This window comes from Oryzobacter faecalis, assembly GCF_046764005.1.
Taxonomy (GTDB): domain Bacteria; phylum Actinomycetota; class Actinomycetes; order Actinomycetales; family Dermatophilaceae; genus Oryzobacter; species Oryzobacter faecalis.
Map to the genome: position 1 here is coordinate 1 of NZ_JBKOFW010000014.1, position 46,134 is coordinate 46,134.

A 46,134-nucleotide genomic window follows, 5' to 3' on the forward strand; every position below is an offset into this window, starting at 1 on the left:
GGCCCTCACCGACCTCGTCACCGCCCAGGCCACCGTCACCATCTCCCTGGTCCTCACCACCCCCGCCGACACCACCGACACGACCGACACCACGGTGAGCGCGGCGCCGGGCAGTGAGGGCACCAGGACCGAGGCGACATGCCCCGCGGCGGCGAGCACGCGCCGCGGCGGCGACCTCGTCGAGGTCCGCGGGATGCGCCCCGGCGAACCGGCCCTGGTCCCGCGCGCCTGGGTCGAGCAGCTCCTCACCGCCACCACCGGCACCGGCGGTCGGACCGCCCGCCGGGCCTGGGGGCGAACCGGACCACCCGCACCCCCCGGACCACCCGGGCGCCCCGGGCGCCCACCGGACCGTGAGGTCGGGGCCGGGTTCGAGGTGTCGGTGTCCACCGTGCCCTGCCACCCCGAAACCGGCGCCCTCCAGCCCGACCCCGCCATCCCCGACGTGCTCGGGTACCGGCCACCGCCCTGGCTGGCCGCCCTGGTCAAGGCCCGCGACGGACGCTGCCGCTTCCCCGGCTGCTCGGTCGCCGCCCGCTCCTGCGACCTCGACCACGTCCGGCCCTGGCCGGCCGGCCCCACCGCCGCGGACAACCTCGCCGCACTGTGCCGTCGCCACCACCGCATCAAACAACGCCCCGGCTGGACCGCCCGCATGATGCCCGGCGCCGTCCTCGAATGGACCGACCCCACCGGGCGCGTCACCCCCACCCACCCACAGGACGCCCTCCACGGCGCCGTCCTCCCCGCCCCCGACCCCGCAAACGACCCTGACGGACCCACCAACACCCCCGGCGAGCCCGCCGACCTCGGTGACACGAGGTGCGGCGTCCAGCTCGAGCACCTCCTGCAACGGCTCCCCGGCGCCACGGTGTGGACCCGAGCCTGCCCCCGCGACCGCCGGCTCAGCGTCGTCCACGCCCGACTGGCCGGGCGCGACGAGGCCGGGACGGAAACGACCGCGCGGCACGTCGACGGACCCTCGTGCCCGGCCGGGCCTCCCCCGTCGTGGCGCGGCGCGGAACCCCATGCGGACCGGGTCGGCGTCCCGCCGTTCTGACTCCACCCGGCCCGAGGAACCGGCCTTCTGACCCGCCCCGCGCTCGCGCGCCGGGAATGCTCAGCGCACGCGGCCGTCGACCGGCTCGGAGTTCTCGAGGTAGAGCGGCACGGGGGCGTCGACCGCGAGCTCGACCATCCGCGCGGTGTAGGGCGCCACGTGCTCGCCGGCCGCGCCGGCGGACACCCAGTGCGCCCCGGCGATCTCGCGCCGCAGGAAGCGGCGCGGGTCCAGCTCACCGGTCTCGTGGGTGCCGAGGTCGAACAGGTACAGGATCGCGTCGTCCCAGCCACGCCACGGAGGGAGCCAGTTGACGGCGAGCAGCCGGCCGACCGAGACGTCGATCCCCAGCTCCTCCTCGACCTCCCGCTCCACGCACGTGGCCGGCGACTCCCCCGGGTCCACGACACCGCCGGGGAGGTCCCACTCCTTCTTGTAGCTGAGCTCGCAGAGGAGCACCTCACCCGCGGGGTTCCGCAGGACCCCCTGCGCGATCGTCCGCTTCTTCGGGAGCCGTGCGTTGAGGATCGAGATGCGGCGCAACCGATCCCGCTCGGTCTCGGGACGACGCGGCCGGTCGGGCATGCCGCCGACCCTACCCGGCACGTCGCGCCCCTTCCTCGACCGCGTGCTGGAGCAGCGCCATCCCGACACCCTCGACCGACCGCGGCGTCGCGGAGACGAGGGCGACCCCCGCGCCGGCCGCCCGGTCGAGGGCGACGACGCTGCGAAACCCCCCGGTGCCGCCGTTGTGCCACGTGAGGGTGACGTCGCGACGCGTCATCGTCATCCACGCCGCCCCGATCCGCAGGCGGGAGCCGCGCAGGTCGGCGACCGGGTCGAGCGCCGCGAGGCCGGGAGCGGTGCCGTCGAGCAGGGACGCCACGAGGCGGCCGAGGTCACCGACGGTCGACCGGATGCCGCCCGCGGGACCGAGCCCCTCACCCGTCCAGGCCTCCCGGTCGCGGCCGCCACGGGACCGGCCGAGGACGGCGCACGGGCCGAGCTCGGTGGGCCGCGCCGGGACGGACGTCGCGGTGAGGCCGAGCGGCGCGGCGATGCGGTCGCGCACCAGGGCGGCGTACGTGGTCCCCGCGGCCGCGGCGACCGCGTGGCCCAGGAGCATGAACCCGAGGTTGGAGTAGGTCGGGCGGGGCGGCCCCACGGGTGTCGAGCGGGCGGCCTCGAGGACCTCGTCGAGCGTCTCGCCGTAGGGGTTGGTGCCGTGGCGGAGGAGGTCCCAGGTGAGCCGGAGCGACGCCGTACCCGCGGCGAGGCGGGGCAGGCCCGAGCGGTGCACGGCGAGGGAGCCGAGGGTCACGCCGGCCACGTCGGAGCCACCCAGCGGGAGGACGTCGCCGAGCCGGGTCGCGTCCGTCACCTCGCCGCGGTCACGGGCGTCGGCGAACAGCAGCCCGGTGACGCCCTTGGACACCGAGCCGATCTCGACCTCGGCGGCCAGTGGCACGCCGACCGCAGCCGTCCGCACCCCGCCCGGGTCGACGAGTGCGACGACGAACCGCGGGTGGTGGCGGCCGAGGCGCCGTGCGGCCCGAGCCGCCAGCCCTTCGTCGCCGTGGCGTGCGGCCCCCTCGGGGTGTTCGCTCATGTCGGGGCCAACGCCTCCGACCCCCTGTCGGTGCCGCGTGGGAGGGTCTGCGCCATGAGCGGATGGGTGTGGGCGCTGGTCGGGCTCGTCGTCGGGGCGGGCGCGGCCGTCGTGCTGTCGCGCCTGGTGTTCGCGGCGAGGTCGGCCGCTCTGGCGACCGAGCGCGACCTGCTCCGCGAGCGGGTCGTCGACCTCGAGACCTCGCTCGCCGAGGACATGGAGACTGCCGCGCTGCTCGCACCGCTCAAGGACGCCCTCGTGCGCGTCGAGTCGCAGGTGGGCACGCTCGAACGCGACCGGGTCGAGCAGTTCGGCTCGCTGCGCGCTTTGCTGGCCCGCGTCGAGGGCGAGACCCAGGGCCTGGGACGGGCCACGGCCTCGCTCGCCGGCTCGCTGCGCTCCTCCACCGTGCGAGGGGCGTGGGGAGAGGTGCAGCTGCGCCGCGTCCTCGAGTCGGCCGGGATGATGGCGCGCTGCGACTTCGACGAGCAGGTCTCCGCCGTGTCGGCGCACGCGCGGGGGGTGCGCCCCGACGTCGTCGTCCGCCTGCCCGGCGACAAGGTCCTCGTCGTCGACGCCAAGGCACCGATGGCGGCGTTCCTCGACGCACAGTCCGACGACCTCGACGACGACGAGCGGACCCGACTGCTCGCCGAGCACGCGGCGGGGCTGGGGCGGCACGTGGCCGCGCTGGCCGCCAAGGAGTACTGGTCCGCCTTCCGCCAGGGTCCGGAGATGGTCGTCTGCTTCGTCCCCTCCGACGCCATGCTCGCGGCCGCCCTCGCCGCGCAGCCCGGGCTGCACGAGAAGGCCCTCGGCCAGCGCGTCGTGCTCGTCGGACCGGGGTCGCTCCTGGCGCTGCTGCGCACCGTCGCGTTCACGTGGCAGCAGGACGCCCTCTCGCACAGCGCCCGCCAGCTGCTCGACCTCGGCCGCGACCTCTACGGGCGGCTGGGCACGCTCGGAGCCCACACGGCCAAGGTGGGCCGCAGCCTCCAGAGCAGTGTCGAGGCCTACAACGCGATGATCGGAGCACTCGAGTCGCGCGTGCTCGTGTCGGCCCGCCGGATGGCCGAGCTCGACCTCGTCGGCGACGAGCTGCCGGTCCTCGCGCCCGTCCAGACCGCACCCCGCCCGCTCACGGCGCACGAGCTCATCGACGCGGCCACGGCGCAGGAGGCCCGCGCCGAGCTGCTCCTCGACGTCGAGGTGCCGCGCCCTCGCCGTGGGGTGGGCTGACCCCCTCGCCCCAGCATGGTTGTCCTCGATGGAGGGGGCTAGGTAGAGTACGACCATGGCGCGCGCCCCGAGGATGACCATGGCGACCCAGCTCGTCCTGCGCGCCCTGCTCGCCGACCCGACCGGCGAGCTCTACGGGAGCGAGATCGGGGAGGCAGCCGGCCTGATGAGCGGCACGGTCCACCCGATCCTCGCGCGCCTCGAAGCGGCCGGTTGGGTGCAGTCGCGCTGGGAGGACGTCGACCCACAGGTCGCCGGCCGCCCCGCCCGCCGCTACTACACCGTGACCGGCGAGGGCGTCCAGCAGGCCCGCGCCGCCCTGGCGCGCGTCCCCCGGCCCCACCCCGGCCGGCTCGCGCCCCGTCCGGAGCCCGGCCTGCCATGACCGGGTCGGGCACGTCGCGCGGCGTGACCCCGACGGCGCGAGTCCTCGTGGGCGCCGCCACCGCCACGCTGCCCTCGGGAGCCGGGCGCGAGCGCTACCACCTCGAGCACCTCGCCGAGCTGCACGCGCTCCCCCGAGGAGACCAGGTCCGCTATGCCCTCGGGGCGCTCGCGACGTCGTGGGCGCTGCGCAGGGCCCTCACCCCGGAGGCCGAGATGAGCACCATCCCCACCCCGTCGGCAGTGCCGCTGCTCTGCCGGCTCCGCCTGCACCACCACTGGCGCACCGAACACAACGAGGCGGGCGAGGCGTACCGGCGCTGCACCCGCTGCGGTAAGGACGCCACCGGCGACCCACCGCGCGGCACCCCGAAGCACCCGCTGCCCTACGGCTGACCGGACCGGCCTACAGGTCCATCTCGTAGTGGAACGTCAGGGGCCCGCCCTCGCCCTCGGTGCGGCGGAACCCCTCGGCCTCGTAGAGGTGGCGGGCGGCGACGTCGTCCTCGCTCGTCGCGAGGTCGAGGTAGTCACAGCCCCGCGCCCGCGCGCGCTCGACCGCGGCCCGCAGCAGGCGTCGCCCGATGCCGGTCCCGCGGGACGACGGCGCCACGTAGAGCTCGGCGAGGTAGCACTCGTCGGCCAGGGACCAGAGCGAGGGCCGGTAGCGCAGGACGCACACGGCCGTCGCACTGTCGGACGACACCGCGTCGGCAGCACCGTCGAGGAGGACGTCGGTCGCCCCCGCGCCGACGAGCTCGGCCACCCGGGCCGCGAGCGCCTCTGAGCCCGGCGAGGGGTCGTCGTACTCGGTGTTGAAGTCGTGCAGCAACCGGCCTGCCACGGCGAAGTCGGCGGCGGTGGCGGCGACGTGGCTCACGGCAGCGGCTGCGGCGGCGTCAGTGCAGTGACCCGGCGGCCTCGAACGAGGCGTCGTGCCGCATCTTGTCGGACTTGCCGGCGGCCTTGAGGTCGCGGCGGATCTCGGTGGGCAGGCTGAACATGATCGACTCCTCGGCCGCCACGACCGGCGCGACGTCCTCGTACCCGCGGGCGGCCAGGTACTCGAGGACCTCTCGCACGAGGATCTCCGGCACCGAGGCACCGGAGGTCACCCCCACGGTCGACACGCCCTCGAGCCACGTCTCGTCGATCTCGTCGGCGTAGTCGACGAGATGGCCTGCGCGAGAACCGTGCTCGAGCGCGACCTCGACGAGGCGCACGGAGTTCGACGAGTTGCGCGAGCCGATGACGATCATGAGGTCGCAGTCGGCCGCCATCTGCTTCACCGCGAGCTGCCGGTTCTGGGTGGCGTAGCAGATGTCGTCGCTCGGCGGGTCCTGGAGCGAGGGGAACCGCTCGCGCAGCCGGCGCACCGTCTCCATCGTCTCGTCGACCGACAACGTGGTCTGCGAGAGCCACACGACCTTGTCGGGGTCGCGGACGGTGACGTGGGCGACGTCGTCGGGACCGTCGACGAGCTGGATGTGGTCGGGGGCCTCACCGGAGGTGCCGACGACCTCCTCGTGGCCCTCGTGGCCGATGAGGAGGATGTCGTAGTCGGCGTCGGCGAAGCGCACGGCCTCGCGGTGGACCTTCGTGACGAGCGGGCAGGTCGCGTCGATGGTCCGCAGCGACAGCGCGCGCGCCTCGTCGTGGACGACCGGGGCGACGCCGTGCGCCGAGAACACGACGGTGGCGCCCTCGGGCACCTCGTCGGTCTCGTCGACGAAGATCGCGCCGCGCTTCTGCAGGGTCGTCACCACGTGCTTGTTGTGGACGATCTCCTTGCGCACGTACACCGGTGCACCGTAGAGCTCGAGGGCCTTCTCGACCGTCACCACGGCCCGGTCGACGCCCGCGCAGTACCCGCGCGGGGCAGCGAGGAGGACGCGCTTGGTGGGGTCAGCCATGCCTCCCATCGTAGGTGGCGGCCACGGGCCGCCCGAATCGGCGCCCGCCGTGGCCCTGACGGACCCCCGGCCTAGAGTTCGGTGGCGTGAGCACCACCCCGCCGCGCCCGGCCCTGCCCGAGCGCGCCGTCGACACCACGGCCGAGCAGCCGTGGCCGGTGCGCCTGCTCTCGATGAAGATCGGCGAGTACGTCGAGAAGATGTCGGTGCTCTGGGTCGAGGGGCAGGTCGTCCAGCTGACCCGCCGCCCCGGCGCCCGCACCGCCTACCTGACCCTGCGCGACCCCGATGTCGACATGAGCCTGTCGGTCTCGATCCACGTCAACGCCCTCGACGCGATGCCCGGGCCGCTCACCGAGGGCGCGCGCGTCGTCCTGCAGGCCAAGCCGTCGTTCTGGACCCAGCGCGGCAGCCTCGTGCTCGATGCGCGGCAGATCCGCCCGGTCGGCGTCGGCGAGCTCCTCGCCCGCCTCGAGTACCTCAAGCGGCACCTCGCGCAGGAGGGTCTGTTCGACCGCGACCGCAAGCAGCCGCTGCCGTTCCTCCCGCGACGAGTCGGGCTCGTCTGCGGCCGCGCCAGCGCGGCCGAGCGCGACGTCGTCGAGAACGCCCTGCGCCGTTGGCCGGCCACGCAGTTCGAGGTCCGCCAGGTGGCCGTCCAGGGCGCCACCGCGGTCACCGAGGTCACCACCGCCCTCGCCGAGCTCGACGCCCACCCCGAGGTCGACGTCGTCGTCATCGCCCGCGGTGGCGGCAGCGTCGAGGACCTCCTGCCGTTCAGCAACGAGGCGCTCCTGCGGGCCGTGGCCGCCGCGCGCACCCCGGTCGTCAGCGCGATCGGCCACGACGTCGACACCCCGCTCCTCGACCTCGTCGCCGACCACCGCGCCTCCACGCCCACCGATGCCGCGAAGGCCGTCGTCCCCGACGCCGAGGCCGAGCGGGCGGCTGTCGTGCGCGCGCGCGAGCGGGCCCACCGGGCCCTCTCGGCGCGGCTGCACCACGAGCGGCGCCGGCTCGTCGAGCTGCACTCCCGCCCCGTCCTCGCCGACCGGGCTGCCTTCGTCCACGGGCAGCGCGACGTGGTCGAGGCGCTGCGCGCCCGGGCCCACGGCCGCGTCGAGGCCCAGCTGCACCGCGCCCACGACCACCTCGCCCACCTGCGCTTCCAGGTGCGTGCCCTGTCGCCGCAGTCCACCCTCGACCGCGGCTACGCCATCGTCCAGCAGGCCGACGGCACGGTCGTCACGGACCCCGCGGAGCTCGGGGTCGGCGACCTCCTCCGCGTCAGGGTCGCCCGTGGCGACTTCGGGGTCCGCACCGTCGGCGCGATCGACCCTCGAGGAGACGACCGGTGATCGAGGTCCTCAGCCCCCGCGAGGTCGACCGTGGGCGGCGCACGGGCGCCCTCGTCGGCTCCGTCCTCCAGACGCTGCGCGAGCGCACGGCCGTGGGCACCGACCTCCTCGACATCGACCGCTGGGCGAAGGAGCTGATCCTCGAGGCCGGCGCCACGTCCTGCTACGTCGACTACGAGCCCTCGTTCGGCCGCGGCCCGTTCGGCCACCACATCTGCACCTCGGTCAACGACGCCGTCCTCCACGGCCTCCCCCACCGTCGCCGGCTGGCCGACGGCGACCTGCTCACCCTCGACCTCGCCGTCCTCCGGGACGGCATCGCCGCCGACGCCGCCATCAGCTTCGTCGTCGGCGAGGCGCGGCCACCGGGCAGCACCGCCCTCATCGAGGCGACCGAGCGGGCGCTCGCGGCCGCCATCGACGTCGCGGGGCCGGGAGTCCACCTCGGCGACGTCTCACACGCCATCGGGTCGGTCCTCACCGGCGCCGGCTACCGGGTCAACACCCAGTTCGGCGGCCACGGCATCGGCTCGACGATGCACCAGGACCCCCACGTCGCCAACACCGGCAGGCCCGGGCGCGGGCTGCGGCTGCGGCCCGGGCTGCTCCTCGCCATCGAGCCGTGGGTCATGGCCGACACCGACCGCCTCGTCACCGACGCCGACGGCTGGACCCTGCGCAGCGCCACGGGCTGTCTCACCGCCCACACCGAGCACACGGTCGCCATCACCGAGGACGGCGCCGAGGTCCTCACCCTCCCCGGCTAGGCTGCCCGGCATGGCGAAGAAGGCGCAGGCCACCGACGGCGAGGCCCCGACCCCGGACGCGCCGGACACGCCGGAGGCGGCGGGCGAGCACGCCGACGTCGCCGCGCTCGGCTACGAGCAGGCCCGCGACGAGCTCGTCGACATCGTCGCCCGCCTCGAGAACGGGCAGGCCGGGCTCGAGGAGAGCATGCGCCTCTGGGAGCGCGGCGAGGTCCTCGCGGCGCACTGCGGCCGGTGGCTCGACGCCGCCGAGGCCCGCGTCACCGGCCAGGACTGACCCCGCCGCTCGGGCTCCCACCGATCAGGGGGTGACGGGCTCGAGGTGGGTCGCGAGCTCGGCCATCTCCTCGAAGGACGCGGTGCCGGTGAGGAGGGTCGTCAGCGCGCCCGGGTCGGTCGGCTCGTTGAGGAGGCTGTTCTGGACCTTGGTGTCACGCACGAACTTCGTCCACGTGAGGCCGGCCGCCTCGAGGGTGCCCTCGCGCGGAGCCCGGTTGGTCTGCGCGTCGACCCACGCCCGGCTCGGGTCCTTCGTCTGCTCGACGGCGACGTAGGTGCCCGCCGGGGTCTGGTACCCGGCGTGCCAGGTCATGAAGCCGTCGGTCGTGCGGACGTACCGGGCCGAGGTCGCGGTCCAGCCCTCGGGCAGCCCGACGGCCTCGAGGACCGGCCACCCCGACCGCTTCGCGACGTCGACGGCGGTCGCGTGGATGTCGACGGGCGGCCCGCTCACCGAGTTGACCCGGGGCACGAGGAGGACGAGCACCGCGACCATCCCGAGGACCGCGAGCAGCGACAGGACGAGGTTCTGCGCCGACCCCATCGAGTAGCGGCTGCGCGGGGCGGTGGGCGTGCTCACCCCCCTATCGTCGCCGACGGGCGACGCGGACGCCCAATCGCCCCCGAGCGGGTGTCGAAGGGCGTCAGTCCCAGGCCGGGAACGGCGTCGCGTCGCACGGCGAGGCGTCGGGTGCGGTCGTCGGGTCCGCCACCCACGGGTTGCGGATCGCGAGGACGCACGGGTGCGACCCGGCGACGTCGTGCGTCGCCCCGCGGACGGACACCGCGCCGTCGAACCACTCCGCCCGGCTCCAGGAGTCGAGGTGCCCCGTGAGGACGAGCGTCGGCACCCGGGCGGACTCGGTGACCGGCTCGGTGGCCGGGACGTCCCAGACGGCGCACGCCTCCACGTAGGGGCTGTCACCGAACACCTCCTGGTAGACGGGCTCCGTCTCCCGGGGGGCCCGGCCGGACCTGAGGTCCGGGCAGACCTGTGACAGGTACGCGCCCAGGCTGAAGCCGGGCTTCGTGCACAGCGGCCGGTGACCGAGGCAGTGGTCGGGGTCGCTCGCGACGACGCGCGCGAGGGTGGGGTGCACCTCACCGCCGGCCGCCGTGGTGATGACCCGCGGCAGGTCCTCGACGTAGGTGGGGCCGTCGCCGCCGAGCATCGCCCGCACCGCCCGCAGCAGCCTCGGCGCGTCGACGCGCACCTCGCCACGGTCCGCCCGACCCAGCAGCGGGCGCGCAGCCGCCCGGTCGAGTGCCTGCTGCCAGCTCCGCTCGAGGTCGGGGTACCGGGTCGCACAGCGCGGGTCCTCGCGGCACTCGTCGAACAGCGCCGCCAGTGCGGACCGGGTTCCCTCCGCGCCCTTGGCGTGGGGGCCCGTGTCGACGGCTCCCGGCGAGTCCTTGACGACCGCCCGCACCCGGTCCGGGTACGCGGACGCGAAGCGGTCACTGACCGCGGCCATGTCCCCGTAGGTCACCAGGGCGTGCCAGCGGTCGACACCCAGGGCCGACCGGAGTGCCTCCAGGTCGGCGACGACGTCGTCCGGGCCGAAGAGCGAGAGGTCGACACCCCCTCCCACGAGCCGCTCCCGGCACGCCTTCACCGCGGCGACGAAGCGGTCCCGGCCGGCGTCATCCGGTTCCGGGGCGGCGACCGCCCCCAGCCCGGCCGCCTCCGTGCAGTCGAGGGCGAGCCCGCCGCCCGGGCCGACGCCACGCGGCGCGACGCTCACGACGGCGACGCCCAGGCGCTCCGCCAGCAGGCTCATCAGACCCGGCTCGTGCGCCGGTTCGCCGGCGTTGAAGCCGACGCTGGCGGCAGCCTCCGCCGGGGGCTCCTCCCCGACGGGCCAGGCCTGGACGACCTCCAGCCCGAGCACGGGGCCCTCGGCGTCCCGGTGGTCGACCGGCACCGTCAGCGTCCCGCACCGGTGCGGCGTGGTCACCGAGATCGTCACCTGGCCGGGGCACTCCTGCCACGACAGCCGTGGCCCCGAGGACGACGGGTCACGTGGGCGCTCACCCGCCGGGTCGCCCGGGGGGTCTCCGGGTGAGCAGGCGCCGGCCGAGAGGACGACCAGGGCCGCCGCGACGAGGGTGCGCCTCATGGCGTCTCCACCTGCCTCACCGGCGGGTGAAGGTGCCTTCCATCACCAGGCGGGTGACGAGCGCGTCGACGGGGTCGCCGTCGGAGGTCAGGTCGTCGACGGTGAGGGTCAGCCGGTCGCCCTCGACCGACCAGGTGAACGCGGCGGCGCAGTCGGGGCACCCCTCGCTGTGGCTGGTGGCCACCCAGCGGCCCTCGGCGTCGTAGCCGGCGGTTCCCCGGTCGCCCAGCACCAGCCCGGCCGTGCCGTCCTCCTCCATGAACTGCGCCCAGTCCCGCCCCGCGACCCTGAGCTCGATGTCGTTCTCGCCGTCCGCGCCCAGGTGCTGCCGCGCGACCTCCGGCGGCACCCCGAGCATCGTCGCATCGGCCATGGTCGCCGTCCTGGTCCACGTCCCGTCGGGGATGGCCGAGCCGCCGGGTGCGGTGGCGCGGACCCCACCCTCACCGGCCGTCGACGCCGGCGCAGGAGCCGCGGTGGTCGTCGCGCTCGTTCCCGCCGGGCCCGCGGCGTCGCCCGTCGCTGCCCCTCCGCAGCCGCCGAGCGCCAGGGCGACCAGCAGGGTGGCGGCGGTTGCGTGGATCGCCGTCATCGTCGTCGTCATGGTCGGCCTCGTCTCCTCGGTGCCGTCCCTCGCACGGACGGCCTCACCCCTGAGTCAGCCACGGGACCCGGCTGCGGTTGACACGGTCCACACGGAATCCTCGAAGAAGGCCGCTCGGGTCGCGCACGGGTCCGAGACCTCCTCGAACTCGACCCGTTCTCCGACGGCGAGCCAGCGGTAGATGCCGGTCCCCTCGCCGGCGCACAGGTCCGCGCCGAACACCGTCGTCCTGAAGGTGGAGCGGTCGGCCGTGTAGAGGGCCCCGGTCACCACGCCGTCGTACCCCTCGGGCGCGAGGACGTCGAGGGTCGCGTTCCCGTTGAGCCGGATCGTCCACCGCCCGGCGAGCTCCGCCGGCGTCGTCACCACTCCGTCGAGCCCACCACGCAGCGCGGTGGGGTTCGCGCCCCGCGTCGGGGCGACCGCCGTGGCGGACGAGGACGGCACGCCCGCCGGCAGGTCACGCGGCGACCTTCCCAGATCCGTCCAGCCGACCAGCCCGGCCACGACAGCGGCCGCCGCCGCCGCGGCCACGAGCCCCAGGGCGGCGCCGCGGCGACGGATGGCGTGCCCGCGGTCGCGCACCAGGTCGAGCGCGACGTCGACCTCGGGGGCGACGGTGTCCGCCTGCTCGGTCAGGGCCGCCCGCAACCGCTCGTCAACCGACATGGTCGCCCACCTCCTCGCGCAACAGCACGGCAAGACGTTGCCGGGCCCGGAACAGGTGCTGCTTCACGGTCGACTCCGAGACGCCGAGGTCCGCCGCGATGTCGGCGACGGGCTCGTCGGCCCAGTAGTGCAGGACGACGGCCGCCCGCTGCATGGGACTGAGCGTGCGCACCGCACGGGCGACGTCCGGGTCGGGCAGGTGCGACAGCTCCTCCTCGACCGCCACGAGCCGCTCGCGCTCGCCGCGCATCCGCTCACGCCGCACGTGCTTGACAGCCCGCTGGACCGCCACCCGGCGCACCCAGGCGTCGGGCCGCTCGTACCCCTGGAGCGTCGACCAGCGGCGGTACAGCTCGAGGAAGGCGTCCTGCCCGATCTCCTCGGCACGACCACGGTCGTGCACGATGAGGAAGACGGTGCGCACGATCCGCGGGTAGGCAGCGCGGAACCACCAGTCGAACTCCGCGCTCGCCTCCGCCCGCATCGCCCGTCCTCTCCCGTGGCGCCTCACGGGGTGACAGCCACGACCTGCGCGCCGGGTTGACACCCTCCCCTCCGAGAATCCGCGCAGCACGGGCGCGTGGGCAAGCCCGCGGCCCCCGGCGCTAGGGTGTTTTCCGCGCCCGGACGCCGCCCGCGCGCCCCGCCGGACCGTCACCGCAGACCGAAGGACGCAATGCCCGACAGCCCCGCCCTCTACCCCGACCGCAACCTGGCCCTCGAGCTGGTCCGGGTCACCGAGGCCGCCGCGATGGCCGCGGGCCGCTGGGTCGGCCGGGGCGAGAAGAACCTCGCCGACGGCGCCGCGGTCCAGGCGATGCGCAGCCTCATCTCCACCGTGTCGATGCAGGGCACCGTCGTCATCGGCGAGGGCGAGAAGGACGACGCCCCGATGCTCTTCAACGGCGAGCGCGTCGGCGACGGCACCGGCCCCGAGGTCGACGTCGCGGTCGACCCCATCGACGGAACCACGCTGTGCGCCAAGGGGATGCCCGGCGCGATCGCCGTCCTCGCCGTCACCGACCGCGGGGGCATGTACGACCCGAGCGCCGTCTTCTACATGGACAAGCTCGTCGCCGGACCCGAGGTCGCCGACGTCGTCGACATCCGGCTGCCGGTGGTCGAGAACATCCGGCGGATCGCCAAGGTCAAGAAGGAGACCCCGGAGGACGTCACGGTCGTCATGCTCGACCGCCCGCGCCACGAGCGGCTCGCCCAGGAGGTCCGCGACAGCGGCGCGCGCATCCGCTTCATCTCCGACGGTGACGTCGCCGGTGCCATCGCCGCAGCGCGCGAGACCTCCGGCATCGACCTCCTCCTCGGCGTGGGCGGCACCCCCGAGGGCATCATCACCGCCGTGGCCATCAAGTGCATGGGCGGGGTCATCCAGGGAAGGCTCTGGCCCAAGGACGACGAGGAGCGACAGAAGGCGCTCGACGCCGGCCACGACCTCGACCGCGTCCTCACCACCGACGACCTCGTGACGAGCGAGCACTCGTTCTTCGTCGCCACCGGCATCTCCGACGGCGAGCTCCTCCACGGCGTCCGCTACCGCGGCGGCCGGGCCACGACGAACTCCATCGTCATGCGGAGCAGGTCGGGAACGATCCGGCTCATCGAGAGCCACCACGACCTCGAGCGCACCGCGGGCCTGCCGCACCGGGAGGACTGAACCGTGACCGCCCAGCCCACCGACACCGGATCCGTCGTCGTCATCGGCGAGCTGCTCGTCGACATCGTCCACACTCCCGACGGCGCGTCGGCCGAGCACGTCGGCGGCTCCCCCGCCAACGTCGCCCTCGGCATCTCGCGCCTGGGCCACGAGACCTGCTTCGCCACCCTCGTCGGCTCCGACGCGCGTGGCCTGCGCTGCCGCGAGCACGTCGAGGCCGGAGGTGTCAGGCTCCTGCCGGGCAGCACGAGCGACGCGCACCCGACCTCGACCGCCGTCGCCACGCTCGACGAGTCGGGCGCCGCCTCGTACGTGTTCGACCTCCACTGGAACCTTCCGCCGGTCCAGCTGCCCGCGGACACCGTCCACGTGCACACCGGCTCCATCGCCACGACCCTCGAACCGGGCGAGGCCGAGGTCACGGCCGCGCTGCGCCGCGCCCGTCCCACCGCCACCGTGTCCTACGACCCCAACGCCCGGCCCACGATCATGGGTGAGCCGGATGACGTCCGCCGCCGGGTCGAGGAGCTCGTCGCCCTCTCGGACGTCGTCAAGTGCTCCGAGGACGACATCCACTGGCTCTACCCGGGCGACGACCCGGCCACGGTGATGGCCCGCTGGGTCGGGCTCGGCGCCGGTCTCGCCGTCGTGACCCTCGGTGGCGACGGTGTCGCCTGGCGGACTGCGCGCGGCGAGCAGGCGAACGAGGAGGCGCGCGTCAAGGACGTCGTCGACACCGTCGGCGCCGGCGACTCCTTCATGGCCGGGCTCGTCTCGGGCCTGCTGGACCTCGGCCTGCTCGGCGGGCCCGGTGCCCGCGAGCGCCTGCGCGCCGCCGGCCTGCAGGACGTCCACCCCGCGATCGACCGGGCCCTCGCGACGAGCGGGCTCACGGTGCGCCGCGCCGGCGCCTACGCCCCGACCCGAGAGGAGATCTGATGGCCGACTTCGCCTACGAGGACCTGCTGCCGGTCGGTGCCGACGAGACGCCCTACCGGCTCCTGAGCACCGAGGGGGTCGAGGTCGTCGACGGACCCGGTGGACGCTCGTTCCTCCAGGTCGCGCCCGAGGCGCTGCGCCTCCTCACCGAGACCGCGATGCACGACATCGCGCACTACCTGCGCCCGGCCCACCTCCAGCAGCTCGCGAACATCCTCGAGGACCCCGGGGCGAGCAACAACGACAAGTTCGTCGCGCTCGACCTGCTGAAGAACGCCAACATCGCCGCCGGCGGCATCCTCCCGATGTGCCAGGACACCGGCACGGCGATCGTCATGGGCAAGCGCGGCCAGCACGTCCTCACCGAGGGGCGCGACGAGGAGGCCGTGAGCCGCGGCGTCTACGACGCCTACACCCGCCTCAACCTGCGCTACTCGCAGATGGCGCCCGTCACGACCTGGGAGGAGCGAAACACCGGGACCAACCTCCCCGCGCAGGTCGAGCTCTACGCCGACACCGCGCCGGGACACGAGACGACCTACAAGTTCCTCTTCATGGCCAAGGGCGGCGGCAGCGCCAACAAGTCCTTCCTCTACCAGGAGACGAAGGCGATCCTCAACGAGGCGTCGATGATGCGCTTCCTCGACGAGAAGCTGCGCAGCCTCGGCACCGCGGCCTGCCCGCCGTACCACCTGGCCATCGTCATCGGCGGCACGAGCGCCGAGTTCGCGCTCAAGACAGCCAAGTACGCCAGCGCGAAGTACCTCGACCACCTCCCGAAGGCGGGCGACCCCGCGACCGGCCACGGGTTCCGCGACACCGAGCTGGAGGAGAAGGTCCTCGGGCTGACCCGCGAGCTCGGCATCGGCGCCCAGTTCGGCGGCAAGTACTTCTGCCACGACGTCCGGGTCGTCCGACTCCCCCGGCACGGCGCGTCGCTGCCCGTCGCCATCGCGGTCTCGTGCTCGGCCGACCGGCAGGTGCTCGGCAAGATCACGCCGGAGGGGGTCTTCATCGAGCAGCTCGAGACCGACCCCGCGCGCTTCCTCCCCGAGCAGACCCACGAGGGCCTCGAGGACGCCGAGGGCGTCAGCGGCACCGGGGCGGGCGCGGTCGTCGAGATCGACCTCAACCGGCCGATGGACGAGATCCTCGCCGAGCTGACGAAGCACCCGGTCAGGACCCGCCTCTCGTTGAGCGGCCCGCTCGTCGTCGCCCGCGACATCGCCCACGCGAAGATCAAGGAGCGCCTCGACGCCGGCGAGGAGATGCCGCAGTACCTCAAGGACCACCCCGTCTACTACGCCGGCCCCGCCAAGACGCCCGAGGGGATGCCGTCGGGGTCGTTCGGCCCGACCACTGCCGGACGGATGGACTCCTACGTCGACCAGTTCCAGGCGGCCGGCGGTTCGATGGTCATGCTCGCCAAGGGCAACCGCAGCCAGCAGGTGACCGACGCGTGCAGGGCGCACGGCGGGTTCTACCTCGGGTCCATCGGCGGTCCCGCCGCGCGGCTCGCCCAGGACTGCATCAGGAGCGTCGAGGTCATCGAGTACCCCGAGCTGGGGATGGAGGCGATCTGGAAGATCGAGGTCGTCGACTTCCCCGCCTTCATCGTCGTCGACGACAAGGGCGAGGACTTCTTCGCCGCGGTGACCAGACCGGTCGCCTTCACCATCGAGAAGAGGACAGGACTGCTGTGATGACGGGCTTCGAGGACCTGCTCGCCGCCAACCGCACCTACGCCGAGACCTTCGACCACGGGGGCTTCGACGGTGTCGCCCAGGCCGGCGTCGCGATGGTCACGTGCATGGACTCCCGGATCGACCCGCTGCGCATGGTGGGCCTGAAGCCCGGCGACGCGAAGATCTTCCGCAACCCCGGCGGGCGAGTGACGCCCCAGGCCCTCGAGGCCCTCGTCCTCGGCGTGCACCTGCTCGGCGTGCGGCGGGTGCTCGTCGTGCCGCACACCCGGTGCGCGATGGCCTCGCACACCGAGCGCGAGCTGCGACGCCGCGTCGGTGAGTCGGCGGGCACCGACGCCTCGTGGCAGCGGTTCGGCGTCGTCCACGACCAGGTCGACGCGCTGCGGCAGGACGTCGCAGCCGTCCGCACCCACCCGCTCATCGGCGACCGTGCCGAGGTCGGCGGGTTCATCTACGACGTCGACACAGGCCTGCTCAAGCAGGTCGTGTGACGGTCCGCCTCGCCGGGGTGTCGGTCCACCCCGTCAAGAGCACGGCGGTCCGGGCGGTCGAGCGCTCGGAGGTCGAGCCCTGGGGCCTCGTCGACGACCGCCGCTGGATGGTCGTCGACCCGACGGGCGAGTGCCTCACCGCCCGCGAGGAGCGCCGCCTCCTGGGCATCACCGCCTCGACGCCGACGACCGACCCGGGCCAGGAGGCCCCGCTGCGACTGAGTGCGAAGGGCCTCGATCCGCTGGATGTCGCCGTGCCACAGGGCGATCCGGTCGCGGTCACGGTGCACGGCCGCCCGCTCACGGGAGTCGTCGTCGACGACGGCGCCGGAGCCTGGCTGCGCGACGCCGTCGGGCACGACGACCTCCGGCTCGTCCACGTGCACCGTCCTCGACCGCTCAACCCGCGGCACTCCCGCCCGGGTGACGCGACCGCCTTCGCCGACGCCTACCCCGTCACCCTCGCGAGCGCCGTCTCGTTGCGCCGCCTCGCCGACTGGGTCGCCGAGACCGCTCTCGAGCGGGGCGAGGAGCCGGCCTCGATGCCGATGGCCCGCTTCCGCCCCAACCTCGTCGTCGACGGCGACCTCGAGCCGTTCGAGGAGGACCGCTGGAGCGCGGTCACGGTCGGCGCCACCCGTTTCCGCGTCGTCAAGGCCGTCGACCGGTGCGTCCTGACGACGGTCGACCCCGCGACGCTGGAGAAGGGCCACGAGCCGATCCGCACCCTCGCGCGGCACCGGAAGTGGGAGGGCGCGACGTGGTTCGCGATGCAGCTCGTCCCCGAGGTCGGCGACGTCCGGGGCCTGGTCTCCGTCGGCGACGGGGTGACCCCCGAGCGGTAGCGTGAGCCGCATGACGACCTCCGGCCTGTCCTTCCCCGACGGCTTCGTCTGGGGCGCCGCCACGGCGAGCTACCAGATCGAGGGAGCGCACGACGAGGACGGCCGCAGCCCGTCGATCTGGGACACCTTCAGCCGCACCCCCGGCAAGGTCCTGGGCGGCGACACCGGTGACGTCGCGTGCGACCACTACCACCGGTACCCGGAGGACGTCGCGCTGATGAAGGAGCTCGGCCTCGACGCCTACCGCTTCTCGGTGGCGTGGCCGCGCGTCATCCCCACGGGCACCGGAGCCGTGAACCGCAAAGGGCTCGACTTCTACTCCCGACTCGTCGACACGTTGTTGGACAGCGGGATCCGCCCCGTCGTGACCCTCTACCACTGGGACCTCCCCCAGGTCCTCGACGACCGGGGCGGCTGGCTCGACCGCGACAGCGCCGAGTGGTTCACCGAGTACGCGGCGGCGACGGTCAGCGCCCTCGGCGACCGCGTGACGAACTGGACGACCTTCAACGAGCCGTGGTGCAGCTCGATCCTCAGCTACTGCGTCGGCGCGCACGCGCCCGGCCACACCGACGGCGCCGAGTCGCTCGCCGTCGCGCACCACCTCATGCTCGCCCACGGCACGGCGGTGCCCGTCATCCGCGAGCACGCCCCTGGCGCCGAGGTCTCGATCACCCTCAACCCCACCCACGTCTGGGGACCCGAGGACGGCGACGAGGACGACGCCGACGCCGTGCGCCGGGCCGACAACGCCTTCAACGGGATCTTCTTCGGGCCCCTCTTCCACGGCGCCTACCCCGAGGGCTTCCTCGACGACACCGCCTACCTCACCGACCACGCGTTCATCCACGACGGCGACCTCGCCACCATCTCGGCGCCGCTGGACAACCTCGGCGTCAACAACTACTTCCCCACCCGCGTCCGAGCCGCGCGCGGCGACGAGGCGGGCAGCACCTCGATCCCCGGCGGCCCGAGGGTCGTCGAGGTCGCGCCGCGCCCTCCGCTCACCGGGATCGGCTGGGAGCAGTCCCCCGAGGCGCACCGCCTCATCATCGAGCGGTCCGCCCGCGAGTCGAACCTGCCCCTCTACATCACCGAGAACGGCTCGGCGTGGCCGGACACCGTCGATGCCGACGGCCAGGTCCACGACGCCGACCGGGTCGCCTACCTCCGGGGTCACCTCGGCGCCGTGTCCGACGCCATCGCGAACGGCACGGACGTCCGCGGGTACTTCGCGTGGAGCCTGCTCGACAACTTCGAGTGGGCCTTCGGCTACAGCCAGCGGTTCGGCATCGTGCACGTCGACTACGACACCCAGGTGCGCACCGTGAAGGACTCCGGCCGCGAGTACGCACGGATCATCGCCGAGCAGAAGGGTCGATGACGGCCCGCCGAGGCCGCCGCGTGGCGGTCGTCGGGGGCGGGATCGTCGGCCTGGCGGTGGCCGAGCGGCTCGTCCGAGACCACCCGGGCACGCAGGTGACGGTGCTCGAGAAGGAGCACGACTGGGCCCGCCACCAGAGCGGGCGCAACAGCGGCGTCGTCCACTCGGGCCTGTACTACGCGCCGGGCAGCCTCAAGGCCCGCTGGTGCCGCGCCGGGGCCGGCGCCCTGCTCGACCTCGCGGCCGCCGAGGGCGTCCCGCACGCGGTGACCGGCAAGCTCGTCGTCGCCACCGACCCCGCCGAGCTGCCGCGGCTCGACGCCCTCGAGGAACGGGGCCGCGCCAACGGCCTCGCGGTGCGGCGGCTCTCGGCCGGTGAGGCCCGCGAGCACGAGCCGCACGTCGCCGCGGTGGCGGCCCTGCACGTCCCCGAGACGGCCGTCGTCGACTACGGCGCCGTGTGCGCCGTCCTCGTGGCCCGGCTGCGCGAGGCGGGCGCCTACCTGCGACCCGGCACGGAGGTCACCGGTGGGAGCACGCACGCCGACGAGGTCGTCCTCCTCACGAGCCGCGGCGAGGTCGCGGCCGACCTCGTCGTCAACTGCGCTGGCCTGCACACCGACCGGGTGGCCCGCCTCCTCGGTCACCGCCCGTCGGTGCGCATCGTCCCGTTCCGCGGCGAGTACCTCTCGCTCACCGAGGGCGCCGCGCCGCTCGTCCGCGGACTCGTCTACCCGGTCCCCGACCCGGCGCTCCCCTTCCTCGGCGTCCACCTGACCCGGGGGGTCGACGGCCACGTCCACGCCGGGCCGAACGCCGTCCTCGCCCTCGCCCGTGAGGGGTACGGCTGGGCCGAGGTCGCGCCGCGCGACGTCGTGGCCACGGTGGGCTACCCCGGGTTCTGGCGCCTGGCGCGCCGGCACGCGCGCAGCGGGGCCGAGGAGGTCCGACGCTCCCTGTCCCGCCGGCGCTTCGTGGAGGACGTCCGCCGCCTCGTCCCGGACCTCGGGCCCGGGGACCTCGTCGCGGCCCCGGCGGGCGTGCGCGCGCAGGCGGTGCGCCCGGACGGGACCCTCGTCGACGACTTCCTCGTCGAGCGGTCGGGCCGGGGGGTGCACGTCCTCAACGCGCCGTCCCCGGCCGCCACGGCCTCCCTGGAGATCGCGCGCCACGTCGTGGGCCTGCTCGACGAGGACGACCGCGGCGCGCACCGGGGGAGGGCAACGGGATGAGACCACTGCGGTACTCGATCAACGTCACCCTCGACGGCTGCTGCCACCACGAGGCAGGGCTCCCTCCCGACGAGGAGTCGATGCGCTACTGGACCGCCGAGATGGAGCGCGCCGATGCCCTGCTGTTCGGCCGGGTGACCTACCAGATGATGGAGTCGGCCTGGCGACGGCCGCCCAGCGGCACCTGGCCGGACTGGATGGACGAGTGGGAGGTCCCGTTCGCCGAGGCCATCGACGCGACGAGGAAGTACGTCGTGTCGAGCACGCTCGGCGAGGTCGACTGGAACGCCGAGCTGGTGCGCGGCGACGTGGGGCAGGCGGTCCGGCGGCTCAAGGAGGAGCCGGGTGAGGGCCTGTTCGTGGGTGGGGTGACGCTCCCCCTGGCGCTGGCGGACCTGGGACTGGTCGACGAGTTCGTGTTCGTCGTGCAGCCGGTCGTGGCCGGGCACGGACCGACGTTGCTCGCCGGCCTGCGCGAGCGCATCCGGCTCGACCTCGTGGACCGGCAGGAGTTCCGGTCGGGGGCGGTCGCCCTGCGGTACCGGCCCGCGGAAGCACCCGCCTGACGGGGTCACAGGGGATACGAGCGCTGCCCGTCAGAGGGCGAGCCGCTCCTTGACCACGCCGGCGAGGCGGTCGGCGGTCGCGCGGGCCTCGTCGTGCGTGCCGGCCTCGACCATGACGCGCACGACGGGTTCGGTGCCGGACTTGCGCAGCAGCACCCGGCCCGACCCGGCGAGCACCGACTCGGCCTCGCGGACGGCCTCCTGCAGGCCCTCGTCGGACTCGACGCGGCTCTTGTCGACGCCCTTGACGTTGACGAGCACCTGCGGCAGGCGGGTCATGACGGCGGCCAGCTCGGAGAGCGGCTTCTGGGTCGCGGCGACCCGGGCGACGAGCATGAGCCCGGTGAGGACGCCGTCGCCGGTGGTGCCGTGGTCGAGCATGATGACGTGGCCCGACTGCTCGCCACCGAGCGAGTAGCCGCCCGCGCGCATCTCCTCGAGGACGTAGCGGTCACCGACACCGGTCTGCCGCACCGTGATCCCCTCGCGCTCCATCGCCTGGAGGAGCCCGAGGTTGCTCATGACGGTGGCGACGAGGGTGTCGTGCGCGAGCCGGCCCCGCTCCTTCATGGCGAGGGCGAGGATCCCCATGATCTGGTCGCCGTCGACCTCGTTGCCGTGGGCGTCGACGGCGAGGCAGCGGTCGGCATCGCCGTCGTGGGCGATCCCCAGCTCGGCGCCGTGGGCGACGACGGCCGCCTTGAGCGGGCCGAGGTGGGTCGAGCCGAAGCCGTCGTTGATGTTGAGCCCGTCGGGGGAGGTGCCGATCTCGACGACCTCGGCCCCGGCGAGGCGGAAGACCTCGGGCGAGACCTGGCTGGCGGCGCCGTGCGCCGCGTCGATGACGACCTTCGTGCCGTCGAGGGTGTTCGGGAGGACGCGCAGCAGGTGGGCGATGTAGCGGGTGTGGCCCTCCTGCATCGTCACGACCCGGCCGACGTCGGCCCCGAGGGGGCGGGTCCAGCGCTCGCCGATGGCGGCCTCGATGGCGTCCTCGACCTCGTCGGCCAGCTTGTGCCCGCCCCGGGCGAAGAACTTGATGCCGTTGTCGGGCATCGCGTTGTGCGACGCCGAGAGCATGACGCCGAAGTCGGCGCCGGTGTCGGCGGTGAGGTAGGCGACCGCCGGGGTGGGCAGCACCCCGGCGTTGTAGACGTCGACCCCGGCGCTGGCGAGACCGGCGATGACCGCGGCGGCGAGGAACTCGCCCGAGGCGCGCGGGTCGCGGCCGACGACGGCCTTCGGCCGGTGGCCCGGGTCCGCACCGGCCTGGCCCAGCACGCGGGCGGCGGCGACGGAGACGGACAGGGCCAGCTCGGCGGTGATGAGCGGGCCGTTCGCGAGGCCGCGGACACCGTCGGTGCCGAACAGTCGAGACATGGAGAGCCTTTCCCGTGGGTGCAACTGACGAACCTACTCCGGACAGGCCGAAGGCGGCACCACCGAGGATGGTGCCGCCTTCGGCTCCGGACCGCGACGCCGGGAACCGGTGCCGCGACGCGGGATCAGCGCTTGCTGTACTGCGGAGCCTTGCGGGCCTTCTTGAGACCGGCCTTCTTGCGCTCCGGGACGCGCGCGTCGCGGGAGAGGAAGCCGGCCTTCTTCAGCGCCGGACGGTTGAGCTCGGGGTCGACGCCGTTGAGCGAGCGGGCGACGCCGAGGCGGACCGCGCCGGCCTGGCCGGAGGGGCCACCGCCGTGGACGCGGACGAGGACGTCGTAGGCGCCGTCGAGCTCGAGGACCTTGAGCGGCTCGTTGACGATCTGCTGGTGCACCTTGTTCGGGAAGTAGCCCTCGAGGGTGCGGCCGTTGATCTTCCACTCGCCGGTGCCCGGCACGATGCGGACGCGGGCGACGGCCTGCTTGCGGCGGCCGGTCGCCGCACCCGGCGCGGAGGCGGTGGGGCGGGGAGCCGCCTCGCCGGCCACGGCGGCGTCGGACTCGGAGGTGTACTCGGTGACGAGGACGTCGTCGGCGTCGGTGCCGGCCGTCTCGTCGATCTGGGTGTTCTCGGACATCACTGGGCCACCTGGGTGATCTCGAAGGGCTTGGGCTGCTGGGCAGCGTGGGGGTGCTCGGCGCCGGCGTAGACCTTGAGCTTGCTCAGCTGCGCGCGACCGAGGGTGTTCTTGGGGAGCATGCCGCGCACGGCCTTCTCGACGGCCTTCTCGGGGCTCTTGGCGAGGAGCTCGGTGTACGACTGCGACTTCAGCCCGCCCGGGAAGCCCGAGTGGCGGTAGGCGCGCTTCTTCTCGAGCTTGGCGCCGGTGAGGGCGACCTTCTCGGCGTTGATGATGATGACGAAGTCGCCCGTGTCGACGTGCGGGGCGAAGGTCGGCTTGTGCTTGCCACGGAGGAGCACGGCGGTCTGGCTCGCGAGGCGGCCGAGCACGACGTCGGTCGCGTCGATGACGTGCCACGCGCGCGTGACGTCGCCCGGCTTCGGGGTGAAGGTACGCATCAGGTGTCCTGGTCGCTGGAGTGGATGTCGATCGTGTGCCGCGGGCTCCCGGCAGGGACGTGCCCCTGTCGGAGGCGCCCGGCACAACAGTCATCAAGTCTACGGTCGCCGGGGTCGGGACCCAAATCGCCTGACGGACCCCCGCGGACCACCTCTGACCTGCGACGACACCGGTCCACACTTCTTGTGCACACTTGTTGTGCAAATGAACTGTGCAAAGGTATTGTGCACGCATGCCCACCCCTCCCCGCCGCCACGAGGCCGACCCCGACCGCGAGTACACCGGCATCCGGCTCGACGCCGCGGCCCTGAAGGTCCTCGCGCACCCCCTGCGCTCCCGCCTGCTCAGCACCCTGCGACGGGGCGGACCGGCCACGGCCACCGACCTCGCCACCACGCTCGGCACCAACTCGGGGGCCACGAGCTACCACTTGCGCCGCCTCGAGGCGATCGGCCTCGTCGCGGACACCGGCGAGGGTGAGGGCAAGCGACGGCTGTGGCGGGCCTCCACCGAGTCGCACTCCTACTGGGCCTCCGACGTCGCCGGCGACGAGGACGCCGAGACGGCCCTGAACTGGCTCTCGCGCGACTACATCCGCCACCTCACCGAGCAGTACGAGAAGTGGCTCGACGTCGAGGAGGGCTGGCCCGTCGCGTGGCGCGACGCCGTCGGCCTGAGCGACTCCTACGTCATCGCGACGCCCGAGCAGGTCGACGAGCTGCGCCGCGAGCTCAGCGAGGTCGTCAGCAGGTACCGCCGCGTCGGCCAGGGCAACCCGGAGGCGCGGCGGGTGGCCACCTACAGCGTCCTGTACCCGCTCGACCTCGACCGCGCCCCCACCGGGGGCGAGCGCCGGTGACCGCCCCGCTCACCGCCCGGGAGGCCGAGCGCCGCCTCTACCTGCTCACGGTGACGCGCTGGTTCCCGGTCGGGCTCGTCGTCGGCATCCTCATCCTCGTCCAGACCGGGCGCGGCCTCTCGATCACCCAGGCCGCGACGCTGGGGTCGATCACCGGGCTGACGATCTTCCTGCTCGAGCTGCCGACGAGCGGGTTCGCCGACGCCGTGGGCCGCCGCCCCGTCTACGTCGCGGCAGGTGTGCTCAACGTCGTCGCCGGCTTCGGGCTCGCGGTCGCGCAGACCTTCCTCGCGTTCGCGGTCGTCGCCGTGCTCACGGGCGCCTTCCGGGCGCTCGACTCCGGCCCGCTCGAGGCGTGGTTCGTCGACACCGTCCACGCCGAGCGGCCGGGCGCCGACGTCGACCAGCAGCTGGCGCGCACCGGGAGCCTCCTCGGTGGGTCCATCGCCGTCGGGGCCCTGCTGTCCGGCGCCCTCGTCTGGGGGGACCCCGCCGCCCGCCTTGGCCACCCGGGGCACGCCCTCGACACCGCGGTGTGGGTCTTCGCCGTGCTCAACGTCGTCCACCTGGTCGCCTCGGCCGTCCTCGTGCGCGAGCCGCGAGCCGCCGCCGGGTCACGCCGCGAGCGGTTCGCCGTCGCCCTTCACGAGGCCCGGCGGACCCCGGCGGTCGTCGGGAGTGGCGTGCGCCTGCTCCGCGTCAAGCGGGTACTCCTCGCCCTCGTCGCGGTCGAGCTGTTCTGGTCGGTCGGGATGGTCGTCTTCGAGGCACTCATGCCGCTGCGCCTCGAGGAGCTGCTCGGCTCGGCGAAGGAGGCGGGTGTCGTCCTCGGCCCGGTCGCCGCCGCCGGGTGGGGGATCTTCGCCGCCGGGTCGTGGCTGGCCGGCCTGGCGTCGGCGCGCGTCGGGGTCGCGGGGGCCGCGATGCTCGCTCGCGCCCTCAACGCCCTCGGCGCGGTCGTCATGGGCTTGGCGGCGGGACCCGTCGCCCTCGTCGTCGCGTACCTGTTCACCTACTCGATGCACGGGATGAACGGCGCCCCGCACTCGGCGCTGTTGCACCGCGAGGCCGAGGCGGGCAACCGCGCGACGGTGCTGTCGATGAACTCGATGGTCGCCTTCCTCGCCTTCGCGGTGGCGGCGCCCCTCGTCGGCGCCCTCGCCGACACCGCCGGGCTGCAGACCGCGATGGTCGTCGGTGGCGCGTGGTCGCTCCTCGGGGTGCTGCTGTACCTCCCGGCGCGCCGCCACGAGCGGGCCCGGGCCGCCGAGCCCGCCCCCGTCTGACGGGTGGCAGGCTGGGCGAGGTGAAGCACTTCCTCCTCGGCGTCGCCACGACGCTCGCCGTCCTCGCGCTCGCCGTCGTCGTCGCCCTGTTCTCGCTCGGGTCGGGCGGCGATGGTGTGGCCTCCCCCTCCCCCAGCGGGTCGGCGACGGGCGCGGCCCGCCCGCCGGCCGACCTCGCCGCGGACGAGACGTGGCTCGGCAGCGTCGACCTGCGCAGCGCCGACGTCGTCTCGGCCGATGGTGACCTGGCCGACGTCGTGGCGAAGGGCAGTGGGGTCCGGTTCTCCCCCAAGGGCCTTCGGGCCCAGCGGCTCGATGTCGACGCGACCGTCCCGTTCGCCACCGTCGCCGAGCAGGTCGGTCCGGACACCCGCGTCTACGCGGCGTCCGGCGGGCTCGCCGGCATCGAGCGCACGGTGACCCTGCTCGGCCGCGACGTCACGGTGCGGGCGACGGGGACGGTGCGCGCCGACGCCGGGCAGCTGCTCATCGAGCCCGAGACCGTCGACCTCGGTGGGCCGTCCTTCCTCGACGCGGCGGCGAGCGCGCTGGCCCGCACCCTCGTGACGGTCCGCCAGCCCGTGGCCGGCGTCCCGGACGGCATGGCCCTCACGGCCGTGCGCGTCACGGACGCGGGCTTCGCCGCCCGCCTCACCGGCTCGGACGTGACGTTCGGCCGGTGAGGCGCGGCGGCGCGGTCGCGCGCCCGCGGGTCAGAAGTCGCCCACCACCTCGACCCCGGTCGCCTGGACGACCCGGCCGAGCTCGTCGTACGCGACGACCGCGACCTGTCCGGCGTCGGCGATGGTGCCGGCGTCCCGGGCGTCCTTGCGGCTGAGCCGAAGGACCTCGTCGTCGGCCAGGTCGGGGTACTGCGCGGCGAGCGCCGCCGAGAGCCCGGCCGGGTCGAGGGTCAACGGGATGGAGGACCCGCCGACCGTCTCGCTGTCGAGGACGAGGGAGCCTGCCGCACCCCAGTGCAGCCGGTAGGTCCAGCTTCCCCGGGTGTCCGGGAGGTTCCAGGAGATGACGTCCTTCGTGAGCCACGAGGCGCGTGAGGTCGACAGGTCGGGCCCGAAGTCCGGGGCGAAGGTGTCGACGGACAGCTGCCCGGTCGAGCGCTGGTAGGAGATGGTCGTCGCCAGGCCCTCCTCGACCGTGAACGACACCGGCCCGCTCGACCCGACCGACACCGACCACGTCCCCGCGGGGATGTCGATCGTCGTGAACGCGTAGGTGCCGTCACGGTCGGGGTCCTGCAGCCAGGACCGCATGCACTCCGCGTCGCCGTCGGCCGCACAGCCCATCTCGGACTGGAAGTCACCCGTGGCCACGAGGATCGGGTCGAGCTCGGTGTTGGTCACCCACTTGGTCCGGTAGTCGAAGTAGAAGCTCACCGGGCCGCCGTCGGTCGAGTAGAAGATGTCCGACCCGTTGCGGTTGCCGCCCGCGCCGTAGTTCTCGTCCCACGAGCGGTTGATGGCGGCCTTGAAGGCGTACTGGCCCGCTGACGGGCTGAACGTGCCCTTCCACACCTGGTCGTCGTCGAGGGCCAGCTGGATGTTCGGGCACGGCGGGTCCCAGTCGGCCGCGCACCCGATCTCGCTGCCGTGGCTGCCGGGCACCGAGACCGCGTCGGGCTGCGTGATCGGCCCGAGCTCGATGCCCGGGTCGGCCGGCGGCTGCGGCTGGCCGACGACCGCGCTCGTCGACGTGACGCCGAGGTCGCCGTCGTGGTCGCGCGCGACGGCCCGGTACTCGACGGGCGTGCCCTGCGGCAGCCCCCGGACGTCGTGGAAGACGCGGTAGGGGGCGTTGTCGTCGGTGCCGATGGGCGTCCAGCCGGTCGTGCCGGCGCGGCGCCAGGCGAAGGTCACCTGGGTGAAGTCGCCGCCTGGGACGGCGACCCCGACCTCGGCCCGGCCGGTGACGATCCCGGTGTCCCCCGGGGCCGTGAAGACCGGCTCGGGGGACACCGCGTCGGCCCGCAGCTTGGCGTTGGCCTGGTACACGACCGCACCGAGGGCCGGGACGGTCAGCGTGAGGCGGCCCTCGTCATCGGTCTTGACGTTCTTCGCCGCCGAGGACGGCCAGACCGCCTTGAGGGTGCTGCGAGCCGGCTGGTAGGTCGCGAAGGTCGCCGTCTTGGCCGTGTCGGCGTTGTTGACGGCCACGACGTACTCGACCTGCTCGTCGGCGTCCATCCGGCTGAAGGCGAAGATGCCGGCGTCGCCGGACGCGTACCGGTGCACCTGCGCCCCGTCGGCGAGTGCCGGGTGCTGCTCGCGCAGCGTGGCGAGCCCGGCGATGTGCCGGTACAGCGGGTGCGTGGTGTCGAAGTTCTCGTCGGCCGTCGTCGCGTCGGTGCCGATGAGGTCGTAGGTGTCGTTGTGCAGCGCCACCTGGCTCCCGAACATGTCCTCGCGCGCGCGCTGGTCGCCGATGCCGCCGGGCACGTCCGGCGGGGCCGACATGCCCTGCTCGTCGCCGTAGTAGACGACCGGCTGGCCGCGGGTCAGGTACATGAGCGAGTGCGCGAGCCGGTCGCGCGCGAGGAGCTGGGCGTCGGACCAGCTCGTGCCCTGCCGCAGGAAGCTGCCGACGCGGCCCATGTCGTGGTTCCCGAGGAACGTGGGCAGCTGGTAGGCGTTGGAGTCGGTGTCGGTGAAGTAGTCGTCGAGGGCGTAGAAGTCGCGCAGCTCGCTCGTCGGCTTGCCCTTGGCGAAGTTGACCCCGCTGCCCTGGAAGCCGAAGTCGACCGTGGCCTGGAGGCGGCCCTCGGTCGTGTACTGCGACATGAAGCGCGGGTCGGCGTCGTAGACCTCACCGAACATGAAGAAGTCGTCGTTGCCGATGGAGGCCGCGTAACCCTCCAGGGCCGGGCCGAACTGCTTCCAGAAGTCCATGTTGACGTGCTTGACGGTGTCGATCCGGAAGCCGTCGACCCCGGCGTCCTCGACCCACGTCTCGTAGATGTCGATCATCCCCTGCACGACCTGCGGGCGCTCGGTCCACAGGTCGTCCAGGGCCGAGCGGTTGCCGGAGGGGAAGTCGCCGTACTCGCTGTTCTCGCCGGAGAAGGTCGACGTGCCGCGGTTGTGGTACATCGTCGGGTCGTTGAGCCAGTCCGGGGTCTTGGCCTCGGCGTCGGCCGGCGTGCGGAACGTCGGCACGTAGGGGAAGGAGGTCTCGGCGTCGACCGCCGGGAACGGGTCGCCGATCATCGTGAAGTCGCGGTCGTCGAAGGCGTTGCCCGCGGCGTCCTCGTACGGAGCCTCGGCCTTGGTCCGGTAGGGCACGACGCCGTCGGCGTTGTAGGCGCTGTCCTCGTAGTCGAGGACGTCGGCGGTGTGGTTGGTGATGATGTCGAAGAAGACCTTCATGCCGCGCTCGTGGGCGAGGTCGATGAGCGTCTTCAGCTCCTCGTTGGTGCCCAGGTGGGGGTCGATCTGGGTGAAGTCGGTGACCCAGTAGCCGTGGTAGCCGGCCGACTCGGTGCCGGGCTCGCCCTGGACCGGCTTGTTCTTGAACGACGGCGTCATCCAGATCGCGGTGGTCCCCAGGCCCTGGATGTAGTCGAGGCGCTCGATGATCCCCTGCAGGTCACCGCCGTGGTAGAAGCCCTGGCTCGTCGGGTCGAACCCGTGCTGGAGGCGGGTCCCCGCGATGCCCGCGGTGTCGTTGGCGCTGCTGCCGTTCTCGAACCGGTCGGCCATGACGAAGTAGAAGTTCTCGCGGGTCAGGTCCTCGCGCAGGCTGTCGCCGGCGAGGGCGCGGTCGGCCGCGGTGAGGCCGCCCGCCGGCTGCGCGGGACCGACCGAGACGCGGTGCGTCTCGTGGTCGTAGGTGAAGCGCAGCGCGGTGTCCTGCTCGAGGGCGAGCGGGATGTTGCCGTCGGCCAGCTTGAAGGTCGCGTCGCCGTAGTTCTCGTCCCACGAGCCGTTGAGGCGCACCTTGTAGAGGTAGTCGCCGGCCGGCACGGTGAACGTCCCCGCGAACAGGGTCGGGTCACCGGCGACGGGCGCGAGGTCGGTCTTCGTGCAGTCGCCGTCCCAGTCCGAGGAGCACCCGAGCTCGCTCATGAGCGAGCCCATGAGGGTGACCCGTTGCGGTGTCGGCGAGTGGTCCGCGACGGCGGGCGAGGCGGCGCCGAGGGCGGGTACGGCGGCGAGCACGGCCCCCGCGACGACGGCTGACAGACGGCGTGGACCGGGCATCGTTGCTCCTCGTGTTCAGCGCACGCGACCACCTCGGCGCGCACCTGTGTCGAGGCTGGACGTTATCTGCGAAAACGCTTTACATCGAGTCCTGGTCGCGGGAACTTTCGACAGGAGCCGGTGCCGCCACCTGCTCGATGACGTCGGCGGCGTCGGCTGCTGCCCTCGTGGCCCGCACCTGCGCGCCCAGCCGCGCGGCGGCCCCCCGGTGGGGCCCGTCGGCGAGGAGTGCCGCGACGGCCTCGCGGATCCGTGCCGGCGGAGCCGACCGCGGCAGGACCCGTCCGGCCCCGGCGTCCTCGAGGGCGTGCCCGACGAGCGGCTGGTCGGTCTTGGCGTCCATCGGGAGGACGAGGACCGGCAGGTCGTGCGCGAGGGCCTGGAGGGTGGTGCCGTGGCCGCCGTGCCCGACGAGGACCGTGGCACGCGCCATGAGGTCGGCGTGGTCGGCCCACCGGTGGACGACGGTGCCCGGGGGCACGCGCAGGTCCGTGGGGTCGATGTGCGGCCCGGTCGTGACGACGACCTGGACGCCGAGCCCGTCCGTCGCGTCGAGCACCCGCTGGAGGACGCCGGTCATCCTCGCGAACCCGAACGTCGAGAGCGCGACGAGCACCGACGGCGCCGCCCCCTCCGCACGGGGCCGCCACGTGACGACCGGCCCGACCTGGTGCAGGTTCGGCGAGGGCTCCACCGGGTCGAGGGCCGGGAGCGAGGTGACGATGCGGGCCGCGGCGGCATCGAGGGCCCGGACGGGTCGCAGTCCCGTGGCCCGCAGCAGCAGGCCGAGCGGACCGCGCAGTGCGCCGCGGTAGTACGTGTCGTGGAAGTGCTCGAGGACGCAGTAGGGGACGCCCGAACGGCGCGCCGCGTCGAGGGCGCCGAGGGTGAGGGCGTCGACGACGACGACGTCGGCCGGGCGGTGGTCGAGCTCGGCGAGCAGGTCGAGGGCCGCCCCGCGGTCGGCGAACGTCGCGAGCATCTCGACCGTCGAGGGCGCCGTCGCGGGGCTCAGCTCGCGGCTCCTCGGAGCGGCGACGACCTCGAACCCCGCGTCCTCGATGGCGGGCGCCTGGGAGCGGTGGCCGAGGAACCGGACGGCGTGCCCGCGCGCGAGCAGCTCACGGCCGATGGCGAACGCCGGCGGCACGTTGCCCCCGCCGTCCCAGGTGGTGAAGACGACCTCGGCCACGACGGCCTCCTCAGGTCTGCGGGCCGGACAGGCCGGCGTGGAGGGCGAGGACGGCCCGCACGAGCGACTCGATGCGGGCCCTGGTCCGTCCGACGGTGAGGCCACCGTCCCGGCGCAGGAGCTTCCACGTGTAGACGTCGGTCGCGACGACGAGGAGGTCGACGGCCTCCGCCCGCTCGGCCCGCGCCGTCGGCAGCAGCGGCCCGAAGGACGCCTCGACCCAGTTCCGGTGCATCGCCCGACCGCGGTCGGTGACGGTCCGGACGAAGGGCTCCGACCCCTCCTGGGCGAGGAGCAGCAGGACGCCGTCGCCCCGGCGCTCGTAGTGCGCGACGACCGAGGCGACCGCCGCCGTGACGTCTCCCGCCTCGACGCGGCGCTCGTCCTCGACCGTGGCCGCCCCGTGGGCGAGGGCCGCCTCGACGAGGCCCTCGCGCGACCCGAAGTGCCGCAGGACGGTCTGGACGCTGACCGCGGCCCGCTCGGCCACGTCGGCCAGGGAGATGTCCGCGGTGAGCCGCTCCTCGTGCAGCGCGAGGGTGGCGTCGAGGACCCGGGTGCGGGTCTCCTCGACGGCGCGGGCGCGGGTCGTCATCCGGTAGGGACGCGACGGCGATTTCATGACAACGGATGGTGACACCAAATCACTTTGGCGTCAATGCCCATTGACATGGATCAGCGGGCGCGGGCCACCCGTCCCTCGTCCCAGACCGGCTCGTCGGACGCCACGACCCTCCCGTCGGCGCGGAACACGAGGAACCGGTCGAGGCCGCGCGCGAACCAGCGGTCGTGCGTCACGGCGAGGACCGTGCCCTCGAAGGCCGCGAGCGCGTCCTCGAGCGCCTCGGCCGAGTGCAGGTCGAGGTTGTCGGTCGGCTCGTCGAGGAGGAGCAGCGTCGCCCCCGACAGCTCGAGGAGGAGGATCTGCAGCCGCGCCTGCTGCCCGCCGGAGAGCGAGTCGAAGGTCTGCTCCGCCGCCCTGGCCAGGCCGTACCGGTCCAGCGCGCGGGCCGCCACGTCGCGCGGCATCCCGGCGCGATGGTCGTCGCCGCGGTGGAGGATCTCCAGCAGCGAGCGCCCGTGCAGCGCCGCGTGGTCGTGGGTCTGCGCGAACCACCCGGGCCGCACGCGCGACCCGAGGACGACCCGCCCCGCGTGCTCGACCGGCGCCGGGCGGACGTCGCCCACCGGCTCGTGCTCGGTGTCGGGGTCGGACCCCCCGGCCGCGAGCAGGCGGAGGAAGTGCGACTTGCCCGAGCCGTTGCTCCCGAGGATCCCGACCCTCTCGCCGAACCAGATCTCGGCGTCGAAGGGCGCCATGAGCTGCCCGCCGTCGACCCGCAGCTCCAGGCCGGTCGCGACGACGGCGCGCTTGGCCGTGCGCCCCCCGGTGAGCCGCATCGACACCTTCTGGCGCAGCGGCACGGCCTCCGGCGGCCCGGCCTCCTCGAAGCGCCGGAGACGGGTCTCCGCCGCGCGCAGCCGCGAGGCCATGTCCGAGTTGTACGCCGCCTTCTGGCGGTACATCACCACGAGCTCGCGCAGCTTGACGCGCTCCTCGTCCCAGCGCTTCCTCAGCTCCTCGAGCCTGGCGTTGCGGTCGGCGCGGGCGTCCTCGTAGGTCGAGAAGCGACCGGGGTGCACCCAGACGGTGTTGCCGCCGCGGCTCGGCTCGAGCGTCGCGATGCGGGTGGCGACCCGGTCGAGCAGCTCGCGGTCGTGGCTGACGAACAGCACCGTCTTCGGCGACTCGACGAGCCGCCCCTCCAGCCAGCGCTTGCCGGGGACGTCCAGGTAGTTGTCGGGCTCGTCGAGGAGGAGGACCTCGTCGGGGCCGCGCAGCAGCGCCTCGAGGACGACGCGCTTCTGCTCGCCGCCCGACAGCGTCGACACCTTGCGCCACTGGGCCCGCTCGAACGGGGTGCCGAGGGCAGCGACGGTGCAGACGTCCCAGAAGGTCTCCCAGTCGTACCCGCCCACCTCACCCCAGTCGGCGAGCGCCTGGGCGTAGTCGAGCTGGTCCTGCTCGGACTCGCGCTCCATCATCGCCAGCTCGGTGCGCTCGACCTCGGCGGCGGCGCGGCGCACCGCCTCGGGGGCGACCGAGACGAGGAGGTCGCGGACCGTGGTGTCGTCGCGGACCTTCCCGATGAACTGGCGCATCACGCCGAGGCCCCCGCTGCGCGTGACGGCCCCGTCGGAGGCCGCGAGGTCGCCGGCGAGGATGCGCAGCAGGGTCGTCTTGCCCGTGCCGTTGGGACCGACGAGGGCGACCTTGGCGCCCTCGCCGACGCGGAAGGTCACCTCGCGCAGGAGTCGGCGGCCGTCGGGCAGCGTGAAGCCGACGGCGTTGACGTCGAGGTGGCCCACGGCGCACGAGTGTGGCGCACCCGCCCCGGCGTCGTCATCCGGGTTTCGCGCGGTCAGCCACCGCGCGCGTCGAGCTCGGCCACGAGGCGGGCCGGCGCCGTGAGCCGGTACGAGCTCTCGACGAGCTCGGCGACCTCGGTCCAGTCGGGTTCGCCGCGCAGGTCGAGGGCGAGCCAGCCGTAGGCGCCCTCGTAACCCGGGACGACGAAGCGACCGTCCGCGAGGAGGGCCGGCCGCTCGGCCTCGTCGGGCAGGACGAGGACCGCCTGCCCGAGCGCGTCCGACGCGTGGTCACCCTTGACGACCCCGCCGAAGATCGCGAACACCCGCTTCGTGAAGAAGTTCGGCCGGCCGTGGCTGACCTTCTCCGAGGCGCCGGGCAGGGCGAGCGCGATGTCCCGGACCCGGGCCAGGAGCGGGTCGTCGTCGCGGTACCTCGGCGGGTGCGCCATCACTCCTCCCCCGGCAGGGACCGCGTGGCCCGGGCCTGCTCGGCGCGGGCGGCGAGGTCGGCGTCGTCCGGGTACACGACCTCCTCGAGCGAGAGGCCGTGCGCCGGCATGACCTTGACGCGGGGGTCGCGCTCGCGCCCGGAGAGCACGCGCGCCGGCAGGTCGACGTCGAAGCGCCCCTCGCCGACGGGCACCACCGCACCCACGAGCGCGCGGACCATGCTGTGGCAGAACGCGTCCGCCTCGACGTTCGCCTCGATCGTGCCGTCGTCCGCCCTCGACCACGTGTACCGGAGGAGGGTGCGCACGGTCGTCGCGCCCTCGCGCCGGCGACAGAAGGCGGCGAAGTCGTGGAGGCCGACGAGGCGGCCCGCCGCCTCGTCCATCGCCGCGACGTCGAGCGGCCCGCGGACGACGACGGTGTCGTGGCGCCGGAGCGGGTCGGCGAGCGCGGGGTCGTCGCACACCCGGTACAGGTAGCGGCGGCGCAGCGCGGAGAACCGCGCGTCGAAGCCGTCGGCGGCCCGCGCCACCCGGCGCACCCCGATGTCGGCGGGGAGGATGCCGCGCAGCCTGCTCTCGGCCGCCTCCTCCGGCGCGCGCCCCGAGCGGCCGCGCAGACGGTCCCACTCGTCCTCCTCGACGTCGAGGTGGGCCACCTGGCCGCGCGCGTGGACCCCTGCGTCCGTGCGGCCGGCGACGGTGAGCCGCACCGGGTCCGCGCGGCGCAGCATCGTCGTCAACGCCTCGGTGAGAGCCCCCTCGACGGTACGGCGGCCGGGCTGGGCGGCCCATCCGGAGAAGTGCGTCCCGTCGTAGGCCAGGTCGACCCGGATCCGCAGCGTCACCGCGTCAGCGTAGCCCCGACCCGGACAGCGCCGAGTCGTGTGCCGAGGTGGTCGCCCTGGCAACCGCCTCGGCACACGACTCGCGATGATGACACGCAGAACGGCCCCCCTCCCGCATCGGGAGGGGGGCCGTTCGCGTCAGCCGGGAGATGCGAGGCTCAGGCCTCGTCGTCCTCGACCTGCTGCTTGGCGGCGCCACCGGCCGGCTCGAAGCCCGCGGCCTCGGCGGCCTCGGCGTCCTTGAACCAGAACTCGGCGACCGTCTGGTCGAACCACTGCGAGCCCTCGACGTGGTACTTGCCGGAGTCGGCGTTGCCCTTGACGGTGTAGCCGTCGGGGGCCGAGCCGTCCTCGTTCGCGGCGACCGCGCCCTCAGGGAGCTCCACCGCGGCCGGGGCCTCGGTGGTCTCCTCGACGACGGCCTCGTCGGCAGCGGAGTCCTCCCCGGCGGAGCCGGGGGCCGGTGCAGCCTTGGTCTCGGCGGCGGCCTCCTCGGCCTCGGCCTGCTTGGCCTTGCGCTTGGCGGAGTCGTCCTTCGCCGCACGCTTGGTGGCGGCCTCGGCCTCCTTGACGGTGGCCTTCTTGGCGACGGGCTCGCGGACGAGCTCGATGACCGCCATGGGGGCGTTGTCGCCCTTGCGGGCACCGACCTTGGTGATGCGGGTGTAGCCGCCGTTGCGCTCGGCCATGTCGGGCGCGATCTCGACGAAGAGGCGGTGGACGACGCCCTTGTCGCGCACGACGGTCATCACCCGGCGACGGGCGTGGAGGTCACCGCGCTTGGCGAAGGTGATGAGCCGCTCCGCGAGGGGGCGCAGGCGCTTGGCCTTGGCCTCGGTCGTCGTGATCGAGTCGTGCTCGAACAGCGAGGTCGCGAGGTTGGCGAGGATGAGCCGCTCGTGAGCGGGACCGCCTCCGAGACGGGGACCCTTGGTGGGGGTGGGCATGGGGTTTCTCCTTGGTTACGTGCGGGAGGCGAAGGTCAGAGCTGCTCGTCCTCGGCGTACGCCCCGTCGTCCTCGCCCTCGCCGAAGGTGAAGTCGTCGTAGCGGTCCGCGATGAGGCTCGGGTCGAAGCCGGGAGGGCTGTCCTTGAGCGCCAGTCCCATGCCGGCGAGCTTGGCCTTGACCTCGTCGATCGACTTCGCACCGAAGTTGCGGATGTCGAGCAGGTCGGCCTCGCTGCGCCCGACGAGCTCACCCACGGTGTGGATGCCCTCGCGCTTGAGGCAGTTGTAGGACCGGACGGTGAGGTCGAGGTCCTCGATCGGCAGGGCGAGGTCGGCGGCGAGCGCGGCGTCGGTCGGCGACGGGCCCATGTCGATGCCCTCGGCCTCGACGTTGAGCTCACGGGCCAGGCCGAACAGCTCGACGAGGGTCTTGCCGGCGGACGCGAGGGCGTCGCGCGGGGCCATCGAGTTCTTCGTCTCGACGTCGACGACGAGGCGGTCGAAGTCGGTGCGCTGCTCGACTCGGGTCGCCTCGACCTTGTAGGTGACGGCGAGGACCGGGGAGTAGATCGAGTCGACCGGGATGCGGCCGATCTCCTGGTCACCGGACTTGTTCTGCTGCGCCGAGACGTACCCGCGGCCACGCTCGACGGTCAGCTCCATCTCGACGGTGCCCTTGTCGTTGAGCGTCGCGATGTGCAGGTCGCTGTTGTGGATCTCGACCCCGGCCGGCGGGGCGATGTCGGCGGCGGTGACCGCGCCGGCGCCCTGCTTGCGCAGGTACATCACGACGGGCTCGTCGTGCTCCGAGGAGACGACCAGGCCCTTGATGTTGAGGATGATCTCGGTGACGTCCTCCTTGACCCCGGGGATCGTGGAGAACTCGTGGAGCACGCCGTCGATGCGGATGCTCGTGACCGCGGCACCGGGGATGCTCGAGAGCAGGGTGCGGCGCATCGAGTTGCCGAGCGTGTAGCCGAAGCCGGGCTCGAGGGGCTCGATGACGAAACGGCTCCGGGACTCGGAGACGACGTCCTCACTGAGGACGGGACGCTGTGCGATGAGCACGGTGGTTCTTCCTTCCCACGGGCGACCGCCATATGACGCCTCGTGAAACGCGGGAGTCTCCTCCCGCCGGCGGCCTCACATCGGTCCGTGGGGCCACCCACGAGTCGGGAGGTCGCGCACCAGCGGCGCGCGACCTCCCTCCTCGGTCAGTTCTTCGAGTAGAACTCGACGATGAGCTGCTCGGTCAGCACGGTGTCGATCTGCGCGCGCACCGGGAGCTGGTGGACGAGGATCTGCAGGGTGCCGGGGACGACCTGGAGCCAGGCCGGGATCGGGCGCTCACCGAAGGTCTCGCGGGCGAGCTGGATCGGGAAGCTCTCGACCGACTGCTTGCGGACCGTGATGATGTCGTACTGCTCGACGCGGTAGCTCGGGACGTCGACGCGCACGCCGTTGACCTCGAAGTGACCGTGCGTGACGAGCTGGCGCGCCTGGCGCCGCGTGCGGGCGAGGCCCGCGCGGTAGATGACGTTGTCGAGACGGGACTCGAGGATCGTCAGGATGTTCTCGCCGGTCTTGCCGGGGCGGTTGGCCGCCTCCTTGTAGTACCGACGGAACTGCTTCTCCATGACGCCGTAGGTGAAGCGGGCCTTCTGCTTCTCCTGCAGCTGGGTGAGGTACTCCTTCTCCTGGATCCGGCGACGGCCGTGCTGGCCGGGCGGGAAGGGACGGAGGTCGAAGTTCTTGTCACCACCGACGAGGTCGGTCTTGAGGCGACGCGACTTCTTGGTGATGGGTCCGGTGTAACGGGCCATGGTTCTCTACTACCTTTCGCGAAGTCTTGGTCGGCGCTCAGACGCGGCGGCGCTTGGGCGGACGGACACCGTTGTGCGGGCTGGGGGTGACGTCCTGGATCGAGCCGACCTCGAGGCCGGCAGCGGTCAGGGAGCGGATGGCGGTCTCACGACCGGAACCCGGGCCCTTGACGAAGACGTCGACCTTCCGCATCCCGTGCTCCATGGCACGGCGCGCAGCGGCCTCGGCGGCGGTCTGCGCGGCGAACGGCGTGGACTTGCGCGAACCCTTGAAGCCGACCTGCCCGGCCGAGGCCCAGCTGATGACGGCCCCGGTGGGGTCGGTGATCGAGATGATCGTGTTGTTGAACGTGCTCTTGATGTGGGCCTGGCCCACGGCGACGTTCTTCTTCTCCTTGCGGCGCACCTTCTTGGCGCCCGCGGTACGGCCCTTGGGAGGCATGTGTTCTCTCTCCTACGAAGTCTTCGGAAGCGGTGGCAGTGACGCGCGCGAGGCGCAGGTCACTTACCGGCCTTCTTCTTGCCGGCCACGGTGCGCTTGGGACCCTTGCGGGTGCGCGCGTTGGTCTTGGTGCGCTGACCGCGCACCGGAAGGCCGCGGCGGTGACGCAGGCCCTCGTAGGACCCGATCTCCACCTTGCGGCGGATGTCCGACTGCACCTCGCGGCGGAGGTCACCCTCGACCTTGAGGTTGTCGTCGATCCAGTCACGCAGGGCGACGAGCTGCTCGTCGACGAGGTCCTTGACGCGGGTGTCCGGGTTGACGCCGGTGGCCGCGAGGGCCTTCTGCGCACTGGTCCGACCGACTCCGAAGATGTAGGTCAGTGCGACCTCGACGCGCTTCTCGCGCGGGAGGTCCACTCCAACAAGACGTGCCATCTGAGGATGGTTCCTTCTCTGTGTGGTCCGGAGGTCTGGTGCAGCCACCGGTCCGGCCCATCCTGGTCCGGTCCTCGGCCTCCGGGCCGAGGGTGACGTCCCGCGCCCACCTGCGATGTCCAGGTGACCCGTCGGGGGTCGGGTGCTGCGTTCTTCACTTCTGCGTGCTCGAGCCGTGACTCGTGCGGCCCCCGAGGGGGCGGTGGTGCGTCCGACCCGTGGGTCAGCCCTGGCGCTGCTTGTGGCGCAGGTTCTCGCAGATCACCATGACCCGGCCGTTGCGGCGGATCACCTTGCACTTGTCGCAGATCTTCTTGACGCTCGGCTGAACCTTCATGTCGCCTTTGCTGTCTCGATCGATGTGCGGGTTAGCGGTAGCGGAAGACGATGCGGCCGCGGGTCAGGTCGTAGGGGCTGAGCTCCACCACCACGCGGTCCTCGGGGAGGATCCGGATGTAGTGCTGGCGCATCTTCCCGGAGATGTGCGCGAGGACCTTGTGACCGTTCGTGAGCTCTACCCGGAACATCGCGTTCGGGAGTGCCTCGACGATCGTGCCCTCGATCTCGATGACGCCGTCCTTCTTGGCCATACCCTCTCAATCCGCCGTTGGGCGCCCCTTCGTGGTGTCGGGGTCACCCATGGAAATCGGCCCCGTGGAGGTACCCACGCTGGGACGCACCCATGCGAGGACCGCACACGTGACCGACGTTCAATGGTACGGGACGGGGCCCCTGAGCACGAAATCCGTGCCGGCCTCCCGCCGGACACCACCGGGCCCGGCCTCGCAGGGGGTGAGGCCGGGCCCGGGGTGCAGGGGTCTGGATGGGTCAGCGGGACGTCAGCTCGGGCGCACCTTGGTCAGGGCGTCGGACATGACGGCACCGGAACCGGTGCAGAAGGACTGCTGCGCCGACAGGGTGCTGAAGCCGAGGCCGCCGACGTAGCCGCCGGTGTAGCCGTGGGCCACGGGGCCGACGCAGTCGAGGTAGACCTCCTTGCCCTGGGTGCGGGTGAGGTCGCGGGTCGTCCCCTTGAGGGTGCGGTAGCGCGCCTCGGCCCAGAGCTCGCCGAAGTAGTCGAGGTCGTAGTAGTCGGTCCACGCCTGCGCGGCGCCGACCTTGGCGACGATCTCGTTCCACGCGTCGACGTGTCCGCCGACCTCGTGGGCCACGACGTTGGCCCAGCTCGACGAGCCGTAGTAGGTGTTGTACCTCACCGCGTTGTTGGCCGGCGAGGCGCTGCCGTTCCAGCCGGTCGCCCCGAAGTTGTCGATCGTCACGGACATCGACCCGCAGGTCGAGTACTCCATGACCTTCGGGCAGGTCGCGGTGTGGGTGTCGCGCACGGTGGTCGGGGACGCCGGCGCCGTCGTGGTCGTCGACGACCAGATGATCGTCCCGCCCTTGTTCGGCTTGCCGGCCTGGGCGGTGCCGGCGGCACCGACCGAGATGAGCGCGAGTGCGGCCAGGACGGCCGCCCCACGGCGTGCAGGGATGAAGGATCGCACGAAGTGCTCCTCGAGGTTGCAGGGGATTCTCGAATAAGCGCTCGACGACCGGGGGCGAGACCGGTGACCCCAAGGGCGAGAGGGGCGGGTCGTGTCGTGCGTGTATGTCGATGGTGCTGGCACCACGACACGCCGACAACTCGAACGCTGAGAACGTGTCCATTCAGTCACACGGACCTCACCCGTGCGGACCGGCCGCATCGGCCGTTCGGAGGAGGCCGCGGCCCGCTCCGGGCCCTCGAGGCCCTGTTCAGGGCGCTGAGCCCATGCACGCCCGGTTCGCAAGCCGGGCCCTCAGCGGCCTCACAGACCCCATCCGGGGACCGGACGGAATCGTCCCGCATCGCGGACGGCGCCGGATGTGCTAGGCCCTCCCGGACCCCGGCGCCGCCTCGTCGCGGACGTCGTCGGCGTACAGCCGGAGGATCCGGGCCGCACCCTCGACGGCGCTCGTGCCACCCGAGCGGACGGCCGCCTCGACCTCGGCACGGGACGCGCGGACCCGCGCGGAGTCGCGGACGGCGTCCTGGAGGTGGGCGTCGACGAGGGCCCACATCCAGTCCTGCTGCTGTCGCGCCCGACGGACCTCCAAGGAGCCCTCGGCCTCGAGATGCTCGCGGTGCTCGAGGACCGCGGCCCACACCTCGTCGAGCCCCGCGCCGGTGAGGGCGGAGCAGGTGAGCACGGGGGGTCGGCGCGCGGCCGGGCCGGGCATCATCAGCCGCATCGCCCCGGCGAGCTCGCGGGCCGCGACGCGCGCCGCGGCCTCGCCGTCACCGTCGGCCTTGTTGACGGCGATGACGTCGGCGAGCTCGAGGATGCCGCGCTTGATGCCCTGGAGCTGGTCACCGGTGCGCGCGAGCGTCAGCAGGAGGAAGGTGTCGACCATCTCCGAGACCGCGATCTCGTTCTGCCCCACCCCCACCGTCTCGACGATGACGACGTCGTGGCCCGCGGCTTCGAGGACGAGCATCGACTCGCGGGTGGCGCGGGCGACCCCGCCGAGCTGCCGCCCGGAGGGACTGGGCCGCACGAAGGCGGCCTCGCTCGCGGCGAGGTCGCCCATCCGGGTGCGGTCCCCGAGGATCGAGCCGCCGGTGCGCCGCGAGCTCGGGTCGACGGCGACGACCGCGACGCGGTGCCCGCGCCCGACGAGCCGCGTCCCGAGGGCGTTGATAAAGGTCGACTTGCCGGCTCCCGGGACCCCGCTGATCCCGACCCGCACCGCACGACCGGTGCGGTCGGCGACGAGGGCGAGCAGCTCCTCGGCCTGCTCCCGGTGCTCGTGCCGGCTCGACTCGAGCAGGGTGATCGCCCGGGCGACGTGCTGCCTCGAGCCGGCGCGCACGCCGGCCGCGAGGTCGGCGACGTCGACCGACCTCACCCGAGCCGCTCGCGCAGGTCGGCGACGAGGTCGACGGCAGCCCGGCTGATGACGGTGCCGGGCGGGTAGATGGCGTCCGCGCCGGCGGCGCGCAGCGCCTCGAAGTCCTGGCTCGGGATGACGCCCCCGACGACGATCATGAGGTCCTCGCGGCCGAGCGCGTCGAGCTCGCGACGCAGGGCGGGCACGAGCGTGAGGTGTCCCGCGGCGAGCGAGCTGACCCCCACGACGTGGACGTCGGCCTCGACGGCCTGGCGGGCGACCTCGGCCGGGGTCTGGAACAGCGGGCCGACGTCCACGTCGAAGCCGAGGTCGGCGAACGCCGTGGCGATGACCTTCTGCCCGCGGTCGTGCCCGTCCTGCCCCATCTTCGCGACGAGGATCCGGGGACGGCGGCCCTCCTCGCGCTCGAAGTCCTCGACCGCCTGCTGCGCGGCCCGGACGGTCTCGTCCTCCCCCGCCTCCGCGCTGTACACGCCCCCGATCGTACGGATCTGGGCGGTGTACCGGCCGAAGACCTCCTCCATCGCGGCCGACATCTCCCCGACGGTCGCCTTGGCGCGGGCGGCGTCGATGGCGAGGGCGAGCAGGTTGGTGCCGAGGGTGCCGTCGGAGCCGGCGCGCGCGGCGTCGGTGAGCCGCTGGAGCGATGCCCGCGTGGCGTCCTCGTCGCGCTCGGCGCGCAGGCGCTCGAGCTTGGCGACCTGGCTGGCGCGCACCGCGGCGTTGTCGACCTTGAGGACCTCGATCGGCTCGTCCTCGTCGACGGGGTAGCGGTTGACGCCGATGACCGGCTGCTGACCGGAGTCGATGCGCGCCTGGGTCCGCGCCGCGGCCTCCTCGATGCGCATCTTCGGGATGCCGGCCTCGATGGCGGCGGCCATGCCCCCGGCTGCCTCGACCTCCTCGATGTGCGCCCAGGCCCGGCGCGCGAGGTCGTGGGTGAGCCGCTCGACGTACGCGGAGCCGGCCCACGGGTCGATGACGCGGGTCGTGCCCGACTCCTGCTGGAGGACGAGCTGGGTGTTGCGGGCGATCCGTGCCGAGAAGTCGGTGGGGAGGGCGATCGCCTCGTCGAGGGCGTTGGTGTGCAGGCTCTGGGTGTGGCCCTGGGTCGAGGCCATCGCCTCGATGCACGTGCGGACGACGTTGTTGAAGACGTCCTGGGCGGTGAGCGACCAGCCGGACGTCTGGCTGTGCGTGCGCAGCGACAGGCTCTTGGGGTTCTGCGCGCCCTGGTCGCGGACGAGGCGCGCCCAGAGCAGGCGCGCGGCCCGCATCTTCGCGACCTCCATGTAGAAGTTCATCCCGATGGCCCAGAAGAACGACAGGCGCGGCGCGAACCGGTCGACGTCGAGGCCCACGGCCTGGCCGGCGCGCAGGTACTCGACGCCGTCGGCCAGGGTGTAGGCGAGCTCGAGGTCCTGCGTCGCCCCGGCCTCCTGCATGTGGTAGCCGGAGATCGAGATCGAGTTGAACCGCGGCATCCGCTGGCTGGTGAACGCGAAGATGTCGCTGATGATCCGCATCGACGGCTCGGGTGGGTAGATGTAGGTGTTGCGGACCATGAACTCCTTGAGGATGTCGTTCTGGATGGTCCCGGTCAGCTGCTCCGCGGCGACCCCCTGCTCCTCGGCGGCGACGACGAACAGCGCGAGCACGGGGACGACGGCCCCGTTCATCGTCATCGACACCGACATCCGGTCGAGCGGGATGCCGTCGAAGAGCGTGCGCATGTCGTAGATCGAGTCGATGGCGACGCCTGCCATCCCGACGTCGCCGGTCACGCGCGGGTGGTCGGAGTCGTACCCGCGGTGGGTGGCGAGGTCGAAGGCGACGCTCAGGCCCTTCTGGCCGGCAGCGAGGTTGCGGCGGTAGAAGGCGTTCGACTCCTCCGCCGTCGAGAAGCCGGCGTACTGCCGGATCGTCCACGGCTGGGTCGTGTACATCGTCGGGTAGGGCCCGCGGAGGAACGGCGGGGCGCCCGGCACGGTGTCGAGGAAGTCCAGGCCCGCCAGGTCCTCCTCGGTGTAGAGCGCTTTCACCGGGATCTGCTCGGGGGTCAGCCAGTCCTCGGCGACTCCGGTGGGGACCGCCCGCTCGTCGGGGCTGCCGTCGCCGAGGTCGAGGCTCGTGAAGTCGGGGACGGCGCTCACCGGGGGTCCTCCGTCTCGAGGCGGGTCAGGAGGTCGTCGAGGACGGCCACGACGTCCATGCCGTCGAACAGCTCACCGTCGACGAGCCCCGAGTCGTCACCGAGCTCACGGGCGCCCCCGGCGACGAGCACGTGCGTGGCGCCGGAGTCGCGCAGGTCGGCGACGGCCTGCGCGGCGTGCTCGGCGTACCCCGTGCGGCTGGACGCGATGACCGCGAGTGGGCTGCCCGCCTCGACCGCTGCCAGACCGCCCGCCGCGAGCAGGTTGACCGTGAACGTCTGCCGGGCACCGAAGTCACGTTGCGTGCCGAGCGTGCGGACGACCACGGTCGCCCTGTCCCCGAGCGCACGGGCCCGGTCGCGAAGTGCCTCGAACACCTCGGCGTCGCGCCGTGGCGCGAGGGCCCGGTCGGTCGCTGCAGGGGTTCGGCGGGGGGTGCGGGTCAGGACCGGCTCGCCGGCCAGGGGGAAGGTCGAGACCCCGGTCAGCGGGACGGCGCGGGTCGCCAGCGCGGGTCCGCGCTCGGCGCGCGCCGCCTCGACCCACTCGTGGAGGAGGCCGTCGGCGTGCGCCTGCACGGCGCCGCCCGCCGCCTCGAGCTCACGGAAGCGTGCCCACACCGCACGGGCGACCTGGTCGGTGAGGTCCTCGAGGTACCAGGAGCCGCCACCGGGGTCGGTGACCCGCCCGACGTTCGACTCGTCGGCGAGGAGGATCTGGGTGTTACGGGCCAGCCGACGCGAGAACCGCTCCGGCAGACCGGAGACCGTGTCGTACGGCAGGACGGTGACGGCGTCGGCGCCGCCCACGCTGGCCCCGAAGACCGCGAGGGTGCTGCGCAGGACGTTGACCCACGGGTCCTCGCGGCTGAACATCCGCCGGCTCGTCACGGCATGCGTGCGGGCCCCGCGGTCGGCCTCGGGGACCCCGCTCAGCTCGCCGACCCTCGCCCAGACGCGGCGGAGCGCCCGCAGCGTCGCGGCCGTGAGGAACTGGTCGGCCGTGGCGGGGACCCGGAACTCGACCTGTGCGAAGGCGGTGGCCGGGGAGATGCCCTCGCCCTCGAGGTGGCGCAGCACGGCGACCCCGGAGGCGACCGCGACCGCGAGGGCGTCCACCTCGGTCCCGCCGGCGTCGTGCAGGTACCGGGCGTCCACGGTGAGGGCGCGCCACCCGGGTCGCCCGAGGGTGCGGCGCACGAGCGGCGCGAGGGCCGCGAGGTCGCAGGAGGCCCCGAGGCGGACCGCGCGGCCGACCGGGTCGAGCCCGAGGGCGCCCCCGGCCGACGGCGCCTCGCCGACGAGGTCGAGGAGCGCCTCGGCGGCCCCCTGCGGGTCGGTGAGCGAGGAGAGGACGACGGGTGCGAGGTCGAGCCGGACGTCGGCGAGCACCTCGGCCAGGTCCGCGGCGGCCACGCCGTCGTCCCCCACGTGCACCCACACCGAGGTGACGCCGTGCTCGAGGTCGTCGAGGACCGCGGCGCGCGAGCGGGCGGCATCGGGGTCGTCGTGGAGCTGGCGGACGTCCCAGGGCAGGGTCCCGTCGCGCAGGGCGAGCCCGCGCGTGAACGGCATGGACCCCGGAGCGCCGAGTGGGCGGTCCTCACGCAGGTAGAGGGGTGCGATGTCCAGCCCGCCGGCCAGCCGCCGGTGCAGCGCGGCCTCGGCTCCGGGGCCGTCGAGCTCCTCGCCCTCGGCCCGTCCCTTGTTGAGCACCGCAGCGGCGAGGGCCTGCCACGCCACCCGGTCCTGCTCGGGGAAGCCGGAGGCGAGGCCGTCGGGTCCGGTGGCGACCGGCGCGTGCGTCATCGTGCTCCTTCCACCGCGGGCGGGGCTCCGATGCGTCCGACCGCCTCGTCCACCCTAGCCGCGTGCGACAGGGCCGCCGGCGAGAGATCGAGCACACCCCGGGGGGCGGTCCGGGCCGGTGTCGTGGCCGGTCAGGCAGGGTCGATGGGGGCGAACGCGACGTCGAGCTCGCGCAGTGCCCGCTCGCCGCCGTCGACGGCCGTGAGCACGGTGAGGCCGGCGCTCGTGGCGGCGACCGAGTGCTCCCAGTGGGCCGCGCGAGACCCGTCGCGGGTCGCGACGGTCCACTCGTCGTCGAGGACGACGTTGTCCTGGTCGCCGAGGACGACCATGGGCTCGATGCAGATCGTCGTGCCCTCGACGACCTTCGGGCCCTTGCCGGAGACGCGGTAGTTGGGGACCTGCGGGTCCATGTGCATCGAGGTCCCGATGCCGTGGCCGACGTAGTCCTCGACGATCCCGTACTCGCGGCCGCGGGCCTGCCCGGACGCCGTGAGGCTGTCCTCGACCGCCGCGCCGACGTCGTAGAGGCTGGCACCGACCCGCAGCGCGGCGATACCGGCCCACAGCGAGGCCTCGGTGTCGTCGATGAGATCGAGGTCCTCGGGGCGGGCGGCGTCGCGACCGCCGACGACGACCGAGACGGCGGCATCGCCGTTCCACAGTCCGACCTGGGCGCCGCAGTCGATCGAGAGGACGTCCCCGGCCTCGAGGACGCGGGCGCCCGGGATGCCGTGGACGATCTCGTCGTTGACCGACGTGCACAGGGTGTGGCGGTACCCGGGGACGAGCTGGAAGTTCGGCACGCCGCCGTGGTCGCGGATGTGGGTCTCGGCCAGCCTGTCGAGGTCGAGCGTCGTCATGCCCGGGCGGACCGAGGCGATGAGGAGGTCGAGCGTGCGGCCGACGAGGAGCCCCGCGGTGCGCATGCCGGCGAGCTGCTCGGGGGTCTTTCCCTCACAGCGGTCGCGGTTGAACAAGCCCATGGCGTGGAACCCTACTCGTGGTCGTCGGTGGTGGTCGGCGGGGGAATGCAAAAAGGGGAGGACTGGTGTGGTCCTCCCCTTTTTGGGAATGTTTGTCCGGCTGCGTCCTACTCTCCCA

48 protein-coding genes are annotated in these 46,134 nt (G+C 73.3%); 18 read left to right on the forward strand and 30 right to left on the reverse strand.

The features are described 5' to 3' along the window. The coding region (locus ACK8HX_RS16890) for an HNH endonuclease signature motif containing protein (protein WP_411941884.1) at nucleotides 1-1,060 on the forward strand (1,060 nt) is incomplete at its 5' end. A 60-nt stretch (nucleotides 1,061-1,120) separates the two neighbouring features. Here ACK8HX_RS16890 and ACK8HX_RS16895 read toward each other — a convergent pair. Both ACK8HX_RS16895 and ACK8HX_RS16900 read right to left on the reverse strand, forming a co-directional pair. After that, nucleotides 1,121-1,645 (reverse strand): NUDIX domain-containing protein, encoded by a 525-nt coding sequence (locus ACK8HX_RS16895; protein ID WP_411941885.1) that lies wholly within the window; start codon nucleotides 1,643-1,645, stop codon nucleotides 1,121-1,123. Between the two features lie 10 nt (nucleotides 1,646-1,655). Beyond that, nucleotides 1,656-2,669, reverse strand: a complete 1,014-nt coding sequence (locus ACK8HX_RS16900; protein ID WP_411941886.1) for a serine hydrolase domain-containing protein — start codon at nucleotides 2,667-2,669, stop codon at nucleotides 1,656-1,658. 54 nt (nucleotides 2,670-2,723) lie between these two features. Between ACK8HX_RS16900 and ACK8HX_RS16905 the strand changes: the two genes are divergently transcribed. Genes ACK8HX_RS16905 through ACK8HX_RS16915 form a run of 3 tightly spaced genes read left to right on the forward strand, consistent with a single transcriptional unit; the run spans nucleotide 2,724 to nucleotide 4,688 of the window. Then, nucleotides 2,724-3,908, forward strand: coding sequence for a DNA recombination protein RmuC (locus ACK8HX_RS16905; protein WP_411941887.1), 1,185 nt, complete (start codon nucleotides 2,724-2,726; stop codon nucleotides 3,906-3,908). Between the two features lie 55 nt (nucleotides 3,909-3,963). Then, nucleotides 3,964-4,293, forward strand: coding sequence for a PadR family transcriptional regulator (locus ACK8HX_RS16910; protein ID WP_411941888.1), 330 nt, complete (start codon nucleotides 3,964-3,966; stop codon nucleotides 4,291-4,293). Nucleotides 4,294-4,316: 23 nt separating this feature from the next. Then, nucleotides 4,317-4,688: a hypothetical protein gene (locus ACK8HX_RS16915; RefSeq protein WP_411941889.1), complete on the forward strand. Its 372-nt coding sequence runs from the start codon at nucleotides 4,317-4,319 to the stop codon at nucleotides 4,686-4,688. Nucleotides 4,689-4,698: 10 nt separating this feature from the next. Here the strand turns inward: ACK8HX_RS16915 and ACK8HX_RS16920 are convergent, their stop codons facing one another. Together ACK8HX_RS16920 and ACK8HX_RS16925 are read right to left on the reverse strand one after the other, a co-directional pair. Next, nucleotides 4,699-5,172, reverse strand: a complete 474-nt coding sequence (locus ACK8HX_RS16920; RefSeq protein ID WP_411941890.1) for a GNAT family N-acetyltransferase — start codon at nucleotides 5,170-5,172, stop codon at nucleotides 4,699-4,701. Nucleotides 5,173-5,191: 19 nt separating this feature from the next. Next, entirely contained in the window at nucleotides 5,192-6,205 is a 1,014-nt protein-coding gene (locus ACK8HX_RS16925) for a 4-hydroxy-3-methylbut-2-enyl diphosphate reductase (protein ID WP_411941891.1), read from the reverse strand. An 86-nt stretch (nucleotides 6,206-6,291) separates the two neighbouring features. On the opposite strand from ACK8HX_RS16925, the gene xseA reads away from it, so the two are divergent. The 3 genes from xseA to ACK8HX_RS16940 are packed head-to-tail and all read left to right on the forward strand — an operon-like array spanning nucleotide 6,292 to nucleotide 8,607. Continuing rightward, nucleotides 6,292-7,563: an exodeoxyribonuclease VII large subunit gene (gene xseA / locus ACK8HX_RS16930; protein ID WP_411941892.1), complete on the forward strand. Its 1,272-nt coding sequence runs from the start codon at nucleotides 6,292-6,294 to the stop codon at nucleotides 7,561-7,563. Beyond that, complete coding sequence (gene map / locus ACK8HX_RS16935) at nucleotides 7,560-8,330, forward strand: type I methionyl aminopeptidase (RefSeq protein ID WP_411941893.1); 771 nt, start codon at nucleotides 7,560-7,562, stop codon at nucleotides 8,328-8,330. Before xseA ends, map (ACK8HX_RS16935) begins: the two co-directional genes overlap by 4 nt. A 10-nt stretch (nucleotides 8,331-8,340) precedes the next feature. Beyond that, the gene (locus tag ACK8HX_RS16940; RefSeq protein WP_411941894.1) at nucleotides 8,341-8,607 is read left to right on the forward strand and encodes an exodeoxyribonuclease VII small subunit; all 267 of its coding nucleotides are present in this window, start codon (nucleotides 8,341-8,343) and stop codon (nucleotides 8,605-8,607) included. 24 nt (nucleotides 8,608-8,631) lie between these two features. On the opposite strand, the gene ACK8HX_RS16945 is transcribed toward ACK8HX_RS16940, so the two are convergent. From ACK8HX_RS16945 to ACK8HX_RS16965, 5 genes are all read right to left on the reverse strand, one after another. Continuing rightward, nucleotides 8,632-9,189, reverse strand: a complete 558-nt coding sequence (locus ACK8HX_RS16945) for a DUF4245 domain-containing protein (protein WP_411941895.1) — start codon at nucleotides 9,187-9,189, stop codon at nucleotides 8,632-8,634. 64 nt (nucleotides 9,190-9,253) lie between these two features. Then, nucleotides 9,254-10,729 (reverse strand): hypothetical protein, encoded by a 1,476-nt coding sequence (locus ACK8HX_RS16950; protein ID WP_411941896.1) that lies wholly within the window; start codon nucleotides 10,727-10,729, stop codon nucleotides 9,254-9,256. A 16-nt stretch (nucleotides 10,730-10,745) separates the two neighbouring features. Further along, entirely contained in the window at nucleotides 10,746-11,333 is a 588-nt protein-coding gene (locus ACK8HX_RS16955) for a hypothetical protein (RefSeq protein ID WP_411941897.1), read from the reverse strand. 54 nt (nucleotides 11,334-11,387) lie between these two features. Further along, nucleotides 11,388-12,002, reverse strand: a complete 615-nt coding sequence (locus ACK8HX_RS16960) for a hypothetical protein (protein WP_411941898.1) — start codon at nucleotides 12,000-12,002, stop codon at nucleotides 11,388-11,390. Next, a complete protein-coding gene (locus ACK8HX_RS16965) occupies nucleotides 11,992-12,486 on the reverse strand; it encodes an RNA polymerase sigma factor (protein WP_411941899.1) in 495 nt (164 codons plus the stop codon). The genes ACK8HX_RS16960 and ACK8HX_RS16965 overlap by 11 nt, the downstream gene beginning before the upstream one ends. Nucleotides 12,487-12,678: 192 nt before the next feature. Here ACK8HX_RS16965 and glpX point away from each other — a divergent pair, with 192 nt between their 5' ends. Genes glpX through ACK8HX_RS17005 form a run of 8 tightly spaced genes read left to right on the forward strand, consistent with a single transcriptional unit; the run spans nucleotide 12,679 to nucleotide 20,837 of the window. Next, entirely contained in the window at nucleotides 12,679-13,674 is a 996-nt protein-coding gene (gene glpX, locus ACK8HX_RS16970) for a class II fructose-bisphosphatase (RefSeq protein WP_411941900.1), read from the forward strand. Between the two features lie 3 nt (nucleotides 13,675-13,677). Continuing rightward, nucleotides 13,678-14,613 (forward strand): carbohydrate kinase family protein, encoded by a 936-nt coding sequence (locus tag ACK8HX_RS16975; protein ID WP_411941901.1) that lies wholly within the window; start codon nucleotides 13,678-13,680, stop codon nucleotides 14,611-14,613. Beyond that, entirely contained in the window at nucleotides 14,613-16,316 is a 1,704-nt protein-coding gene (locus ACK8HX_RS16980) for a fumarate hydratase (protein ID WP_411941902.1), read from the forward strand. The genes ACK8HX_RS16975 and ACK8HX_RS16980 overlap by 1 nt, the downstream gene beginning before the upstream one ends. Next, nucleotides 16,316-16,810 (forward strand): beta-class carbonic anhydrase, encoded by a 495-nt coding sequence (locus ACK8HX_RS16985; RefSeq protein ID WP_411941903.1) that lies wholly within the window; start codon nucleotides 16,316-16,318, stop codon nucleotides 16,808-16,810. The genes ACK8HX_RS16980 and ACK8HX_RS16985 overlap by 1 nt, the downstream gene beginning before the upstream one ends. Beyond that, entirely contained in the window at nucleotides 16,807-17,655 is an 849-nt protein-coding gene (locus ACK8HX_RS16990) for an MOSC domain-containing protein (protein ID WP_411941904.1), read from the forward strand. The genes ACK8HX_RS16985 and ACK8HX_RS16990 overlap by 4 nt, the downstream gene beginning before the upstream one ends. 10 nt (nucleotides 17,656-17,665) lie before the next feature. Next, nucleotides 17,666-19,039: a GH1 family beta-glucosidase gene (locus tag ACK8HX_RS16995; RefSeq protein WP_411941905.1), complete on the forward strand. Its 1,374-nt coding sequence runs from the start codon at nucleotides 17,666-17,668 to the stop codon at nucleotides 19,037-19,039. Continuing rightward, nucleotides 19,036-20,271: an L-2-hydroxyglutarate oxidase gene (gene lhgO, locus ACK8HX_RS17000; RefSeq protein WP_411941906.1), complete on the forward strand. Its 1,236-nt coding sequence runs from the start codon at nucleotides 19,036-19,038 to the stop codon at nucleotides 20,269-20,271. The genes ACK8HX_RS16995 and lhgO overlap by 4 nt, the downstream gene beginning before the upstream one ends. Then, the gene (locus ACK8HX_RS17005; protein WP_411941907.1) at nucleotides 20,268-20,837 is read left to right on the forward strand and encodes a dihydrofolate reductase family protein; all 570 of its coding nucleotides are present in this window, start codon (nucleotides 20,268-20,270) and stop codon (nucleotides 20,835-20,837) included. The genes lhgO and ACK8HX_RS17005 overlap by 4 nt, the downstream gene beginning before the upstream one ends. 30 nt (nucleotides 20,838-20,867) lie before the next feature. On the opposite strand, the gene glmM is transcribed toward ACK8HX_RS17005, so the two are convergent. The 3 genes from glmM to rplM all read right to left on the reverse strand — a co-directional run bounded on the left by glmM (nucleotide 20,868) and on the right by rplM (nucleotide 23,298). Further along, on the reverse strand, nucleotides 20,868-22,217 hold the full coding sequence (glmM, locus tag ACK8HX_RS17010; RefSeq protein WP_411941908.1) for a phosphoglucosamine mutase: 1,350 nt from the start codon (nucleotides 22,215-22,217) through the stop codon (nucleotides 20,868-20,870). Between the two features lie 125 nt (nucleotides 22,218-22,342). Further along, the gene (gene rpsI / locus ACK8HX_RS17015; RefSeq protein ID WP_411941909.1) at nucleotides 22,343-22,855 is read right to left on the reverse strand and encodes a 30S ribosomal protein S9; all 513 of its coding nucleotides are present in this window, start codon (nucleotides 22,853-22,855) and stop codon (nucleotides 22,343-22,345) included. Beyond that, nucleotides 22,855-23,298: a 50S ribosomal protein L13 gene (gene rplM / locus ACK8HX_RS17020; protein WP_411941910.1), complete on the reverse strand. Its 444-nt coding sequence runs from the start codon at nucleotides 23,296-23,298 to the stop codon at nucleotides 22,855-22,857. The genes rpsI and rplM overlap by 1 nt, the downstream gene beginning before the upstream one ends. Before the next feature lie 233 nt (nucleotides 23,299-23,531). Here rplM and ACK8HX_RS17025 point away from each other — a divergent pair, with 233 nt between their 5' ends. The 3 genes from ACK8HX_RS17025 to ACK8HX_RS17035 are packed head-to-tail and all read left to right on the forward strand — an operon-like array spanning nucleotide 23,532 to nucleotide 26,127. Then, nucleotides 23,532-24,158, forward strand: coding sequence for an ArsR/SmtB family transcription factor (locus tag ACK8HX_RS17025; RefSeq protein ID WP_411941911.1), 627 nt, complete (start codon nucleotides 23,532-23,534; stop codon nucleotides 24,156-24,158). Beyond that, complete coding sequence (locus ACK8HX_RS17030) at nucleotides 24,155-25,444, forward strand: MFS transporter (RefSeq protein WP_411941912.1); 1,290 nt, start codon at nucleotides 24,155-24,157, stop codon at nucleotides 25,442-25,444. Before ACK8HX_RS17025 ends, ACK8HX_RS17030 begins: the two co-directional genes overlap by 4 nt. 20 nt (nucleotides 25,445-25,464) lie before the next feature. Then, nucleotides 25,465-26,127: an LmeA family phospholipid-binding protein gene (locus ACK8HX_RS17035; RefSeq protein ID WP_411941913.1), complete on the forward strand. Its 663-nt coding sequence runs from the start codon at nucleotides 25,465-25,467 to the stop codon at nucleotides 26,125-26,127. A gap of 30 nt (nucleotides 26,128-26,157) precedes the next feature. Here the strand turns inward: ACK8HX_RS17035 and ACK8HX_RS17040 are convergent, their stop codons facing one another. From ACK8HX_RS17040 to map (ACK8HX_RS17125), 18 genes are all read right to left on the reverse strand, one after another. Further along, the gene (locus ACK8HX_RS17040; protein ID WP_411941914.1) at nucleotides 26,158-29,661 is read right to left on the reverse strand and encodes an alpha-amylase family glycosyl hydrolase; all 3,504 of its coding nucleotides are present in this window, start codon (nucleotides 29,659-29,661) and stop codon (nucleotides 26,158-26,160) included. Between the two features lie 79 nt (nucleotides 29,662-29,740). Beyond that, on the reverse strand, nucleotides 29,741-30,853 hold the full coding sequence (locus tag ACK8HX_RS17045) for a glycosyltransferase (RefSeq protein WP_411941915.1): 1,113 nt from the start codon (nucleotides 30,851-30,853) through the stop codon (nucleotides 29,741-29,743). A gap of 10 nt (nucleotides 30,854-30,863) precedes the next feature. Then, complete coding sequence (locus tag ACK8HX_RS17050) at nucleotides 30,864-31,475, reverse strand: TetR/AcrR family transcriptional regulator (protein WP_411941916.1); 612 nt, start codon at nucleotides 31,473-31,475, stop codon at nucleotides 30,864-30,866. A gap of 53 nt (nucleotides 31,476-31,528) precedes the next feature. Next, on the reverse strand, nucleotides 31,529-33,223 hold the full coding sequence (locus tag ACK8HX_RS17055; RefSeq protein ID WP_411941917.1) for an ABC-F family ATP-binding cassette domain-containing protein: 1,695 nt from the start codon (nucleotides 33,221-33,223) through the stop codon (nucleotides 31,529-31,531). Between the two features lie 53 nt (nucleotides 33,224-33,276). Then, the gene (locus ACK8HX_RS17060) at nucleotides 33,277-33,675 is read right to left on the reverse strand and encodes an MmcQ/YjbR family DNA-binding protein (protein WP_411941918.1); all 399 of its coding nucleotides are present in this window, start codon (nucleotides 33,673-33,675) and stop codon (nucleotides 33,277-33,279) included. Then, nucleotides 33,675-34,517: a tRNA pseudouridine(38-40) synthase TruA gene (gene truA / locus ACK8HX_RS17065; RefSeq protein ID WP_411941929.1), complete on the reverse strand. Its 843-nt coding sequence runs from the start codon at nucleotides 34,515-34,517 to the stop codon at nucleotides 33,675-33,677. The genes ACK8HX_RS17060 and truA overlap by 1 nt, the downstream gene beginning before the upstream one ends. Nucleotides 34,518-34,681: 164 nt before the next feature. After that, complete coding sequence (rplQ, locus tag ACK8HX_RS17070) at nucleotides 34,682-35,470, reverse strand: 50S ribosomal protein L17, sunset domain variant (protein WP_411941919.1); 789 nt, start codon at nucleotides 35,468-35,470, stop codon at nucleotides 34,682-34,684. A gap of 35 nt (nucleotides 35,471-35,505) precedes the next feature. Further along, entirely contained in the window at nucleotides 35,506-36,540 is a 1,035-nt protein-coding gene (locus tag ACK8HX_RS17075; RefSeq protein WP_411941920.1) for a DNA-directed RNA polymerase subunit alpha, read from the reverse strand. A gap of 146 nt (nucleotides 36,541-36,686) precedes the next feature. Then, a complete protein-coding gene (gene rpsD, locus ACK8HX_RS17080; RefSeq protein ID WP_411941921.1) occupies nucleotides 36,687-37,295 on the reverse strand; it encodes a 30S ribosomal protein S4 in 609 nt (202 codons plus the stop codon). A 37-nt stretch (nucleotides 37,296-37,332) separates the two neighbouring features. Next, nucleotides 37,333-37,737, reverse strand: a complete 405-nt coding sequence (gene rpsK / locus ACK8HX_RS17085; RefSeq protein WP_411941922.1) for a 30S ribosomal protein S11 — start codon at nucleotides 37,735-37,737, stop codon at nucleotides 37,333-37,335. A 59-nt stretch (nucleotides 37,738-37,796) separates the two neighbouring features. Then, the gene (gene rpsM, locus ACK8HX_RS17090; RefSeq protein WP_411941923.1) at nucleotides 37,797-38,174 is read right to left on the reverse strand and encodes a 30S ribosomal protein S13; all 378 of its coding nucleotides are present in this window, start codon (nucleotides 38,172-38,174) and stop codon (nucleotides 37,797-37,799) included. A 223-nt stretch (nucleotides 38,175-38,397) separates the two neighbouring features. Then, on the reverse strand, nucleotides 38,398-38,511 hold the full coding sequence (gene rpmJ / locus ACK8HX_RS17095) for a 50S ribosomal protein L36 (RefSeq protein ID WP_006592630.1): 114 nt from the start codon (nucleotides 38,509-38,511) through the stop codon (nucleotides 38,398-38,400). 31 nt (nucleotides 38,512-38,542) lie between these two features. Further along, on the reverse strand, nucleotides 38,543-38,764 hold the full coding sequence (infA, locus tag ACK8HX_RS17100) for a translation initiation factor IF-1 (RefSeq protein WP_006946284.1): 222 nt from the start codon (nucleotides 38,762-38,764) through the stop codon (nucleotides 38,543-38,545). 249 nt (nucleotides 38,765-39,013) lie between these two features. Beyond that, nucleotides 39,014-39,682, reverse strand: coding sequence for a hypothetical protein (locus ACK8HX_RS17105; protein WP_411941924.1), 669 nt, complete (start codon nucleotides 39,680-39,682; stop codon nucleotides 39,014-39,016). Nucleotides 39,683-40,046: 364 nt separating this feature from the next. Next, complete coding sequence (gene meaB / locus ACK8HX_RS17110; RefSeq protein WP_411941925.1) at nucleotides 40,047-41,066, reverse strand: methylmalonyl Co-A mutase-associated GTPase MeaB; 1,020 nt, start codon at nucleotides 41,064-41,066, stop codon at nucleotides 40,047-40,049. Further along, complete coding sequence (scpA, locus tag ACK8HX_RS17115; protein WP_411941926.1) at nucleotides 41,063-43,222, reverse strand: methylmalonyl-CoA mutase; 2,160 nt, start codon at nucleotides 43,220-43,222, stop codon at nucleotides 41,063-41,065. The genes meaB and scpA overlap by 4 nt, the downstream gene beginning before the upstream one ends. Next, on the reverse strand, nucleotides 43,219-45,030 hold the full coding sequence (locus ACK8HX_RS17120) for a methylmalonyl-CoA mutase family protein (protein ID WP_411941927.1): 1,812 nt from the start codon (nucleotides 45,028-45,030) through the stop codon (nucleotides 43,219-43,221). Before ACK8HX_RS17120 ends, scpA begins: the two co-directional genes overlap by 4 nt. A 131-nt stretch (nucleotides 45,031-45,161) precedes the next feature. Then, nucleotides 45,162-46,016, reverse strand: coding sequence for a type I methionyl aminopeptidase (gene map, locus ACK8HX_RS17125; RefSeq protein ID WP_411941928.1), 855 nt, complete (start codon nucleotides 46,014-46,016; stop codon nucleotides 45,162-45,164). Nucleotides 46,017-46,134 lie beyond the last annotated feature (118 nt).

What these genes read in the sequence shown, in the direction of transcription:
- ACK8HX_RS16895 (WP_411941885.1), bottom strand. Translation starts at nt 1,645, where the DNA reads ATGCCCGACCGGCCGCGTCGTCCCGAGACCGAGCGGGATCGGTTGCGC.
- ACK8HX_RS16900 (WP_411941886.1), bottom strand. Translation starts at nt 2,669, where the DNA reads ATGAGCGAACACCCCGAGGGGGCCGCACGCCACGGCGACGAAGGGCTG.
- ACK8HX_RS16905 (WP_411941887.1), top strand. Translation starts at nt 2,724, where the DNA reads ATGAGCGGATGGGTGTGGGCGCTGGTCGGGCTCGTCGTCGGGGCGGGC.
- ACK8HX_RS16910 (WP_411941888.1), top strand. Translation starts at nt 3,964, where the DNA reads ATGGCGCGCGCCCCGAGGATGACCATGGCGACCCAGCTCGTCCTGCGC.
- ACK8HX_RS16925 (WP_411941891.1), bottom strand. Translation starts at nt 6,205, where the DNA reads ATGGCTGACCCCACCAAGCGCGTCCTCCTCGCTGCCCCGCGCGGGTAC.
- ACK8HX_RS16940 (WP_411941894.1), top strand. Translation starts at nt 8,341, where the DNA reads ATGGCGAAGAAGGCGCAGGCCACCGACGGCGAGGCCCCGACCCCGGAC.
- ACK8HX_RS16950 (WP_411941896.1), bottom strand. Translation starts at nt 10,729, where the DNA reads ATGAGGCGCACCCTCGTCGCGGCGGCCCTGGTCGTCCTCTCGGCCGGC.
- ACK8HX_RS16955 (WP_411941897.1), bottom strand. Translation starts at nt 11,333, where the DNA reads ATGACGACGACGATGACGGCGATCCACGCAACCGCCGCCACCCTGCTG.
- ACK8HX_RS16960 (WP_411941898.1), bottom strand. Translation starts at nt 12,002, where the DNA reads ATGTCGGTTGACGAGCGGTTGCGGGCGGCCCTGACCGAGCAGGCGGAC.
- ACK8HX_RS16965 (WP_411941899.1), bottom strand. Translation starts at nt 12,486, where the DNA reads ATGCGGGCGGAGGCGAGCGCGGAGTTCGACTGGTGGTTCCGCGCTGCC.
- glpX (WP_411941900.1), top strand. Translation starts at nt 12,679, where the DNA reads ATGCCCGACAGCCCCGCCCTCTACCCCGACCGCAACCTGGCCCTCGAG.
- ACK8HX_RS16980 (WP_411941902.1), top strand. Translation starts at nt 14,613, where the DNA reads ATGGCCGACTTCGCCTACGAGGACCTGCTGCCGGTCGGTGCCGACGAG.
- ACK8HX_RS16985 (WP_411941903.1), top strand. Translation starts at nt 16,316, where the DNA reads ATGACGGGCTTCGAGGACCTGCTCGCCGCCAACCGCACCTACGCCGAG.
- ACK8HX_RS16995 (WP_411941905.1), top strand. Translation starts at nt 17,666, where the DNA reads ATGACGACCTCCGGCCTGTCCTTCCCCGACGGCTTCGTCTGGGGCGCC.
- lhgO (WP_411941906.1), top strand. Translation starts at nt 19,036, where the DNA reads ATGACGGCCCGCCGAGGCCGCCGCGTGGCGGTCGTCGGGGGCGGGATC.
- ACK8HX_RS17005 (WP_411941907.1), top strand. Translation starts at nt 20,268, where the DNA reads ATGAGACCACTGCGGTACTCGATCAACGTCACCCTCGACGGCTGCTGC.
- glmM (WP_411941908.1), bottom strand. Translation starts at nt 22,217, where the DNA reads ATGTCTCGACTGTTCGGCACCGACGGTGTCCGCGGCCTCGCGAACGGC.
- rpsI (WP_411941909.1), bottom strand. Translation starts at nt 22,855, where the DNA reads ATGTCCGAGAACACCCAGATCGACGAGACGGCCGGCACCGACGCCGAC.
- rplM (WP_411941910.1), bottom strand. Translation starts at nt 23,298, where the DNA reads ATGCGTACCTTCACCCCGAAGCCGGGCGACGTCACGCGCGCGTGGCAC.
- ACK8HX_RS17025 (WP_411941911.1), top strand. Translation starts at nt 23,532, where the DNA reads ATGCCCACCCCTCCCCGCCGCCACGAGGCCGACCCCGACCGCGAGTAC.
- ACK8HX_RS17040 (WP_411941914.1), bottom strand. Translation starts at nt 29,661, where the DNA reads ATGCCCGGTCCACGCCGTCTGTCAGCCGTCGTCGCGGGGGCCGTGCTC.
- ACK8HX_RS17050 (WP_411941916.1), bottom strand. Translation starts at nt 31,475, where the DNA reads ATGAAATCGCCGTCGCGTCCCTACCGGATGACGACCCGCGCCCGCGCC.
- ACK8HX_RS17060 (WP_411941918.1), bottom strand. Translation starts at nt 33,675, where the DNA reads ATGGCGCACCCGCCGAGGTACCGCGACGACGACCCGCTCCTGGCCCGG.
- rplQ (WP_411941919.1), bottom strand. Translation starts at nt 35,470, where the DNA reads ATGCCCACCCCCACCAAGGGTCCCCGTCTCGGAGGCGGTCCCGCTCAC.
- rpsD (WP_411941921.1), bottom strand. Translation starts at nt 37,295, where the DNA reads ATGGCCCGTTACACCGGACCCATCACCAAGAAGTCGCGTCGCCTCAAG.
- rpsK (WP_411941922.1), bottom strand. Translation starts at nt 37,737, where the DNA reads ATGCCTCCCAAGGGCCGTACCGCGGGCGCCAAGAAGGTGCGCCGCAAG.
- rpsM (WP_411941923.1), bottom strand. Translation starts at nt 38,174, where the DNA reads ATGGCACGTCTTGTTGGAGTGGACCTCCCGCGCGAGAAGCGCGTCGAG.
- rpmJ (WP_006592630.1), bottom strand. Translation starts at nt 38,511, where the DNA reads ATGAAGGTTCAGCCGAGCGTCAAGAAGATCTGCGACAAGTGCAAGGTG.
- infA (WP_006946284.1), bottom strand. Translation starts at nt 38,764, where the DNA reads ATGGCCAAGAAGGACGGCGTCATCGAGATCGAGGGCACGATCGTCGAG.
- ACK8HX_RS17120 (WP_411941927.1), bottom strand. Translation starts at nt 45,030, where the DNA reads ATGACGCACGCGCCGGTCGCCACCGGACCCGACGGCCTCGCCTCCGGC.
- map (WP_411941928.1), bottom strand. Translation starts at nt 46,016, where the DNA reads ATGGGCTTGTTCAACCGCGACCGCTGTGAGGGAAAGACCCCCGAGCAG.